The following is a 55,696-nucleotide window of genomic DNA, read 5'->3' on the forward strand; positions in this document are numbered from 1 at the left end:
TGATCGAACGCCTCAAGGGCGCCACCGTCGCCATCAGCAACAAAATCCTGATCGATGCCGCCGCCATCGCCGCCAGCCCCGAGCTGAAGCTGATCCTGATCACCGCCACCGGCACCAATAACGTCGACCTCGCCGCCGCCCGCGCCCATGGCGTGACCGTCTGCAACTGTCAGGGTTACGGCACGCCATCGGTGGCGCAGCACACGATCATGCTGCTGCTGAACCTGGCGACGCGCCTCGCCGATTATCAGAAAGCCGTCGGTGAAGGTCGCTGGCAACAGGCAAAACAGTTCTGCCTACTGGACTACCCGATCGTCGAACTGGAAGGCAAAACCCTCGGTTTGCTCGGTCATGGCGAACTGGGCGGCGCGGTCGCACGACTGGCCGAAGCCTTCGGCATGCGCGTGCTGCTTGGGCAGATTCCAGGGCGCCCCGCCCGACCGGACCGTTTGCCGCTGGATGAACTGCTGCCACAAATCGACGCGCTGACGTTGCACTGCCCGCTCAATGAACACACTCGCCACTTCATCGGTGCCCGCGAACTGGCCTCGATGAAACCCGGCGCTTTCGTGGTCAACACCGCCCGTGGCGGCCTGATTGATGAACAGGCGCTGGCCGACGCCTTGCGTAGCGGACACCTCGGCGGTGCGGCCACCGACGTGTTGAGCGTCGAACCGCCGAGCGCCGGCAACCCGTTGCTCGCCGCCGACATTCCACGCCTGATCGTTACGCCGCACAACGCCTGGGGCAGTCGCGAGGCGCGGCAGCGGATCGTTGGCCAATTGACCGAAAACGCGCAGGGATACTTCAGCGGTAAGGCGCTGCGGGTCGTCAGTTGATAAACTGCGGCACTTTTTTTCAAGGAGCAGAGTATGGATCCGCGCAGTGAAGTACTGCTTCGTCAGGCCGAGTTATTCCAGGGTTCGGTGCTGCTGGCCGGCTTGCCCGCCGATGATTTGCTCGGGCGCCTGCCCGACGCCCATGGCTGGTGCTGGCATGCCGGCGATCAGGCCGCGCTGGATGCCCGCTTCACCGAGCGCAGCCATTTTGGCGTGACTGTGCCCGAGCGCGAATTCGACACCGCTGTGGTGTTTCTGCCCAAATCCAAGGACCTCACCGATTACATCCTCAACGCCCTCGCCTCCCGCCTGGCCGGACGCGAGTTGTACCTGGTGGGTGAAAAACGCAGCGGCATCGAAGGCGCGGCCAAACAACTGAACCCGTTTGGCAAACCGCGCAAGCTCGACAGTGCGCGTCATTGCCAGCTGTGGCTGGTCACCGTGGCCGATGCGCCGCAAGCCAAATCCCTGGAAAGCCTGGCCCAGACCTACGAATTGCCGCTGGCCGAAGGGCCGCTGAAAGTCATCAGCCTGCCGGGCGTATTCAGCCACGGTCGGCTGGATCGCGGCAGCGCGTTGTTGCTGGAACACCTGGACAAATTGCCAAGCGGCCATTTGCTGGACTTCGGTTGCGGCGCCGGTGTTTTGGGCGCGGCGGTCAAACGTCGTTATCCGCACAATCAGGTCACGCTGCTCGACGTGGATGCGTTTGCCGCCGCCAGCAGTCGCTTGACCCTGGCTGCCAATGGTCTGGAAGCGGACGTCATTACCGGTGACGGAATCGATGCCGCGCCGATGGGTTTGAGTGCCATTCTGAGCAACCCGCCGTTCCATGTCGGCGTGCACACCGATTACTTCGCCACCGAGAACTTGCTGCGAAAAGCCGCCAAACATCTGAAAAACGGTGGCGAACTGCGGCTGGTCGCGAACAGCTTCCTGAAGTACCAACCGCTGATCGAAGAGCACCTCGGCGTGTGTGCGATCAAGGCCGAAGGTCAGGGTTTCCGAATCTACCGGGCCAAACGCGGTTAGCAATTTGTACTTGCCCTATCGGATTAGCCTAGGCAGAATCCGCTCCGTCCTAGGGGAGTAGTCTCCCACGAGCGCCATGCTCGTCCGGCATACGTCAACATACTTGGTCCTCAGACCATGGCGTATGCGACCCAAGCGTCCGCATCAGACGGATCGCCAGGGTTTGACAAGACCTATGACACGAACACCTTACCCGGGGCGGGAAGGCTGTACGTGTCATAGCCGTGTCGACCCGCCCCTTAGGAAAACCCTGATGCTGGATTCACTTCTCGTTCCCACCGCAATCGTTGCCTTGGCCGAAATCGGCGACAAGACGCAACTGCTCGCGCTCATCCTTGCTGCCCGCTTTCGCAAACCGTGGCCAATCATCGCCGGCATCGTCGCCGCCACCCTGGCCAACCACGCGGCAGCCGGTGCGGTAGGTGCCTGGGTCGGCAGTTTCTTCTCGGATGCGGTGTTGCACTGGATCCTCGCCGCAAGCTTCGCTGCGACGGCATTGTGGACCCTGGTGCCGGACAAGATGGATGACGATGAAGCCAGCACCGCCCGCAAATTCGGGCCGTTCCTGACAACATTGATCGCGTTCTTCCTCGCGGAAATCGGTGACAAGACCCAGATCGCGACCGTGATGCTGGCCGCGCAATACCCGGAACTGTGGCTGGTGATTATCGGCACCACCCTGGGCATGTTGATTGCCAACGTGCCGGTGGTTTTGGCGGGTAACTTTGCGGCGGACAAATTGCCATTGACCCTGATTCGTCGACTGGCGGCGTCGGCGTTCTTCGTCCTGGCGATTGTCGCGGTGTACAAGGCGATGCAGAGCAGCGGGTGGCTGTAACGTCGTAGGTCGTTAGACCGCGTTATCGTTCATCGCGAGCAGGCTCGCTCCCACAGGTTTTTTGGCGATCACATAATTTGTGTACGGCACAAAACCTGTAGGAGCGAGGCTTGCCCGCGAAGGCGTCAGCGGCATCAACGCATATCGATCAGGACTTCCGCGCGTTCTCGTACAACGGCATCACCTTCGGAATCGCCGCCTGCAACGAAGCAATCCGACTGGACGACGCCGGGTGAGTGCTCATGAACTCCGGTGGCGAACCTTCCGAAGCCTTGCTCATCTTGTTCCACAGGGTGATCGCGGCGTTCGGGTTGTAACCGGCGCGGGCCGCCAGTTCCAGGCCGATCAGGTCCGCTTCGTTTTCGTTGGCGCGACTGTTGGGCAGCGTCATGCCGTAGTTGGCCACGGTGTCCGCCAGGGCCAGGCTGTCCTGGCCCAGACCGAGCAAGGCGCCCGCGCCCTGCTTGGCCATTTCGATGCCGTACGCCTTGGACATCGCTTCACGACCGTGCTCACGCAGGGCGTGGGCGATTTCATGGCCCATGATCGCGGCGATTTCATCGTCGGTCAGTTGCAGGCTGTCGATCAGCCCGGTGTAGAAAATGATCTTGCCGCCAGGCCCGCAGTTGGCGTTGAGCTCGTCACTCTTGATCAGGTTGACTTCCCATTTCCACTGGGCCGAATCCGGACGGAAAATCGGCGCCTGGGCGATCAGCCGATCAGTGATCACCTGGATGCGCTTGGCATCGTTGCTGGTCTTGTCCAGCACACCTTTGTTGGTCGCCTCGCCAACGGTCTTTTGATAAGACTGGGCGTACATCTGGTTGACCTCGTCCGAGGACAACATGCTGAACATGTACTGCTTGCGCTCCACGCCTACGGCTCCGCCGCTGGTGGTGTTGACCGACTGACAACCCGCGAGCAGCAGACCCGCGCTCAGAGCACACAAAACCAATCGCTTGTTCATCACAAAACTCCCTCGAAACATGCCGCGTATCCTAGGCGTCGATTTGTATCGGCGCCAGATACAACAGACATACAGACGTGGATTTCGGACAAAGCTCTCATCAACAGTAGGAAAAAATTCACATACCGCCACCCGCCACGGCCAGTCACGGCCGGCAATGATTCAATTGCGACATCGACGGCTCCAAAACAGCCATTTCGTCGCACCTCACTCATGGCCCTCGAGCCCCCTGCCGATACAGCACCGCAGAAGTCCTCTTGCGTGCGGAGCACCCATGAAATTCAAGTCCATCCAGTTTTCCGTGGCGGCCCTCGCTGGCGCCATCGTATTAAGTGTCGTGGCAGCCCTGGTGCTGTACGCGCTGTTTTCCGGCGCACGGACGCAAGACATGGTTCAGGATCGGACCCAGGCGCAATTCGAGCAAGTCATCGAGCAGCGCCTGACGTCCCTGGCGCAAACCCAGGTCAGCCAGATCCAGCGTGAACTCGAAGCGCCGCTGCTGATTGCCGGCGGACTGGTGCGGGTCAACGCCCTGATCGGCACACCGGGCGCCGATGGCCAGCCGCAACTGAACCTGAGCCGCGAGCAATTGATCAGCCTGATCAAGGAAAACGTCGCCAAAAACCCGAAGATTCTCGGTACCTACATCGGTTGGGAAAAAAACGCCCTCGACCACAACGACGCAGCCTACGTCGACACCAAGGTCGTCGGCATCGACGCCAGCAACGGACGCTTCCTGCCGTGGTGGTTCCGCAACGAAGACGGCAGCCTGGGCCTGGACAAACTGGTGGACGTCGACGACCAGAAAACCCTGTCTACCGGCGTGCGCGCCAGCGAGTACTACCTGTGCTCGAAAGAAACCAAAAAATCCTGCGTGATCGATCCGGCGCCCTACAAGGTCGGCGACAAAATCGTCATGCTCGCGTCCTTTATTGAACCGATCATGCTCAACGGTGCGTTCCAGGGCATCGTCGGCGCCGACCTCTCGGTGAACTTCATCCAGGAAATGCTCCTGGGCGCGAACCAGAAGTTGTACAACGGCTCGGGCGTCATGGCGCTGATCGGCGGTAATGGCCGGATCGTTGCCTACACCAAGGACCCGAGCAAATTCGGCGAGAAGGTCAGTGACATCCTCGACAGCCAGCAGATCGCCAACATGGCCAATCTGAAGCGCGGCGAAGTCACCTACACCGTCGACAAGGCCCAGGGCCGGATCGAGTTGTACCTGCCGTTCGGCATCGGCCAGACCGACGCCCGCTGGACGCTGATGCTGCAACTGCCGCTGAACGCGGTGATGGCCGACCTGCAAAAACTCCAGGCCGACCTGAATACCCAGCGCAAATCCGACACCTTCGGCATGGCCATGGTCGGTCTGCTGATCGCCGGCGTCGGCTTGCTGGTGATCTGGTTGGTGGGCCACGGCATTGCTCGCCCGCTGAAACAAATGGTGGCCATGCTCGACGACATTGCCAAAGGTGAAGGCGACCTGACGCGCCGTCTGACCAGCGATCGCGCCGACGAACTGGGCTCGATCGCCAAAGGTTTCAACACTTTCCTCGCCAAGTTGCAGGCGATGATCACCCAAGTGGTGACGTCGGTGCAGAGCGTCAGCGATTCGTCGGAACACACCGCTGACATCGCCATCCGCACCAACATTGGCGTACAGAAACAAATGGTCGAAATCGATCAGGTCGCCACGGCGGTGCATGAAATGACCGCTACCGCCCAGGACGTGGCGCGCAACGCGACCCAGGCGGCGCAAGCGGCCAGCCATGCGGATCAGGCGGCCTCTCAGGGCAAACAGATCGTGCGGGATACGTCGAACTCGATCGGCGTGCTGGCCGTGGAAATCGGCAAGGCTGTCGGCGTGGTGCAAAACCTGGCCAAGGACAGCGAGAACATCAACGCGATCCTCACCGCCATTCGCGGCATCGCCGAGCAGACCAACTTGCTGGCCTTGAACGCCGCCATTGAAGCTGCACGGGCCGGCGAGCAGGGCCGTGGCTTTGCGGTGGTGGCCGATGAGGTGCGCAACCTGGCGCAGAAAACCCAGAAGGCCACCGAAGAAATCCAGACCATGATCCAGCAGCTGCAACAAGGCACGCGCGATGTGGTGCGGGTGATGGAAGACAGCCAGAACCGCACCGACGAAAGCGTGCAGCATGCGGCGAAAGCGGCCGAAGCGCTGGATGCGATCACTCAGGCGGTGTCGGTGATCAATGACATGAACACCCAGATTGCCAGCGCGGCCGAGGAACAGAGTGCGGTGGCGGATGACATCAACCGGAACGTGATCAACATTGGGCAAGTGGCCAATGAAGTGGCGGGCGGTGCGGATGAATCAAGCGCGGCGAGTGCGGGGTTGACCAAGCTGGCTGAGCAGCAGCGGCGGTTGATCAATCAGTTCAAGGTTTAAGGATTGCCGGAAGGTCCTGCGGACCTTATCGCGAGCAGGCTCGCTCCCACAGGGGATCTGTGTAGCACACAAATTTTGTGTTCACTGAAGATCAACTGTGGGAGCGAGCCTGCTCGCGATGGGGCCAGCCCAGACAACCCATCAGCCGGGAGTCAAACACTCCGGCCCATTCAACTTCGGATCATTCACCAGATTCGCCAACACCCGCTCGCGCAACGCCGCGGGTTCACTGGCCAGTAATCCCTGCAACACATGCAACGGCGTCTCGGGATCGAGCCACGCCTCCTGTCCCGCCGCATCCAGGATCAACGGCCGACGCTGACTCGCCGCCGGTTGCGTGATCACAGCCGTGCTCAGCCACACCTGCTCCTGTACCGGATACGCCTCCCAGATCGCCGCGAAAAACAGCGTCGAGCCCTCCCCCGGCGTCAGCCAATACGGGCGCTTGCGCGTCGTGCCGCGCCATTCGTAAAAACCGTTGGCCGGCAACAGGCAGCGGCGCTCGCGCAGGGCCTGGCGAAACATCGGTTGCTCGGCCACGGTTTCGGCGCGGGCATGGGCCGGCGTGCGGGACAGATCGGTGAGCCACGGCGGTGTCAAACCCCAGCGGGCACGGGCCAATTCACGCTCGCCGTCGGCGCCGGCACGCAGCATCAACACCGAATCATTGGGGGAAATATTCCACTGGGCCTGCTGATCGGCGGGGAAGCCAGGCAGGGCCGCGAAGGCGGGGTTCCAGCGAAACAGGGCATAACGTCCACACATGGGGCAACACGACTCTTGATCAAACGAACGTCAGCCTAACAGACCAGCGTGCCGGGAAAGCTTTCCGGTTCATCGCCGGGCATCGGCAGCGCGGCATTGTACGCGGTGATCAACTCCCGGGCGTATTCGGCCTGGTCGTTATCCACCGACAAGCCCAGCAGGCCGAAGATCGGCAATTCGCCGGTGCCGCCAAGCAAATCGCGGCCGACCAGATGCGCCTCGACGCCCTCGCTGGCCAACATGCTTTGCAGCAACTCGCCTTCCATCAGGTTTTCCGGTTCGTAGATTCGCTGCATGGATGCCCTCACTCGTTCTCGCTGAACACTTCGAGATGCCACTCCTCTCCATGAACCTGCAACACAAACTTAATTGGCCGACAACACACCTGACAGTCCTCGATATAGGTCTGATCACCCGCCGACAAATCCACAGTCGTCTCGACCTCTTCACCACAATACGGACATTCATACTCTGCAGTTTCCAGCATCGCGGTCTCCCAAGTGACTTGTGCGTATAATCGCCGGTCTATTTGCAGGGCTATTTTTGTCTGGCTAACTTTTCAGACCGTGCCCCGTTGGTTTTCGATCAAAACCTTTACTTACCCTAGCCGTTTCTAACAAGAGAGCATGATGGGCGAATTCGATGCCATCCGACCTTACGACGACAGCGAAGTCCCAGCAGTGCTGGCACGCTTGCTCGGCGACAAGGCGTTTCTAGATATCCTCACCCACTTCCGCTTCCCGCGTTTTGCCGGTGCCTTCGGCTGGATGCTCAAACCTCTTATAGCTCATCGGCTGCGCCGTGAGTTCGCCGGCATCGATTCGGTGGCCACGCTGCAGGACAAAGTCGAGTATTACGTCGACCACACCATCGAGCGCGCCACGGACGGTGTCACGTACACCGGCGTCGAGCAATTCAAGTCCGGCAGCGCCTACCTGTTCATCGCCAACCACCGCGACATCGTGATGGACCCGGCCTTCGTCAACTATGCCGTGTACCACGCAGGCCTGCCGACGCCGCGCATCGCGATTGGCGACAACCTGCTGCAAAAGCCCTTTGTCAGCGACCTGATGCGCCTGAACAAGAGCTTCATCGTGCACCGTTCGATCACCGGTCGCCGCGAGAAAATGGCGGCTTATCAGTTGTTGTCGGCGTACATCAACCACTCGATCCGCAACGATTGCGCCTCCATCTGGATCGCGCAGGCCGAAGGCCGGGCCAAGGACGGCGACGACCGCACCGAGTCGGCGATCCTCAAGATGTTCCACATGAGCCGCAAGGACGAGCCGTTCGGCGAAGTCATCCGCTCGCTGAACGTCACCCCGGTGTCGATCAGCTACGAATACGACCCGTGCGACCAGGCCAAGGCCCGCGAACTCTACATCCGCGCCACCACCGGCACCTACACCAAGGCGCCAGGCGAGGACGATGTGAGCATCGCCAAGGGCATTACCGGCTACAAGGGTCGAGTCCACGTGAACTTCGCCGCGCCGATCACCGAGCTGTTCGAAGACACCAAGCAATTGGCGGTCGAGATGGACAAGCAGATTCTCGGCGGCTACCGCTTGTTCCCGGTGCACTACCTGGCTTACGCGCAATGGAAGGATGCCGACCCGCAGTTGCAGGTGCCGAAAGCGTCTGATGTGTTTGCTGCCGACGAACTGGCGAAAGCCCAGGAAGAATGGCAACAGCGCCTGGACGCTTGCCCGGAAGAACATCGTCCGTTCCTGGTGCTGCAATACGCCACGCCGGTGCGTAATCAGTACCGTGTGAAGGCCGGGTTGCCGCTGTAACTCCGGCCTGGATACAAACCCTGTGGGAGTGAGCCTGCTCGCGATAGCGCTGTGTCAGCCGACATCTCTGTAGCTGATACAGCGCTATCGCGAGCAGGCTCACTCCCACATTGGTTTTACGGTGTGCTCAGACGCGCGTGCTGATCCAAGACACCAGCAGCGCCAACCCCAGGCAGGCGAAACCGAAGCGGTAGAAAAACCGGTTCATGCGCAAGGTCGCACCATCCAGCATCAACATTGGCTCATCGATGCGACGGCTCTGGCTCTGCGCTTCGAGGCTGGCCAACGCGCGTTGTTCGCGACGACGCGTGGCGTGCAACAGCCAGCTGCCCGGAAAGGCCAGCAGCAAGGCGAGCAGGTTGATCAATTTGGCGGGATGGGCGGTAAACAGCGTCATCAAATGCAGCGACATCACGAACCTCGGACAAAACAGGTGTGGCGGAAGCCAGATCGACGACCGCGGCGCGGATTCTACCGAAAGCCGTCCCTCCTGCCCGCCGCTATACGATAAATAACTCACCATTTGGCAGATTCCTGCCCTGCGTCACGGCTTCGTCATCTGAATGCGCCAATCTCTCGCCCCACCAAAACCGACATGGATACCGTCATGCTGCACGCTGAAAACCAGGATCGCCTCTATCTCATTACTCAAAGCGACGAACAACAAACCTTGGTCGGCAGCCTTGCCTTCAACGTTCAGGATCGTCATTGGCTGGTGTATTGCGCGCTGGGCGGGCATCAACATGCGGATCTGCCGGAGGCTGATTTGCTGACAGGGGTGAGTGTGCTGGAGTTTTACTCGCAAGCCGCCTGACACCAACGCCCCCTGTAGGAGCGAGGCTTGCCCGCGAAAGCGGTGTATCAGCCGACATCGATATTGAATATTCGACCGTCTTCGCGGGCAAGCCTCGCTCCTACAGGGGGCCAGGTGAATTCGAGAAATCAGCAGACACAAAAAAGCCCGGGGCCATTGCTGGCGCCGGGCTTTTTGATTTCAGCGAAAACTTATTCGCCGAGAATCTGACCCACGGTCGAGTCCTTGAACAGGCGCGTCAATGCATCGCTCAACACATCGCTGACCAGCTTGGTGTTGGTTTCCTGGTTTGGCGCCATGCCGAAACGCTGATCCAGGGATGCACCGTAACGACCGCTGTAGCGGCGGTTGGCGTTCTGCACGTCAGAGCGGAAGGTCGCGCCGATGGTCGCCTCGGTCACATACATGCCTTCTTTAGGCGACTGATACTTCAGCTCGGCCAGGGTCACGGTCAGTTGCGGGGCATTCGGCGCATTGTTAGTCGGGGTAAAGCCGAGCAAGCGCACGGCCGCTTCGGCCTGGGCCTGCAGCTTCGGCAGAATCTGCGCGCCCTGCACCGTGATCGCGCTGGTCTCCGGATACAGACCGCCACGGGTGCCCAGGGTTGGCGACGGACGACCGTCCACCACACGCACCACGACTGGCTGGCCATGGCCGACCGGTGCCAGCTGAGTGGTCAGCTTCGGCTCCGGACTCAGTTGTTGCGGGCTGTGGGCGCAGCCAACCAGGGTCAAACTGGTCACAGTGATCAAACCGAACAACAGGCGTTGCAACATGCTCTTCTCTCCAGAATCAGGCACAAACAGGCCGGCAGTATAGCGGTGCGCCACTGCGGGTAACTAGCGTCATGCAACGAATACCAGAATCTCAGACAAACCCCGTGGACCGCGGTTCCTGTCACACATCGTTCACCCTCCTTTCACCTGCGCGTCACGACTTGCTGACAACGTATGCGGTAAATCCCACGAGGTATTTCCCATGCGCCTTCTCGTCTCCCTGTTCACACCGCGCCCGTTGCATCGCTGCTTCGCCCTGCTCGACCGCAACGGCCATTGCCAGGCATTCAAGCAGTGCAGCCTCCAGCCGATGGGCGATGGCTGGGTCGAAATCGAAGAAATCCGCCTCAACTGGCTGCACCATCCCCTGCCCGCCAGCGCCCGTGTCAACCAGCGCCAACCCCGTGCTCGCGCTCAACAACTGCTGGCGACCTGACCAGACGCCTAATAAAAGTCATTAAACACGTCCATTTCCCCGCGTTTCTTAGATACAATCTCCCCCCGATTATAAGGACGTCTCCTGATCGGGCCTCGCAGCAATCGTCAATGCTTCGGTATTGGCACCCCGCACCGCCCACAGAGAGCCGCCCACACAGATCGAGTGAAGCTGGCGCGCTTGCTGTTCCTTGAGCAAAACCCCCACTTTTCGCGAATCTGCAGAGCTGTCATTACGCTCGGTCACTGAGCTGTTTGCCCGTTTTGCCTGTCATGTATTCCATGGCGGCGATCCATCCGGGCACGGTGCCAGGCTGGGACAGCCCTTTTTTGAGGTTCACGTCTTCAAAAGAGCGTGAAAAAAACGGGTTTTCACAACTTCACAAGAGTGTGGCGAGCAAATGAATAGTTTTGCGTCTGAACATGCACCATTAGCGTCTGAAACAGCCCAACGACACAGGACCGAGTATTCCTCGAACACCGGAGCCTGAAGCCTGTCCGCTACGGATTTGGTTGCACAAACGGATGTCTCGACCATAAGTCGAATTGCCAGTCGCGCGTTGAAATGAGTTCATTGACCTCATAAACCCGGCCGGTAGCGTCCGTCGAAGTTGCGATAAATTGCGAAGATTCGGACATGGCGACACTGCCATGGGTACCTGGGGCATCACTGACACGCCCCGAACGCCTGGCAGCCATGCCGACAATTTGGTGCTGCAGATTTTGGAGACGCGTTAAATGGCGCATAACGAAGCAGTCGACGTAGTACTGGTTGGGGCCGGCATCATGAGTGCCACCCTCGCTGTACTGCTCAAAGAGCTCGACCCCGCGATCAAGCTGGAAGTCGTCGAGCTGATGGATTCCGGTGCCGCGGAGAGTTCCAACCCGTGGAACAACGCCGGTACCGGTCACGCCGGGCTGTGTGAGCTCAATTACACGCCGCAGGCCGCCGACGGCACCGTCGACATCAAGAAAGCCGTGCACATCAACACTCAGTTTGAAGTGTCGAAGCAGTTCTGGTCCTACCTGACCAAAAAAGGCACCTTCGGCTCGTGCAAGACCTTCATCAGCCCGGTGCCGCACCTGAGCTTCGTCCAGGGCGACAGCGGCGTGTCCTTCCTCAAGGAACGCTTCAAGGTGCTGAGCAAGCACCACGCCTTCGCGGACATGGAATACACCGAAGACAAGGCAAAAATGGCCGACTGGATGCCATTGATGATGCCGGGGCGTGACGCTGGCGAAACCCTCGCCGCCACCCGTGTGATCAATGGCACCGACGTCAACTTCGGCGCGCTGACCAACCAGTTGCTCAAGCACCTGACCAGCGCACCCGATGCCCAGGTCAAGTACTGCAAGCGTGTGACCGGCCTGAAGCGCAACAACGGCGGCTGGACCGTCAGCATCAAGGACGTCAACAGCGGCAATACCCGCGAAGTCGACGCCAAATTCGTGTTCCTCGGCGCGGGCGGCGCGGCATTGCCGTTGTTGCAGGCCTCGGGCATCGAAGAAAGCAAAGGCTTCGGCGGCTTCCCGATCAGCGGCCAGTGGCTGCGTTGCGACAACCCGGAAGTGGTCAAGCATCACCAGGCCAAGGTGTACAGCCAGGCTGCCGTGGGTTCGCCACCGATGTCGGTGCCGCACCTGGACACTCGCGTGGTCGATGGCAAGAAGTCCCTGCTGTTCGGACCTTACGCCGGTTTCACCACCAAGTTCCTCAAGCACGGCTCCTTCATGGACCTGCCGATGTCGGTTCGCGCCGGCAACATCGGCCCGATGCTGGCCGTGGCGAAAAACAACATGGACCTGACCAAGTACCTGGTCAGCGAAGTGATGCAGTCGATGGAGCAGCGTCTGGATTCCCTGCGCCGCTTCTACCCTGAAGCGAAAGCCGAAGACTGGCGCCTGGAAGTGGCCGGCCAACGGGTGCAGATCATCAAGAAAGACCCGAAAAAGGGCGGCGTTCTGCAGTTCGGTACCGAACTGGTCGCGGCCAAGGACGGTTCCCTTGCTGCCCTGCTGGGTGCTTCGCCAGGCGCGTCGGTGACCGTTTCGATCATGCTGGAACTGATCGAAAAATGCTTCCCGGCCCAAGCGTCCGGCGAGTGGGCAGCCAAACTGGCGGAAATCTTCCCGGCCCGGGAAAAGGTTCTGGAAACCGATGCTGCGCTGTATCGCAAGATCAACGCGCAGAACAACATCGCGCTGGAACTGGTTGAAGAAAGCAGCGAGACACCAAGCTTCGCTTGATTCGGCCCCATAAAAAAGCCCCGCTCTCATTGAGAGCGGGGCTTTTTTTTGCTTTCCTGTAGGAGCACGGCTTGCCGGCGATGGCGCCCTTGAGATCGCCTTCGCCGGCAAGCCGTGCTCCTACAAAAGCAACAGCATTGCGATCGCAAAGTTTCTTTCAGCCGCGGGCTTTTTCGATCAGCTCGATGTAGTCCGGGGCGTTGCGCTGATCCTTGATCAGGGCAACGAAGTCATTGCCGTGCTCGTCCTTGCCGTCCAGATCAAAACCGGCCTCGACGAAGAACGTCAGAAAACGCTCGAAGTCGTCGATACGCAGGCCACGGTAGGCCTTGATCAGTTTGTGCAGGGACGGCGAAGTGGCGTCGACCGGTTCGAAATCGAGAAACAACTTGATCTGCTCGTCGCCGATCTCGTCACCAATCACTTGTTTCTTATCTTTACGCATTGCCGACTCCAGCTCGCAGACATTTCACGGGGCGGGCAGTTTACCCCTCACTGGCCGCCGGGCTCAACGCGGACGAACGGCCCCGGTGTGCAGATCGGCCCAGACATGACCGTTGGCGTAGCTGAGGAACTGGCAATACACCGTGTCATTGCGCAGCAAGTCGATCACCACGCGGTATTGCGCCATCGGGTAAAACAGCGTCAGGGTTTTGCTCTTGTCGTCGTAGATCGGCTTTTTCAGGCTTTTGCTTTCGCCATCGAAGTTGACCAGCACCTGATTGATGGTCGCGCCCTTGTTCAAGGATTTGCCCTTGAGGCGGATCAGCAGCGGAGACGTTACCGGGATCGGCTGTTGAGTGGACTGCCGTTGGCTGCCGACCACCACCGAATACTCGGTGACCTGCAGCAATTGTTGCTGCTCCGGTTCGGCATCACGCAGCGTCAGGTCGTCAGGCGGCAGAAACTGCCCGTGCATCAGCGCCGGCGCGGCGGCCAGCGGCAGGCTGAGGGTCAGCAACAGGGCGGCGCAGCTGCGGATCAAAAGGCTCATGACGGGCTCCGAAAGGCGGGGCCGGGCACTCTATCATGGCTGCACACCGTCCCTGTAGGAGCGTGGCTTGCCCGCGAAGGCGGTGTGTCAGTCGATAACTAAGGGACTGACACACCGCCTTCGCGGGCAAGCCTCGCTCCTACAGTGGGGTGGTGCGTATCAATCGAACTGCGCGCGCATCCAGGCCTGATACTCGGCTACGCCCGGCTCGCCTTCACGTGGCGCCCAATCAGCCAGCTCACCTTCGCCCACAGGACGATAAGGACCGGCCTTGCACTCGAACATCAGGCTGTCGGCTTCCAGCACCACCAGGCCATGAAACACACCGGTTGGCAGGTCCACGCCCACGCAATCGCCAGCGGCCTGCAGGACTTGCTTGCGCACCACCGCGCCGGACTCGTCGAAGATCAACACGCCAAGCCGTCCCTTGAGGACCAGCAAGGTTTCAGCCTTGTTCTCCCCCAGATGCCGATGAGGCGGGATGTACGTGCCCGGCTGCAAACCCACCGCCATGCGATGGCAAGCGTCTTCCATCTGATGAAAGTTGTGGTGCTGGCGTCCACGCGGATTGGCCGCTGCTTTCTCGGCCAACTCAGTGAACAGGGTTTGATCAAGAAAGCTCGGCGCGGCCATGTGCTTACATTCCTTTAACGGCAAAAATCCCGTTGGCGTTACGCCAGTAGCCTTTGTAGTCCATGCCGTAACCGAAGATGTAGCGGTCGATGCACGGCAAACCGACGAAATCGGCTTTCAGGTCCGGACGAGCCTTGCGGTCGTGGTCCTTATCGATCAGCACGGCGGTGTGCACTTTGCGCGCGCCGGCGTGTTTGCAGAAGTCGATGATCGCGCCCAGGGTGTGACCTTCGTCGAGGATGTCGTCGATGATCAGTACGTCACGGTCGATAAACGACACTTCAGGCTTGGCTTTCCAGAACAGGTCGCCGCCGCTGGTTTCGTTGCGATAACGGGTGGCGTGCAGGTAGGACGCTTCCAGCGGGAATTGCAGATGGGTGAGCAGCTTGCCGGCGAAGATCAGGCCGCCGTTCATCACGCAGAACACCACCGGGTTAGTGTCAGCCATTTGTTCGTTGATATGTGCACCAACGCGGGCGATGGCCGCCTCGACTTCAGCTTCGGTGTACAGGCAGTCAGCCTCTCGCATGATTTGACGGATATGCTCGAGATCAGCGGACATGGCGCTCTCCAAGGGGTGGCATTCAGGAAAAGCGGGCAAAGGTACGCATCCCGCACGGCCAGATCAAGCGTTTGTGGACTAACGTACTCTATTGTCTATAGGACAACACCCTCGGATAGATTAATCTAGGCCGGTTTTTTTGCCCGCCGCCGGAGCCTTTCCCATGCCCATCCTCGAGATCCGCCATCCGCTGATCCGTCACAAACTCGGCCTGATGCGCCGCGCAGACATCAGCACCAAGAATTTCCGCGAGCTCGCTCAGGAAGTCGGTGCCCTTTTGACCTATGAAGCCACCAAAGACCTGCCGCTGGAATCCTACGACATCGAAGGCTGGTGCGGCACCGTGTCGGTCGAGAAAATCGCCGGCAAGAAAATCACTGTGGTGCCGATCCTGCGCGCCGGCATCGGCATGCTCGAAGGCGTGCTGAGCCTGATCCCGGGCGCCAAAGTCAGCGCCGTGGGCGTAGCCCGCAACGAACAGACGCTGCAAGCCCACACGTATCTGGAAAAACTGGTTCCGGAAATCAACGAACGCCTGGCAATGATCATCGACCCGATGCTCGCCACCGGCAGTTCCATGGTTGCCACCATCGACCTGCTGAAAAAAGCCGGTTGCCGCGACATCCGCGCCATGGTGCTGGTCGCCGCGCCGGAAGGCATCGCCGCTGTGGAGAAGGCTCACCCGGACGTGACCATCTACACCGCTTCCATTGACGAGAAACTCAACGAACACGGTTACATCATCCCGGGCCTGGGCGATGCCGGCGACAAGATCTTCGGCACCAAGCAGAAGGACGCTTGAGCATGCAGCAAGAGTTCAACGATCCGCTCTGGCGCACGGTGCTGTCGGGTGCGCAGATGCTGTTCGTGGCCTTTGGCGCGCTGGTATTGATGCCGCTGATTACCGGCCTCGACCCGAACGTGGCGCTGTTCACCGCCGGTTTGGGGACGATTCTGTTCCAGATCGTCACCGGGCGTCAGGTGCCGGTGTTCCTGGCATCGAGCTTCGCCTTCATCACCCCGATCATTCTCGCCAAAGGCCAGTTCGGCCTCGCGGCGACCATGGGCGGTGTGATGGCGGCGGGTTTTGTCTACACCTTCCTCGGCCTCGCCGTGAAGATCAAAGGCACCGGTTTCATCGACCGTTTGCTGCCACCGGTGGTGATTGGTCCGGTGATCATTTCCATCGGCCTGGCCATGGCGCCAATCGCCGCCAACATGGCGATGGGCAAGGCTGGCGACGGCTCCGAGCTGATTCATTACCAGACAGCCATGCTGATCTCGATGCCCGCGCTGCTGACCACGCTGATCGTTGCGGTGTTCGGCAAAGGCATTTTCCGCCTGGTACCGATCATCTCCGGCGTGCTGGTCGGTTTTGCGATGGCGTTCTATTTCGGCGTGGTTGATACCGCGAAGATTGCCGCTGCACCGTGGTTCGCGATCCCGAACTTCACTGCGCCGGAATTCAACTGGCAGGCGATTCTGTTCATCGTTCCGGTGGCATTGGCCCCGGCCATCGAACATATCGGCGGCGTGATCGCCGTGGGCAGCGTGACCGGCCGCGACTACCTGAAGAAGCCAGGCCTGCACCGCACGCTGCTCGGCGACGGCATAGCAACCACCGCAGCCGGCCTGTTCGGCGGCCCGCCCAACACCACGTACGCCGAAGTGACCGGCGCGGTGATGCTGACCAAGAACTACAACCCGAAAATCATGACCTGGGCGGCGATCTTCGCCATCAGCCTGGCGTTCATCGGCAAGTTCGGCGCGTTGCTGCAAAGCATTCCGGTGCCGGTGATGGGCGGGATTCTGTGCCTGTTGTTCGGTTCGATTGCGGCGGTGGGGATGAACACGCTGATTCGCCACAAGATCGACCTGGGCGAGGCGCGCAACCTGGTGATCGTTTCGGTCACGCTGGTGTTCGGGATTGGCGGCGTGCTGGTCGGCACCGGCACCGGCCCGGACGACTTCGGCCTCAAAGGCATCGCGCTGTGCGCGGTGGTGGCGATTGCGCTGAACCTGTTGCTGCCGGGGAATGACAGCTGGAAGCACAAGAAGGCGGATGAGCCGTTGTTGTAAACCAGCCTTTAGATCGCCTTCGCGGGCAAGCCTCGCTCCTACAGATTTTGAGTCGATCCCATCATCGTGGAACGACTCAAAACCTGTAGGAGCGAGGCTTGCCGGCGATGCTTTTAAAGCGCCAACGGCGCTCGCTCGCACAATGCGTTCAACGCCTTCGCCCACTGCGGATCATCGTTGAGGCACGGCACCAGCACCAACTCCTCCCCCCCCGCTTCGAGGAATTGTTCTTTCCCGCGATCACCGATTTCTTCCAGCGTCTCGATGCAATCGGCAACGAACGCCGGGCACATCACCAGCACCTTCCTGACGCCCATTCCCGCCAACTCATCCAGGCGCGCTTCGGTGTAGGGTTCGATCCATTTCGCCCGACCCAGCCGCGACTGAAACGACACCGACCATTTGCCGTCCGGCAGGCCCATGCGTTTGGCAAATTCCTTTGCGGTGCGCAGGCACTGGCCGCGATAACAGGTCGCGACGACTTCCGGTGGCGCACCGGCGCAGCAATCGCCGCCACCTTCAAAACTGTGCCCCGGGTTGAGCTTCTTCAGATGCCGCTCCGGCAAGCCATGGAAGCTCAGCAACAGATGATCGAAATCCTGCTCCAGATGCGGTTTGGCGCTGGCCACCAGGGCATCGATGTATTCCGGCTGATCGTAGAACGGCTCGAGTATCGAAAACTGCACATTGAGTTTGTGCTCGCTCACCACCCGCTTGGCTTCCTCGATCACCGTGGTCACGGTGCTGTCGGCGAACTGCGGATAAAGCGGCGCGAGGGTAATTCGCTTGTGGCCCTGGGCGGCAAGTTGCAGCAGTTTCGACTCAATCGACGGCTCGCCATAACGCATCGCCAGCTCCACCGGCCCGTGGCTCCACTGTGCGCTCATGGCCTGTTGCAAGCGGCGGCTGAGCACCACCAGTGGCGAGCCCTCCTCCCACCAGATCGAGGCGTAGGCGTGGGCCGACTGCTCCGGGCGCCTGATCAGAATCAGCGAGACCAGCAAACGGCGCACCGGCCATGGCAGGTCGATCACATACGGGTCCATCAGAAATTGATTGAGGTAGCTGCGCACATCCGCCACCGAGGTGGAGGCAGGTGAACCCAGGTTGACCAGAAGCAACGCGTGATCGGTCATGCAACGTCCTATTTCAGAGGCGGCTGGACAAGTCGTCCAGTGCCGCACGCAGGTCAGTGAACTGGAAGGTGAAGCCCGCTTCCAGCAAGCGCGCCGGGACAGCCTTCTGGCCGCCCAGCAACAGCAATGACAACTCGCCCAGGCCCACCTTCAAGGCCAGGGCCGGCATGGGCATGAACGCCGGGCGATGCAGCACGCTGCCCAGCGTCTTGGCAAATTCGCGATTGCGCACCGGTTTGGGCGCGCAGGCATTATAAGGACCGCTGGCGCTTTTCTGATGCAGAAGAAAATCAATCAAGGCAATTTGATCCTTGATATGGATCCACGGCATCCATTGCCGACCAGTGCCCAAAGGCCCGCCCAGCCCCAGTTTGAACGGCAGCAACAGCCGCGACAAAAAGCCGCCCTCGGCCGACAGCACCAAGCCGGTGCGAACGAAGATCACGCGAACGCCCAAGGCTTCGGCACGCTGAGCGGTTTCTTCCCAGGCAATGCACAACTGACTGGCAAAATCATCGATCACCGGAGGGGAATGTTCAGTCAACTCCCGTTCGCCCCCGTCGCCATACCAGCCAATGGCAGAGCCCGAAATCAACACCTGCGGTTTCTGCTCGCGGCTTTCGAGCCACGCCAGCAAGGTTTCCGTCAGGGTGATGCGGCTGCTCCACAGCAAGGCTTTACGTCGGTGGGTCCAGAGCCGGTCGGCAATCGGCGCACCCGCGAGGTTGATAATCGCATCCACCGGTTCCTGACCGAGGTCCTCGAGTCGGGCCACCGCGCGCACCTGGGCGCCACAGACTTTCGCGACTTTGGCCGGTGTCCGGCTCCAGACGGTCAGACGATGTCCCTGACTCAACCAGTGGCGGCAGAGCTGACGTCCTATCAAACCAGTACCGCCGGTCAGCAATATGTGCATGACTTCTTCCTCGCGTGGCGTTTTACCCTGATCACTAGTCTATTTTTATAAGCAGGGATCTTTGATATCGGGCAGGGTCTGTGTTTAACAATAGGCCAAGCTGTCAGAACGAGAACGCTAAAAGTTATACCGAAAAACAATATTGTACAGGTTTCAACCACGGCGTAGTCTGTACAGAAAGGTAAACGAGGCCCCTATGACTGTACCTATCGCAATCATCGGCACCGGCATTGCCGGACTCTCAGCCGCCCAGGCCCTTACGGACGCAGGGCATGTCGTTCAACTTTTCGATAAAAGCCGCGGCAGTGGCGGGCGCATGTCGAGCAAGCGCAGCGATGCGGGTGCGCTGGACATGGGCGCGCAATATTTCACTGCACGTGATCGCCGCTTTGTCACTGAAGTCCAGCGTTGGCAAGCCAAAGGCTGGGTCGCCGAATGGGCGCCGCAGCTTTATACCTACCACGGTGGCCAGCTCAACCTGTCGCCGGACGAGCAGACGCGCTGGGTCGGCACGCCACGCATGAGCGCCATCACCCGTGGCCTGATTGGCGATCTGGAAGTGCATTTTGCCTGCCGCATTACCGAGGTCTATCGCGGTGAAGAACACTGGCATCTGCAGGATGCCGAAGGGTTCACTCATGGCCCGTTCAGTCACGTGATCGTCGCCACGCCAGCACCGCAAGCGACCGCCTTGCTGGCCTCCGCGCCGAAACTCGCAGGCGCCGCCGCCGGGGTCAAAATGGACCCGACCTGGGCCGTCGCACTGGCCTTCGATACTCCGCTGGATACACCCATGGAAGGCTGCTTCGTGCAAGACAGCCCACTCGACTGGCTGGCGCGCAACCGCAGCAAACCGGGGCGCGACAACACCAAGGACACCTGGGTATTGCACGCGACCAGCACCTGGAGCCGGCAACATATCGACCTGTCCAAGGAAGCCGTGATCGAGCAACTGCACGGCGCGTTCGCCGAACTGCTCCACAGCGCCATGCCTGCGCCGAGCTTCAGCCTCGCGCACCGCTGGCTCTACGCCCGCCCCGCCAGCAGCCATGAATGGGGCACGCTGGCCGATGCCGACCTGGGTCTTTACGCGTGTGGCGACTGGTGCCTGTCCGGTCGTGTCGAAGGTGCCTGGCTCAGCGGTCAGGAAGCCGCCCGCCGCCTGCACGAACACCTGCAGTGAACCGCATCAACCCGAGCAAATTGCTGCTGTCGAAATGGACAGCAGCCCACCCGCAAAACCGCGAAAAACATTTTCTGGTCATCGAGCTGTTCCGCGACGAGGAAGGCACGGTGCTGGACGTCGAATTGCAGGCAGTGCTGACCAAGCGCAATCAACGCCTGAGCTGGCAAACCCTGAAAAACAGCGACGCCTGGATGCTGGGCTGGAACTAGATCCCTGTAGGAGCCAGCTTGCTGGCGATCCAAACGCCGCGATCATTCAGGAATACCGCGTCATCGTTCATCGCCGGCAAGCCGGCTCCTACCAACACGCCAAATACTTATACAAACAATTTGACTTGTACACCTTTGAATCTATGATGAAACACATGTTGTACAGAAATTAAATCCTGTACAGGTTTGGATTCGAGGTGCTCCGATGCTCCACGCCAGCGCGAAACCGAAAATCGCCATCAGCGCCTGCCTGATGGGCGCCGAGGTGCGTTTCAATGGCGGGCACAAGGAATCGCGGCTGTGCAGCCGCACCCTCACCGAGTATTTCGATTTCGTCCCGGTGTGCCCGGAAGTCGCCATCGGCCTGGGCATTCCTCGCCAGCCCATTCGACTGGTCGGCGACGCTGAACGCCCCGAAGCCATCGGCACTGTTCACCCCGAACTGAATGTCACCCGGCCGCTGGCCGATTACGCCCGGAGGATGGCCGCCGAACTGGACGATGTCTGCGGCTACATCTTCATGCAGAAATCGCCGTCGTGCGGGCTGGATCGGGTCAAGGTCTACCACACCAACGGTGCACCGGTAGACGGCGGTGGCCGTGGCATCTATGCCCAGGCTTTCTGTGCGCTGCACCCGGACCTGCCGGTGGAAGAAGACGGCCGGCTCAACGACCCGGTGCTGCGGGAAAACTTTCTCACCCGCGTGTTCGCCTACAGCGCCTGGCAACAGTTGCTGCAAGCAGGGCTGACTCGTCGCGGATTGACCGAATTTCACTCGCGCTACAAATACCTGCTGATGGCCCACAACCCGGTGCAGTACAAAACCCTGGGCAATCGGCTGGGCAACATGGGCCAAATCGACCCGAAAGAACTCGGCCCACGTTATTTCAGTGAACTGATGGCGGCCTTGAAAAAGTGCGCCACGCGCCGCACCCACACCAACGTCCTGCAACACATCAGTGGTTACCTCAAGCAGGTCATCAGCACTGAAGACAAACAGGAAGTGCAACACGTCATCGGCCAATACCGCCACGGCATCGTGCCGCTGGTGGTGCCGCTGACGCTGCTCAAGCATCACTTTCGCCAACACCCGGATCCGTACATTGCGCAACAGGTTTACCTGCAACCGCACCCGGAAAACCTCAGCCTGCGAAACGCGATCTGATGAAAATCCCACTCGACACCAGTGCCCGCGAAGACCTCGGCGCCGACTTCAAGAAAGCCCTCGATGAAGGCTGGCTGCCAATTCGTGAAGTGGCCCGGCAGACCGGCGTCAACGCCGTCACCTTGCGCGCCTGGGAACGGCGTTACGGTTTGATCGTGCCGCAACGCACGCCCAAAGGGCATCGGCTGTTCAGCGCCGAACACGTGCAACGCATCCTGACAATCCTCACCTGGCTCAATCGCGGCGTGGCCGTCAGCCAGGTCAAGCAACTGCTCGACACCCCGCAAGCCTTTGGCGAATCGGTCGAAAATGATTGGCAGGTGATGTGCAACACGCTGCTGCAAGCAGTCACTCGGCTCAACGAACGCACCCTGGATGACACCGTCAACCAGGCGATTGCGTTGTACCCGCCGCGGACTTTGTGCGAACAACTGTTGATGCCGTTGCTGGCCGAACTTGAACAACGCTGGCAAGGCCAGTTTGGCTCGCAGATGGAGCGCGTGTTTTTTCACTCCTGGTTACGCAGCAAATTCGGCGCGCGCATCTACCATAACAACCGTCAACTGCGCACCGCACCGCTGCTGTTGATCAATCACTCCGACCTGCCGCTGGAACCGCATCTGTGGCTCACCGCGTGGTTGATCAGCAGCGCCGATTGCCCGGTGGAAGTGTTCGACTGGCCGTTGCCGGCGGGCGAGCTCGCACTGGCGGTCGATCACCTGCAAGCCCGTGGCGTACTGCTGTATTCCAGCAAAGCCATGAACCTTGCGCAGCTGCCGAAACTTTTCAACGGTGTCAGTTGCCCAAAAATGATTGCCGGACCAACGGTATGCATCCACCACGCCGAGTTGTCCGTAAAAACCACAGAGATTGCTGAATTGTTCCTGGCCGAAGATCCGTTATCGGCGCATCAGGACCTGGTACAGCGCGGGCTTATTTAAATGAATCGTACGGACACCACCATGCAATTGATCTGGCTGCGCAGCGACTTGCGTCTACATGACAACACCGCCCTCTCGGCCGCCGCTTCCCGGGGGCCGAGCGTGGCGGTGTACCTGTTGAGCCCGGAACAATGGCGCGAGCATGACGACGCGCCGTGCAAAGTGGATTTCTGGCTGCGCAACCTCCGTGAACTGAACCGTGCACTTGGCGAGTTGAACATCCCGTTGCTGATTCGCACGGCCTCTCGCTGGGATGAAGCGCCGAAGGTTCTGCTCGACCTGTGCCAGCAGTTGAAGATCGACGCGGTGCACGTCAACGAGGAATACGGCATTCACGAAAGCCGTCGTGATGCGGCGGTGGCCGACGCACTGAAAACCAAAGGCGTCGACTTTTATAGCTACCTCGATCAGTTGCTGTTCAGCCCCGGCACCGTGCTGACCAAGACCGGCACCTATTTCCAGGTCTTCAGTCAGTTCCGCAAAGTCTGCTACGACCGTCTGCACCGTTCATTGCCGAGTCTCGTCAGGGCGCCAGCGGTGCAATCGAAGCTGAACATCGACAGCGATGAAATCCCTTCAAGCGTTGCAGGCTTCGACACGCCCAGCGACACCTTGCGCGCGCTCTGGCCCGCCGGTGAAGCCGAAGCCCGACGCCGTCTGGACACCTTCGCCGATGCGCAGATCGACTACTACAAAAGTGAGCGTGACTTCCCGGCCAAACCCGGCACCAGTCAGCTCTCGGCTTACCTGGCGGCCGGCGTCATTTCCCCGCGCCAGTGCTTGCATGCCGCCCTGCAAAGCAATCAGGGCGAGTTCGAAAGCGGCAAAGTCGGCGCCGTCACCTGGATCAACGAATTGCTGTGGCGCGAGTTCTACAAACACATTCTGGTGGGCTACCCGCGCGTCTCCCGTCACCGCGCCTTCCGCCCGGAAACTGAAGCCCTGGCCTGGCGCGACGCTCCTGACGAACTGGCAGCCTGGCAAGAAGCGCGCACCGGTCTGCCGATCATCGACGCGGCGATGCGCCAACTGCTTGAAACCGGCTGGATGCACAACCGTTTGCGCATGGTGGTGGCGATGTTCCTCACCAAAAACCTGCTGATCGACTGGCGTGAAGGCGAACGTTTTTTCATGCGGCACCTGATCGATGGCGATCTCGCGGCGAATAACGGCGGCTGGCAATGGAGCTCATCCACCGGCACCGATTCGGCGCCCTACTTCCGGATTTTCAACCCGCTCAGCCAATCGGAAAAATTCGACAGCGAAGGCCTGTTCATCAAGCACTGGTTGCCGGAGCTGGCCGGGCTGAACAAGAAAGACGTGCACAACCCGGCGAACCTCGGCGGGTTGTTTGGCGTGGCAGGTTATCCGTCGCCGATCGTCAATCTAAGTACATCCCGTACACGCGCACTGGCGGCGTTCAAAAACCTGCCGTCGCGACAGAACGCGGGAGGCGGTTATGAGTGATTTCCTGCGCCGCTTCGCCTGGCAGTTTGCCGAGCTGAACAAAGACAACCTGCAGCGCCTGAATGAGCTGTACGCCGACGACGTGCACTTCACCGATCCGCTGCACGAAGTACAGGGCCTCGCGCATTTGCGCAGCTATTTCAGCGAACTCTATGCCAACGTCAGCGAACTGCGCTTCGATTTTCACGGCTTCGACCAGATCGGCGAAGGCGAAGGTTATCTGCGCTGGGTCATGAGCTACCGCCATCCGCACCTGGCCGGCGGACGCTTGATTCGGGTGGACGGCTGCTCGCACCTGCTCTGGAGCGACAAGGTTTATCGCCACCGGGATTACTTCGATGCCGGGGCGCTGCTTTACGAACATGTACCCGTATTGGGCCGGGCAATTGCCTGGTTGAAAAGGAGAATGGGATGAGCCTTACACCTCCACGACGATATTGGCTGACTGGCGCCAGCAGTGGCATTGGCGCCGCGCTGGCCGAGGAGATTCTGAAAACCGGCGCCCATCTGGCGGTCAGTTCACGTTCGCTGGCGCCGATGAAAGTCTTGTCGCAACGCTATCCCGGGCAAGTGCTGGTGGTGGCGGGTGACCTGACCAACAGCCAGACCGTACGCGAAATCGGCGAGCAGATCGCGCATGACTGGGGCTCGCTGGATACGGTGATTCTCAATGCTGGCACCTGCGAATACGTCGACGTTCAGCAGTTCGATTCGTCGCTCGTCGAGCACGTGGTGCGCACCAATCTGCTGGCCAGCAGTTACTGCATCGAAGCCGCCCTGCCGCTGTTGCGCAAAGGCCTCGCGCCACATCTGGTGGGCGTCGCCAGTTCGGTGACTTACCTGCCGCTGCCACGGGCGGAGGCGTATGGCGCGTCGAAGGCCGGGCTGCGTTATCTGTTCGAATCGTTGCGCATTGACCTGGCGCCCGAAGGCATCGAAGTCACTGTAGTCAGCCCGGGGTTCGTCGAGACTCCGCTGACGGCGAAGAACGATTTCCCGATGCCGCTCAGTTGGCCGGTGGGCAAAGCGGCGCGGCACATCTTCGAAAAACTGAAGCATCGGCCACTGGAGATCGCGTTCCCGGCGCTGTTCATGGCGGCGCTCTGGCCGCTGTCGAAAATGCCCAACCGGGTGAAGCTCGCCATCGGCAAACGCATGGTCCGCAGCAGTCCGCCGATCAAGGACGTGCCGTGAACATCGCCATCATCGGCAGCGGCATCTCGGGGCTGACCAGTGCTTACCTGCTGAATCGCCGCCACGAGATCACCCTGTTCGAGGCTGGCGACCGGGTCGGCGGCCACACCCACACCGTGGACGTGAAGGTCGATGGCGAGCGTCATGCCGTGGACACCGGTTTCATCGTGTTCAACGACTGGACCTACCCGAACTTCATTCGCTTGCTGGGTCAGATCGGCGTGGGTTTCAAAGCGACCGAGATGAGTTTCTCGGTCACCGATCCGGACAGCGGCCTGGAGTACAACGGCAACAACCTCAACAGCCTGTTCGCCCAGCGCCGCAACCTGTTGTCGCCGGGGTTCTGGGGCATGCTGCGCGACATTGTGCGCTTCAACAAACGCGCCCGGCTCGACCTGTCCGAGGGCCGGATCGCGGCGCACACCACGCTCGATGAATACCTCAAGGCCGGCGGTTACGGCGAGCGGTTCATCCTGCATTACATCGTGCCGATGGGCGCGGCGATCTGGTCGATGCCGATGGCCGACATGCTGAATTTTCCGCTGCAATTCTTTGTGCGGTTTTTCAAGAATCACGGCTTGCTGTCGGTCAACAATCGCCCGCAATGGCGTGTGATCGAGGGCGGATCGAGTGCTTACATCGCACCGTTGACCGCAACCTTTAACCGGAAGATCCGCCTCAACTGCCCCGTGATGCAGGTCGAGCGCGATGCCGATGGCGTCTTGATCCACAGCAGCGCCGGCAGCGAACGCTTCGACAAAGTGGTGTTCGCCTGCCACAGCGATCAGGCGCTGAAACTGCTGGCCAAACCGAGTGATGCCGAACAGTCGATCCTCGGCGCCCTGCCCTACGCCGACAACGAAGTGGTGCTGCACACCGACACGCGCCTGCTGCCGTCGCGCACACTCGCCCGGGCCAGCTGGAATTACCGCCTCGGTGGCGCCGGCCATACGCTGGCGGCGGTCACCTACGACATGAACATCCTGCAAGGCATCCAGAGCGACACCACGTTTTGCGTCAGCCTCAACCAGAGCGCCGGCATCAGCCCGGCCATGGTGCTCGGCCGATTCACCTACGCCCATCCTCAATACAGCCTGGCGGCGGTGGCGGCGCAGGAGCGCTGGGAAGAATTGAATGGCGCGCAACACAGCTTTTATTGCGGCGCCTACTGGGCCAACGGTTTCCATGAAGATGGCGTGGTCAGCGCGTTGCGCGTGGCCCGCTCGTTCGGGGAAGTGCTGTGAACAGCGCGTTCTACAGCGGCTGGATCGCCCATCGGCGGTTTGCCCCAAGGCGCCATGAATTCCGTTACCGGATCGGCCTGCTGTACCTCGATCTCGATGAACAGGACGCCGTACTCGGGTTATCGCCGCTGTCGGGCAACCGCCGTTTCTCGCCGTTTTCGTTTCGCGAAAGCGACTACCTCAAAGCCTTCACCGGCAACGGCATGCGCCTGATCGATGCGGTGCGCGAACAGGTCCGCCAGGCCATTGGTCATGCGCCACAAGGTTCAGTCTGCCTGCTGACCCAGCCTCGCAGTTGGGGCCTGGCGTTCAACCCGGTGAGCTTTTTTTATTGTTACGAAGCCGACGGCCAACTGGCGGCAATCGTTGCCGAAGTCACCAATACCCCGTGGCGCGAGCGTTATCACTACGTGTTGCCGGCCAGGACACCGGATGACCTGCGCGATTTCCATCAGCATTTCGCCGTGGCCAAGGCCTTTCATGTGTCGCCGTTTCTGCCACGCGATCTCGAACACCGCATGAGCTTCAGCCCTGTCGCGAAAAAACTCGGCGTGCACATGGCCGACTGGCAGGGCGAACTGAAGCTGTTCGACGCCACGCTCAACCTGAAACGCGAAGCCCTGAGTCGCGCCAGCCTGCACCGGTACCTGCGGCGCTTTCCGTGGATGACCGCAAAAACCTGCCTGGCGATTTATTGGCAAGCCCTGCGCCTGCTGTTCAAACGCGCGCCGATATTTGCTCATCAAGCTGCCGACGGCAGCTTTCAAACCGCCACCGTTCCGCCCAAGGATCGCCGCCATGAAATCCTCTAGCGTCTCGGCCAAAGCCACTCTACTCAGCACTAACGGCTTGACCGGGACGTTGCTGCGTCGCGGTGTGCTGCGGCAACTGGCGCACCTCAAGCACGGACAACTGGTGGTGATCGAGGATGGCGAGCGGCAGGTGTTCGGCACCGCTGGCAGTCATTTGCAGGGGGAAATCCACATCCTCGACGCAGCGGCGTGGGGGTTGGTGGCGAGTAACGGTTCGATCGGCGCGGGCGAGGCATTTATCCACGGTTACTGGAGCTCGCCGGACCTGACGGCGGTGGTTCGCGTGTTCGTCAGTAACCTTGAAGTACTTGATTCGCTGGAAGGTGGCCTGGCGAAACTCGGCCGGCCCTTCGTTCAAGGCCTGCATTGGCTCAACCGCAATACACGCAAGGGTTCGCAGAAAAACATCGCCGCTCACTACGATCTGGGCAACGACCTGTTCGAACAGTTTCTAGACCCGACCATGATGTATTCGGCCGCACAATTTCTAAGTCCCGAGGACAGTCTGGAACAGGCGCAGCTGAACAAACTGGAGCGGATCTGCCAGAAACTCGACCTCAAACCCAGCGATCATCTGCTGGAAATCGGCACCGGCTGGGGCAGCATGGCGCTGTACGCGGCGCAGAATTATGGCTGCAAAGTCACCACCACCACGTTGTCCAGGGAGCAGTACGCGTTTACCGCGCAACGGATCGAAACCCTCGGGTTGCAAGACCAGGTCACGTTGTTGCTCAAGGATTACCGCGACCTCACCGGGCAGTACGACAAGTTGGTGTCAATCGAGATGATCGAAGCCGTGGGCCATCGCTTTCTGCCGACCTACTTCAAGCAGTGCGCGCACTTGCTCAAGAGCAATGGCTTGATGCTGTTGCAGGCGATCACCATCCGCGAACAGCGCTACGAGCAGGCCAAGGGCAGTGTCGACTTCATTCAGCGCTACATCTTCCCCGGCGGCGCCCTGCCCTGCGTGCAGAAAATGCTCGAGATCGTCAGCCGCGACACCGACATGAACCTGCTGCACATGGAGGATTTCGGCCTGCACTACGCGCGAACCTTGCGCCTGTGGCATGAGAATTTTCGCCGCGCCCAAGGCCGCTTGAGCGAATTGGGCTACGACGATTATTTCCTGCGGCTGTGGGAGTTTTACCTGTGCTACTGCGAAGGTGGTTTCCTGGAGCGCACCATCGGCACCGCGCAGTTGCTGCTGGCCAAACCTTCGGCGATCACCGCGCCGCTGCTCGGCCGTTTCGATGCTTGAACGCCTGGCCAACGCCGTGCTGTTCCAGCTCGGCTGGCTTGCCTGCGTGATCGGCGGCAACAGTCTGTGGTTATTGGTGGCGCTGGGCGCTTTGGTGATTCACCTGCTGTGGATAAGTCGTTGGGCGGACGAAGGCCGGCTGATTCTCAGCGTGGTGCTGCTGGGCACGACCGTCGACAGCTCATTGCGCTGGCTGGGGGTGTTCGAGTTCAACGATGTCGCGCCGCTGATTCCGCTATGGCTGATGCTGTTGTGGGCGTTGCTGGCCACGACGTTGCGCCATTGCCTGCAATGGAGCGCAACGCCCTGGTGGCTGGGCTGCTTGCTGGGCGCCGTGGGTGGGCCGTTGTCGTATTACGCGGGAGGACAACTGGCCGGGGTGCAATTCCCTTACGGCCAATTACCGACGCTGATCGGCATCGGATTACTCTGGGCGCTGCTGTTTCCCACGCTGCATTTCATGGCCCGGCGCCTGGCGTCGTCCGACACCCACGACTGAGCGTCCGTCCGGCCTTTCACACAGCACCGACCGACTGACTTACACTGCGTGCCATGAAAACCATTCCCCACACGCAAATCACCGAGCCTGCGGTCACGTGCTCGACCTGCGCGGCCTGCTGCTGCCAGCTCGAAGTGATGCTGATCACCGACACGGGCGTGCCCGAACGTTTTATCGATACCGATGATTGGGGCGGGGAAGTCATGCTGCGCCTGGACGACGGCTGGTGCGCTGCGCTGGATCGCAACACGATGATGTGCACGATCTACGAAAAACGCCCGCTGATCTGCCGGGAGTTCGAGATGGGCGCACCGGAGTGCATCGAAGAGCGCCAGGGGATTAGCACGGCGTATCGATGATTTAGAAATGTGTTGCCTGATCTGACGCCTTCGCGGGCAAGCCTCGCTCCTACAGGTTGGATGATCCCCTGTAGGAGCGAGGCTTGCCCGCGAAGCTTTTAGTCTTACAACGGCATCGTGTAGTGCAGCGCGTAACTTTCTACACCATCGTTCGGGCTGCTGAGCCCCGCATTGGAATAGTGCGTCGCACGAATCCCGACTTCATGCCCGCCCGCAAAACGCAGACCGAAGCCAAAACGGTCTTCGAACTGAAAGGCGCTGCCCAGTTCGTTGCCTTCAAGTTCGGTATTCGAGAACGCCGCCACGCCAACCCCGAGCTCTAGATAAGGTTTGACGTTCTGACCGGCAAACTCATAAACAAACACCGGCGAGAAAGACAGGCTGTGGTTGCTGGAAGTCTTGTCGCCTTCCCAATAGGTGTAGGCACCACTCCAGTAACCGGTCAAACGACCGACGTCACTTTGCAACCAGCTCTTGTCCCAATCGAATTGCATGCCCAAACGATAGGTCATGGTCGAATCGCTGGTCTGGCCGACCCCGAACTCCACGCCTGCCGCCTGTGCGGTATAACTTTGCCCCATCAATGCGGCCGCAATCGCGGCCAAGCAGAATAGTCGCTTCATAGAAACATCCTTTTCCGTACGATTTCGTATGGTTTTTTTGTTGCTTACCGCAATAGAAGCCGACGCTTAATCAGAAGTTCACCCCAATTACCCGTTTCCCCAAACTACCTATTGAAGCTTTGCACAACGCCAGCGGTATTCCACAGTATCGGCAAGATATTTCTGAAATGTTCCGGATCGGCACTCGTCCAGAATTGCGCTGCACGAACTGGACCCTCAGCCAGCAATTCACGCTCGGCCAACAGCCGCTGAAGTTGTCGCGCGACGGCGGCGCCGGTATCGATCAGGCTGATGTCCTCGGGGATCATCTGCTTAAGCAACGGCTTTAGGAAGGGGTAATGCGTGCAGCCGAGAATTATCGTGTCGCAGCCTGCGGCGAGCAGCGGCCCGACATAGCGAGCCAGCAACTCACGCAGGGCGGGACTGTGCAGATCGCCGTTTTCAATCAGCTCCACCAGCCCCGGGCACGGCTGAGTGATCACCTGCACATCGGTGGCGAAACGGTCGAGCAACGCAGCGAACTTGGCGCTCTGCAAGGTGCCCGTGGTGGCGAGGACACCGACCACGCCGCTGCGGGTCGCTGCGGCGGCCGGTTTGACCGCAGGCTCCATGCCGACGATGGGCCACTCGGGGAAGTCGCGCCGCAAATCGGCAACACCGGCCACCGTCGCCGTGTTGCAGGCCAGCACCAGGGCCTTGGCGCCTTGCTGCTGAAAAAATTCGGCCATCACGCTGCAACGATGGCGAATGAATTCCGGGGTTTTCTCGCCGTAAGGAATATTGCCGCAATCGGCGACGTACAGCAGAGACTCGTTGGGCAGCAAACGCTGGACCTCGGCCAGCACCGACAGCCCACCGACCCCGGAGTCGAACACGCCAATGGGCGCTTCACGCATGTTTCGGCCCACAGACGCTACAGCCCGGATCACGCTTGACGCGCAATTCACGGAAGCGCGAACCCAAGGCATCGATCAACAACAGGCGCCCTACCAGCGGTTCGCCGAAACCGGCCAGCAGTTTCATGGCTTCCAGTGCCTGAAGGCTGCCGACCAGTCCCACCAAAGGACCGACGACGCCCGCTTCACTGCACGTCAATTCAGCTTCGTTGCCGTGCCCGTATAAACAGTGGTAGCACGGACTGTCCGGACGGCGCGGGTCGAACACCGACAATTGCCCTTCAAGTCGAATCGCTGCGCCGCTGACCAACGGCTTGCCGGCCGCCACGCACGCAGCGTTGACCGCTTCGCGGGTGGAAAAATTGTCGGAACAGTCGAGGACCAGGTCCACTGTGGCCACCACAGCGGCCAGGGAATCTTCGTCCAGCGCGGCACGATGGGCGACCAGCTTGATCTCGGGGTTGATCGCGCTCAGGCGGCGGATCGCCGAATCGACCTTGGTCTGGCCGACGCTGTCGGTGTCGTGAATGATCTGGCGTTGCAGGTTGGTCAGGTCGACGGTGTCGAAGTCCGCCAGATGCAGCTCACCGACGCCCGCGGCGGCGAGGTACAACGCAACCGGCGAACCGAGGCCGCCGAGACCGATGATCAACACGCGGCTTTCTTTCAATCGCAACTGGCCGTCGATGTCGACGTGCTGCAACAGAATCTGCCGACTGTAGCGCAACAATTCCTGATCATTCAGCACGGCAGGCGCCCCAGGCTGATCCGTTGGTGACCGCCCAGATCGGTGCGGCTGTGGACTTCTTCAAAGCCGCGAGTCTGCAACAAATCGCGCACGGCTTCGGCTTGATCATAACCGTGTTCGAGCATCAGCCAGCCGCCCGCTTCCAGATAATCCGGGGCCTGGGCGACGATCAAACGCAGATCGTCGAGCCCGTCGACTCCAGCCACCAAGGCACTAGCCGGTTCGAAGCGCACATCGCCTTCCACCAGATGCGGATCGGCGGATGCAATGTACGGCGGGTTGCTGATGATCAGCTGGAAACGTTGACCTTCCAGGGCGCTGAACCAATGACTGCTCAGCACGGTGGCGTTGTTCAGGTGCAAACGCTGACGATTGCGCTCGGCCAAAGCCACGGCTTCGAGTACACGATCCACAGCGGTGACGCTCCACGCCGGACGCTCGCTGGCCAGGGCCAACGCAATGGCGCCGCTGCCGGTGCCGAGATCGAGGACCTTGGCGGGGGTGGCGGGCAACAATTCCAGCGCGGCTTCCACCAGCAATTCGGTGTCCGGGCGCGGGATCAAGGTGTGCGGCGCAACTTCCAGATCCAGCTTCCAGAAACCTTGCTGGCCCAGAATGTAAGCCACCGGCTCACCGCCACGACGGCGTTGCAGGTACTCGGCAAACTTCAGCGCGGCGTCGCTCGGAACGATGCGCTCCGGCCAGGTGTGCAGAAAACTGCGGGACTTGCCCAACGCCGCCGCCAGCAGCAATTCGGCATCCAGACGCGCCGTCGGCGAGTCGGGTAAATCAGCGGCGCGCAACAAACTGGCAATGATCGTCATTTAGTCACCTATCGCTGCCAATTGGTCGGCCTGGTATTCGGCCAGCAACGGTTCGATCACCGCATCGACACCGCCCGCGAGAATTTCGTCGAGGGAATACAGCGTCAGGTTGACCCGGTGGTCGGTGACCCGGCCCTGGGCAAAGTTGTAGGTGCGGATGCGCTCGGAGCGATCACCCGAACCGACCAGCAACTTACGCTCGCTGGCGATGGCATTCGCTGCGGCGCTGGTCTGCTGATCATTGAGCTTGGCCGACAGCCAGGACATCGCCCGGGCGCGGTTCTTGTGCTGGGAACGTTCTTCCTGGCACTCGACGACGATACCGGACGGCAAGTGCGTGATGCGGATCGCCGAGTCCGTCTTGTTGACGTGCTGGCCACCGGCACCGGAAGAACGGTAGGTATCAATCCGCAGGTCCGCCGGGTTGATCTCGATCGCTTCCTGCTCGTCCGGCTCGGGCAATACCGCCACGGTGCACGCCGAAGTGTGGATACGCCCCTGGGATTCAGTGGCCGGAACCCGTTGCACGCGGTGCGCGCCGGATTCGAATTTCAGCTTGCCGTAGACGTTGTCGCCTTCGACGCGGGCGATGACTTCTTTATAGCCGCCATGCTCGCCCTCGTTTTCCGAGAGGATTTCCACACGCCAGCCGCGACGCTCGGCGTAACGCGAATACATGCGGAACAGGTCGCCGGAGAAGATCGCCGCCTCGTCACCGCCAGTGCCGGCGCGGATTTCAAGGAACACGTTGCGCCCGTCGTTCGGGTCCTTGGGCAGCAGCATGCGTTGCAGGCTGGCTTCGATCTCGATCAATTGCTCTTTGGCTTCGCGGACTTCTTCCACGGCCATTTCACGCATGTCCGGGTCGTTGTCCTTGAGCAGTGCCTGGGCGCCTTCGAGGTCGCTCTGTACTTTGAGCAACTGTTTATAGGCGTCGACAATCGGCTCGACTTCCGCGTATTCCTTGGAATAGGCGCGGAATTTGGTCTGGTCGGAAATGACCTCGCCGTCGCCAAGCAAGGCGGTCAATTCCTCGAAACGGTCCTGGAGGATGTCCAGCTTATTGAGCAGTGACGCTTTCATTGCGGTTTTTTATCCGAAAAGCTATCCGATGAGCCCTCACCGAGGGCAAAGAGTTCCTGGGCCATGGCCAGTGCGTCGAGGCGACCTTCGGCTGAGAGCTTTTTCAACTGCACGCTCGGGGCGTGCAAGAGTTTGTTGGTCAAGCCACGCGCCAGTTGCACCAGCACGTCTTCGGCGCTGCTGCCGTTGGCCAGCATGCGTTGGGCCTTCTGCAATTCTTCGTCACGCAGGCGCTCGCTTTGTTGGCGATAGGCCTTGAGTACATCCACCGCTGCCAGTTCGCGCAGACGGATCATGAAATCTTCGGCGCCGACCGAAACCATCTCTTCCGCCGCTTGCGCAGCGCCTTGACGGCTCTTGAGGTTTTCGGCGACCACTTCGTGGAGATCGTCGACGCTATAAAGGTAAACGTCGTCCAATTCGCCGACTTCAGGCTCGATATCGCGCGGTACGGCGATGTCCACCATGAAGATCGGTTTGTGCTTGCGCAGTTTCAAGGCACTTTCCACCGCGCCTTTACCGAGGATCGGCAACTGGCTGGCGGTGGAACTGATGACGATGTCGCTGCGCACCAGTTCGGCCGGAATGTCGGAGAGCAACACGGCATGGGCGCCAAACTGCTCGGCCAGAATGCTTGCGCGCTCCAGGGTGCGGTTGGCGACGACGATGCGTTTTACCCCCAACTCGTGCAGATGGCGGGCGACCAGGGTGATGGTCTCGCCGGCACCGATCAGCAAGGCCTGGCTGCGTTGCAGGTCGCTGAAAATCTGTTTCGCCAGGCTGACTGCGGCAAACGCCACGGACACCGGGTTCTCGCCGATGGCGGTGTCGGTGCGCACTTGTTTGGCCGCATTGAACGTGGCCTGGAACAAACGCCCGAGCAGCGGACCGATGGTGCCGGCCTCGCGGGCCACGGCGTAGCAGGATTTCATCTGGCCGAGGATCTGCGGTTCGCCCAGCACCAGCGAGTCGAGCCCGGAGGCGACCCGCATCATGTGACGAACTGCCGCATCATCTTCGTGCACATAAGCGCTCGCGCGCAGCTCGTCGAGGCTCAGATGGTGATAATCGGCCAGCCAGCGCAGCACGATGTCCGCCGAAAGGTGATCCTGTTCTATATAGAGTTCACTGCGATTGCAGGTGGAGAGGATCGCAGCTTCGCGGCTGTCGGTGAGTCGGCAGAGCTGCTGCAAGGCCTCCACCAGCTGCTCAGGGGTAAAGGCCACGCGCTCGCGGACGTCTACTGAAGCAGTCTTGTGGTTAATACCGAGTGCAAGGAAGGCCATTCAAGGTCGCTGATGGTGACGTGAAGCCGGCAATTGTCCTACTTCGACAGATTCAGAACAACTACTCGATCTCTATTGACCTGGTAGCCGATGCCCGGCTTTGCGAACATTTCTCGTTTACACAAGTTTTGATCCACGCACCACCCTGTAGGAGCCGGCTTGCCGGCGATGGTCGTGAACGATGACGCATTTATTCTGGAAAAGACGCGACACCTGCAAGTCCATCGCCGGCAAGCCGGCTCCTACAGGGGGGGTGTCCGACACGTTCCGTACGTGCAAGGGTAAATTGCCCGGCCGGTTATGTTTGGCCGAAGGCTTGTGTCATGATGATCTGACCGCAGGTTAGTCGTCCTCTTCCTATATGAATAGATCTTCCGCGTTGCTCCTCGCTTTTGTCTTCCTCAGCGGCTGCCAGGCCTTGGCACCCGTTTCGTCGGACGGTACGTCGCCGGTCGAAGACAGCACTCCGGCCCCTGAAAAGCCCAAGGTCTACAGCTCGTTCAGCGAAGAAACCATCTTCAGCCTGTTGAGCGCCGAACTGGCTGGCCAACGCAATCGTTTCGACATTGCGCTGGACAACTACGTGACCCAGGCCATCAACACCCAGGATCCGGGCATCTCCGAACGGGCGTTTCGCATCGCCGAGTACCTGGGCGCCGATCAGGCCGCCCTGGACACTGCACTGATCTGGGCGAAAAACGCCCCGGACGACCTCGAGGCGCAACGGGCCGCGGCCGTGCAACTGGCGCGCGCCGGGCGTTATGACGACTCCATGGCCTATATGGAGAAAGTCCTGCAAGGCAAGGGCGACACGCATTTCGATTTTCTGGCCCTGTCTGCGGCCGATACCGATCAGGAAACCCGCAACGGCCTGATGAAAAGTTTTGACCGTTTGTTGCAGCGTCACCCCAACAACAGCCAGCTGATTTTCGGCAAGGCCTTGTTGATGCAACAGGACGGCGACAGCAAAGGCGCACTGACGCTGCTGGAAGACAACCCGCCGGATGACGGCGAAATAGCCCCGATTCTGCTGCGCGCACGCCTGCTGCAAACGCTCAATCGTGGTGATGAAGCGTTGCCGCTGCTGCAAAAAAGCATCAAGAAATACCCGGACGACAAACGCCTGCGCCTGACGTATGCCCGCATGCTGGTCGAACAGGACCGGATGGACGACGCCAAAGTCGAGTTTTCGAGCCTGGTTCAGCAGTACCCCGAAGACGACGAATTGCGTTACTCCCTGGCGCTGGTGTGCCTGGAAGCCAAGGCCTGGGACGAGGCCAAGGGCTACCTGGAAGACCTGATCGCCCGTGAAAGCCATGTCGACTCGGCACACCTGAACCTCGGCCGTATCGCTGAAGAGCGCAACGATCCCCAGGGCGCACTGATCGAATACGCCAAGGTCGGCCCGGGCAACGACTACCTGCCGGCACAGTTGCGCCAGGCCGATATCCTGATGAACAACGGCAAGACCGCCGAAGCGCAAAGCCGCCTGGCGGCCGAGCGTGACGAACAACCCGATTACGCGATTCAGCTGTATCTGATCGAAGCCGAAACCCTGTCCGCCAATAAACAGGGGGACAAGGCCTGGAATGTTCTGCATAAAGCCTTGCAGCAATACCCGGACGATCTGAATCTGCTGTACACCCGCGCCATGCAGGCGGAAAAACGCAATGACCTGGCGCAGATGGAAAAAGACCTGCGGCTGATCATCAAGCGCGACCCGGACAACGCCATGGCGCTGAACGCCCTCGGCTACACCTTGTCCGACCGCACGACGCGTTATGCCGAAGCCAAGGCCCTGATCGAACAGGCACACCAGATCAATCCGGAAGATCCGGCGGTACTCGACAGCCTCGGCTGGGTGAATTTCCGCATGGGCAATCTCGACGAAGCGGAAAAACTGCTGCGCAAGGCGCTCGATCGCTTTCCCGACCAGGAAGTGGCCGCTCACCTCGGCGAAGTCCTGTGGGCCAATGGCAAACAACGCGAAGCCAAACAAATCTGGGGCAAGTTCCTCAAGGAACAACCCGACAGCCCAATCCTGCGCGGCACCATCAAGCGCCTGACCGGATCAGAGACTCTTTAAGCTTATGTTTTTGCGCCACTTCATCGTTTTCAGTTTCATCGCCCTGCTCGCCGGTTGCGCGGGCTTCGGTGCCCGCGAATCGGTACAGGGTCAGGGCGACGCCGGCCTGTGGCGCGTTCACAAAGAACAACTGACCGGCCTCGACGGCTGGCAGATCAACGGCAAGATCGGCATTCGCGCGCCAAAAGACTCGGGCAGCGGCACGCTGTTCTGGTTGCAGCGCCAGTCCTATTACGACATTCGCCTTTCGGGCCCTCTGGGTCGCGGCGCCGCACGCCTGACCGGACACCCCGGAAAGGTCTCGCTGGAAGTCGCCAATCAGGGGCGCTATGAAGCGCCGACGCCGGAAGTGCTGCTCGAAGAACAGCTCGGCTGGAAGTTGCCGGTGTCCCATCTGGCGTGGTGGGTCCGCGGACTCCCGGCGCCGGACAGCAAGAGCCGCCTGACCCTGGACACCGATAGCCGCTTGGCCAATCTGGAACAGGATGGCTGGCAAGTCGAATACCTGAGTTACGCTGAGCAAAACGGCTTTTGGCTGCCCGAGCGGATCAAACTGCATGGCACCGACCTTGATGTCACGCTGGTGATCAAGGAATGGCAACCGCGCAAATTGGGGCAATGAACATGACGACCCCACGCTTGACGCTGCCCTCCCCGGCCAAACTCAATCTGATGCTGCACATCCTCGGTCGCCGTGAAGACGGTTACCACGAGTTGCAGACGATTTTTCAGTTTCTCGACTACGGCGATGAAATTACTTTCGCCGTGCGCGACGACGGTGTGATTCAACTGCACACCGAATTCGAAGGCGTACCGCACGACAGCAATCTGATTGTTCGAGCGGCAAAAAAACTTCAGGAGCAATCCGGTTGTTCGCTCGGCATCGACATCTGGATCGAAAAAATCCTGCCAATGGGCGGCGGCATCGGTGGCGGCAGTTCAAATGCCGCGACGACTTTGCTCGGGCTCAATCACCTCTGGCAACTGGGTTGGGATGAGGATCGACTGGCCGCACTGGGCTTGACGCTGGGCGCCGACGTCCCGGTTTTCGTGCGTGGCCACGCGGCTTTCGCCGAGGGTGTGGGAGAGAAACTCACCCCTGTAGACCCCGAAGAACCGTGGTATCTCGTGCTTGTGCCGCAAGTATCTGTAAGTACAGCAGAAATTTTTTCAGATCCGTTGTTGACACGTAACTCTTCTCCCATTAAAGTGCGCCCCGTTCCCAAGGGAAACAGTCGAAATGACTGCTTACCGGTGGTAGCAAGGCGTTATCCAGATGTACGTAACGCATTGAATTTGTTAGGTAATTTTACCGAAGCAAAACTCACCGGAACTGGAAGTTGTGTGTTTGGGGGCTTCCCAAGCAAAGCTGAAGCTGATAAAGTCTCGGCCCTTCTTACAGAGACCCTTACAGGGTTTGTAGCAAAGGGAAGCAACGTTTCGATGTTGCATCGCAAGCTGCAAAGTCTGCTCTAAAGGAACCGATTACTGGGTAATCGTTGCAACAGATACAGGGGCGTCGCCAAGCGGTAAGGCAGCAGGTTTTGATCCTGCCATGCGTTGGTTCGAATCCAGCCGCCCCTGCCATTTTCTATACTCATCCAGGTTACCCTCAGCCTCTAGGTACTGCGCGTGTCCAAGATGATGGTCTTTACGGGGAATGCTAACCCCGATCTGGCTCGGCGTGTCGTACGTCAGCTGCATATCCCTCTCGGTGACATCTCTGTCGGTAAGTTTTCCGACGGCGAGATTACAGCCGAGATCAATGAAAACGTCCGCGGTAAAGATGTCTTCATTATTCAGCCGACTTGCGCTCCGACCAACGATAACCTGATGGAACTGGTAGTGATGGCTGATGCCTTCCGCCGCTCCTCGGCTACTCGTATTACTGCTGTTATTCCTTACTTTGGTTATGCCCGTCAGGATCGCCGTCCGCGTTCCGCACGTGTGGCTATCAGCGCGAAAGTCGTTGCTGACATGCTTACCGTAGTCGGCATCGACCGTGTTCTCACGGTTGATCTGCATGCTGACCAAATCCAGGGTTTCTTCGATATTCCGGTAGATAACATCTACGGCTCCCCCGTTCTGGTGGATGACATTGAAGATCAGCGCTTCGAAAACCTGATGATCGTGTCCCCGGACATTGGCGGCGTCGTGCGTGCACGTGCTGTTGCCAAATCCCTGGGCGTGGATCTCGGGATCATCGACAAACGCCGTGAGAAAGCCAATCACTCTGAAGTGATGCATATCATCGGTGATGTCGAAGGGCGTACCTGTATTCTGGTCGATGACATGGTCGATACCGCCGGCACTCTGTGCCACGCGGCAAAGGCTTTGAAAGAGCATGGCGCTGCCAAGGTTTTCGCCTACTGCACACACCCTGTGCTGTCCGGTCGGGCGATCGAAAACATTGAAAATTCCATGCTGGACGAACTGGTGGTGACTAACACCATCCCGTTGTCCGCTGCTGCTCAAGCCTGCTCGCGTATCCGTCAACTGGATATCGCGCCGGTTGTTGCCGAAGCGGTTCGCCGCATCAGCAATGAAGAATCGATCAGCGCGATGTTCCGTTAAGGGCCCTGCCCTTCTCGAACAGCTCGTTGACGAAAAGCGCCCCGCCCCGGCATTCCTGTCGGGGCGGGGCTTTTTTGCCCATATCGCCTTTAGCGCTGGTCGCAAACGCTGGGGCGAATGTGGTTATTTTGGAGATACAACATGAACGATTTTACTCTGAATGCTGAAGTGCGTTCCGACCTGGGGAAAGGTGCGAGCCGCCGCCTGCGTCGTCTCGCAAGCCTGGTACCAGCTGTAGTTTACGGTGGCGAAAAAGCCCCTGAATCCATCAGCATGCTGGCTAAAGAAGTTGCCAAACTGCTCGAAAACGAAGCGGCTTACAGCCACATCATCGAGCTGAACGTTGGTGGCACCAAGCAAAACGTAATCATCAAAGCTCTGCAGCGTCACCCGGCCAAAGGCCACGTGATGCACGCTGACTTCGTACGCGTAGTTGCCGGCCAAAAGCTGACCGCTATCGTTCCAGTGCACTTCATCAACGAAGAAGCACCAGCGAAGAAAGGCGGCGAGATTTCGCACGTTGTTGCTGAAATCGAAGTGACCTGCCTGCCAAAAGACCTGCCTGAATTCATCGAAGTCGACCTGGCTAACGCCGAAATCGGTTCGATCATTCACCTGTCCGACCTCAAAGCCCCTAAAGGCGTTGAGTTTGTTGCTCTGGCACACGGCGATGACAAGGCTGTTGCCAACGTCCACGCTCCACGTGTTGCTCCAGAAGCTGCTGAAGGCGCTGCAGAGTAATTCACTCTGTGATGCCGGAGTGACCCGGTAACATCGCGGACTGGAACGTAGCGAGAAAGCGGGCGAGAACGCGGAGTTTACATAATGGTAAATGAGCACTTGTCGTCCACTTTCGCCGCACACCCGGATTGCGGCGATGTTATCCACCACTCCAAAGAAGGGCCCCTATCGTGACTGCCATCAAACTGATCGTTGGCCTGGGAAATCCAGGCGCTGAATACGAACAGACCCGGCATAACGCAGGGGCCCTTTTTGTTGAGCGCATCGCGAACGCACAAGGCGTCAACCTTGTGGCGGATCGCAAATATTTCGGCCTGACCGGGCGTTATTCGCACCAGGGTCAGGATGTTCGTCTGCTGATTCCCACCACGTACATGAACCGCAGCGGCCAGGCCGTGGCGGCACTCGCAGGATTCTTCCGCATCAAGCCTGAAGAAATCCTCGTGGCGCATGACGAACTCGACCTGCCTCCGGGCGTTGCCAAACTCAAACAGGGCGGCGGCCATGGCGGTCACAACGGGTTGCGCGACATCATCGCGCAACTGGGCAATCAGAATACCTTCTACCGCTTGCGGCTTGGCATTGGCCATCCGGGCGTAGCCAGTATGGTTTCAAATTTCGTCCTGGGTCGTGCGCCACGCGCCGAACAGGAAAAACTCGATGCCAGCATCGACTTTGCCCTCGGCGTGCTGCCGGATATCCTCGCCGGGGAATGGAACCGCGCGATGAAAAACCTGCACAGCCAGAAGGCCTGACTCTACTCCTCGGGGAAAACACCATGGGATTCAATTGCGGCATCGTCGGCCTGCCTAACGTCGGTAAGTCCACCCTGTTCAACGCCCTGACCAAATCCGGGATCGCGGCCGAGAACTTCCCCTTCTGCACCATCGAGCCGAACAGCGGTATCGTGCCGATGCCGGATCCGCGTCTGGACGCCTTGGCGGCCATCGTCAAACCAAAGCGCATCCTGCCGACCACCATGGAATTCGTCGACATCGCGGGCCTCGTTGCCGGCGCCTCGAAAGGTGAAGGCCTGGGCAACAAGTTCCTGGCCAACATCCGTGAAACCGATGCCATCGCCCACGTAGTCCGCTGCTTCGAAGACGAGAACGTGATTCACGTCTCCAACAGCGTCGACCCGAAACGCGACATCGAAATCATTGACCTGGAACTGATCTTCGCCGACCTCGACAGCTGCGAGAAGCAACTGCAGAAAGTCGCACGCAACGCCAAGGGCGGTGACAAGGACGCAGTGGTCCAGAAAGGCCTGCTGGAGCAACTGATCGCTCACTTCACCGAAGGCAAGCCAGCGCGCAGCCTGATGAAGAACATGGGCACCGATGAGAAAGCAGTGATCAAGGGCTTCCACCTGCTGACCACCAAACCGGTCATGTACATCGCTAACGTCGCTGAAGACGGTTTCGAAAACAACCCGCACCTGGACGTGGTCCGCGCCATCGCCGAAGAAGAAGGCGCCGTGGTTGTTCCGGTGTGCAACAAGATCGAAGCGGAAATCGCCGAGCTGGATGACGGCGAAGAGAAAGACATGTTCCTCGAAGCCCTTGGCCTCGAAGAGCCTGGCCTGAACCGCGTGATCCGCGCCGGCTACGAAATGCTGCACCTGCAGACCTACTTCACCGCCGGTGTCGAAGAAGTCCGCGCCTGGACCGTCCGCGTTGGTGCCACCGCACCGCAAGCCGCTGGCGTGATCCACACCGACTTCGAAAAAGGCTTCATCCGCGCCGAAGTCATCGCCTACGACGACTTCATCCAGTACAAGGGCGAAGCCGGCACCAAAGAAGCCGGTAAATGGCGTCTGGAAGGCAAGGACTACATCGTTAAAGACGGCGACGTGATGCACTTCCGCTTCAACGTGTAAAAACACCCGCCCAAGAAAAAGCCGCGTTTGATACGCGGCTTTTTTGTGCCTGAAATCCCGTTCACCGCAATCCTGTAGGAGCCGGCTTGCTGCGGGCGGCGTTCCGACGATCCAGACACCGCGGTTAACCAGCCAGTCCGCGTGATCGTTCATCGCCAGCAAGCCGGCTCCTACAGAAGAAATGTGTAGATCAGGCCTTTTTGGTTCTTGGCAGGAAGATCGCCAACACGCCCAACAACGGCAGGAACGAGCACAGGAAGTACACGTATTCGATGCCGTGCACGTCCGCCAGATGCCCCAGCAACGCCGCGCCAATCCCGCCGAAACCGAACATCAGCCCGAAGAACACCCCGGCAATCATCCCGACATTACCCGGCACCAATTCCTGTGCATAAACCACAATGGCCGAGAATGCCGAGGCCAGGATGAAGCCAATCACCACGCTCAGAATGCTGGTCCAGAACAAATCAACATGCGGCAGGATCAGGGTGAACGGCGCAACCCCAAGGATCGAAAACCAGATCACCGCCTTACGCCCGATCTTGTCGCCAATCGGCCCGCCGAAGAAAGTCCCCGCCGCCACCGCCCCCAGAAACAGGAACAAATGCAGCTGCGAACTGGCCACCGAGAGGTCGAATTTCTCGATCAGGTAAAAGGTGAAGTAACTGGTCAGACTGGCCATGTAGAAATACTTGGAGAACACCAGCAGCCCAAGCACCACCAACGCACTGGTGACCCTGCCCTTCGACAAGCCATGAGTGGCCGCCTGACCTTGCTTGAGCTTGAACAGGTTCAAGTGATTGGCGTACCAACGGCTGATCCGGTAGAGCACGAACAGCGCAAACAACGCGAACAAGCCGAACCACGCCACATGGCCCTGGCCGAACGGAATGATGATCGCCGCCGCCAGCAATGGGCCAAAGGCCGAACCCGCGTTACCGCCTACCTGAAAAGTCGATTGCGCCAGACCGAAGCGCCCGCCCGAAGCCAGTCGCGCCACACGGGAGGCTTCCGGGTGAAAGGTCGAGGAACCAATACCGATCAGCCCTGCCGCCAGCAGGATCATCGGAAAGCTGCCGACCACCGACATCATCAAAATACCAATCAACGTACACACCGTACCGGCCGGAAGCAGCCAGGGTTTGGGATGACGATCGGTGTGGTAACCGACCCACGGTTGTAACAGCGAGGCCGTCAGTTGAAAGGTCAGGGTGATCAGGCCGACCTGGGTGAAGGTCAGGCCGTAGTTGGCCTTGAGCATCGGGTAGATCGACGGCAGCACCGACTGAATCAGGTCGTTGATCAAATGCGCCAGCGCCACGGCACCGATGATGCGCATGACCAGAGGGCTGCTTTGTGACGTCGCGGATGCCGGCGTCGCGCCGGTCTGGGCATTGCTGATAGCCATGGGAGTTTCCGTACAACAGATGGGTGCACACGGGCAGGTGCGTCAATGTGCCATTTTTCAGGGCAGCAGCGCCATCCCCTTAGCCAGCTAACGAACTAATTTCCGCAAGTAATAGCGCAACGCCATGGTCTGAATCTTGCCTTGTTATCCGCTTCAACGCGGCGCCCTTACAAAGGGCACCGAGAATGGGAAGTTTCGCTACAGAGTCGGCCTACAGAGCTGGCGAGGGTGAACTTTCGAGGCCTTTAAAAAGGACACGAGTCGCGGTCGCAACGACTTCGACGCACGCCATTGGTGCGTGGTGTCCAGAGGAGTCATGGGGCATGCAGGCTTTTTTATCTCCGGGGATCGGGTTGCTGGGGCGTTTCGGCTTCGCCCGTAAATTTCAGTTGTTGTTTCTGCTGTTTATCCTGCCACTGGCGGGTAGCCTGCTGATGATCGGCCAGGACTATCGCGCCAAACTGAACCTGATTTCCGGCGAACGTGCCGGGGTTAGGCAGCTGCTCGCGCTGGATGCGCTGGATAACCTGCTCGCCGCCCAGCGTGACCGCGCCGCGCGCTGGCGTGCCACCGAGACCAATCGCCAACCGACACCGGCCACCCTCGCCGCGATGGCGGCGTTCGATGCCGTTCAGCCGGCGGTCGCGCAAGCCACCACGGACCTTGGCAACGCGTTGCAAACCGAAGGCGCCGAGGGCGAAACCCTCACTCGCTACCAAGCGCTGCAAACCGCGCTCAACGGCCTCGATTCGAAAAGCCTGAGCAGCGTCGGCTGGTGGCCGGACGGTTACGACCGTTTCACCAACGCCTTGAGTGCCCTGCAGGCCCTGCGCGAGCAGATCGCCATGGACAATCGCCTGACCCTCGCGCCGTGGCTGGAAACCTACCTGCTGACGCAGATCTCGACGCAACACGCGCCGGACCTGATCGAGCGCGTCGGCCGTCTGGCCAGCGTCGGTCAGGCGTCGGTGGTGTCGGGGCAATTCACCCTGCAAAGCCGCCTGCAATTGCGCGACCTGCGTAGCCGCATCGGCGACGCCCGCGAGCAGCTTGTCAAAACCGCAGGCCTGCTGGAAGCGCGCCTGCCCAGTGCCTTGCAGGCGTGGGCCGGGCAATACCATGACAACCTCAAACACCTCGACGCCGAGCTGAAAGTCCTCGATGACGGCGTGTTTGGCGGCAGCATCAAACTCAAACCCGAGGAGTTCGAACGCAGCCTGGACAGCCTGCTCACCGACCTCGCCTCGCTGCGTCAGCAGTCGTTGGTCTCGCTGGATCAGCGTCTGGATTACTACCATGGCTCGGCGATCCGCCAGTTCATTCTGGTGGCCGTGATCTTTGGTTGCCTGCTGCTGGCCGCGTTGTACCTGTTCATCTGCTTGCAGGCTTCGATCCGCCGCAGCGCCAGCGGCATCACGCTGCTGGCCGAAGCCTTGCGCGACGGCAATCTGAGCCTGCAAGTGCCGGTTGAAGGCCGCGACGAACTGGCGGCGATCAGCACCGCGCTCAACGTTGCGGTGGTGCAACTGCGCAATAGTCTGTTGGGGGTCGATCACGAAACCTTGCAGCTGAGTAACGCGGTGCGCACGCTCAATCACCATTCCAGTGGTGCCTTGGGCGAGGTTGAAGCGCAGCAATTGCAGATCAGCCAGATTGCGGCAGCGGCAACGCAATTGGCCGCCACTTCCCAAGGGGTTGCCCAGAGTTGCGAACAGGCCTCCGGCAGCGCTCAGCATACCCAGCGCATTGCTGCCGACAGCAGCCGTGACAGCCAGCGCACAACGGCGAGCATCCAGCAGCTCAACCAGCGTTTGAACGACACGGCGGCCGCACTCGGACGGGTCAGCGAACAAGGGCAGCAGATTCAGTTGGTGGTCGACACCATTCGCGGTGTCGCCGAGCAGACCAACCTGTTGGCGCTCAACGCCGCTATCGAGGCCGCGCGTGCCGGTGAACAGGGCCGTGGCTTTGCGGTGGTGGCCGATGAAGTACGCAGCCTCTCGCAGCGCACCCAATCGTCCACTGCGCAGATCGCCGGCACTGTCGACAGTTTGCGCAGCACGGTGAACGAAGCCGTGAGCCTGATGGAAGCCGCCTGTGGCCAGGCGCAATCCGATGCGCAAGCAGTCACTGGCCTCGGCGAACGACTGGGGGAAATCGCCAGTGCCGTGCAGAGTGTCACCGACACGTTGGCGCAAATTGCCACGGCGGTCGACGAGCAAGCAACCACTGCCGACGAAGTCAGCGGCAACATCCAGCAGGTCGATCAGGCGGCTGTCCGCTTGCTCGAAGGCGCGCGGGCGGTGAACCTGGCGGCGGACACCTTGAGCCAGGGCAGCAAGGCCCTGAGTGCCAATACCGGGAGATTCCAGCTCGGTTGACGCCCTCCCCCGGTCCGGTTTTTCGGCTCTGGAGGATAAGCGGTTGAAAGTGTAGAGAAATATTTTAGATTTACGCTTGACGCATCTGCATTACCGGTGAATAATGCGCGCCACTTGGCTACATAGCTCAGTTGGTTAGAGCATAGCATTCATAATGCTGGGGTCCGGGGTTCAAGTCCCTGTGTAGCCACCAAGTACTAAAAACGGCTTACCGAAAGGTAGGCCGTTTTTTTATGCCCGGAGAAAAGTGCACGGATTCTTTGGCCAACACAAAACCCGCAGGAGCCCGGCTCGCCGGCGATGAGGGCCTCGAGCCTTGTATCGACTGCGAGCACGCCATCGCCGGCAAGCCAGCTCCTACAGGTTTTGTGTTGGCCGAAGAGTTTGCGCACGACACATGTCCGTGTAGGAGCCGGCTTGCTGGCGATGGCGGCCTGACAGGCTCCACAAAACCTGAACCGGACCACAACGCCTGTCAGGAACGCATTGCCGCCAGCGCCGACAACGCCCGCTCCCATATCTGCCACGTACGCAACCAGACCATCGCCTGCCAGTCGCTGTCGGCAGGATAGAACTGTTCCAGCAGATTCAGTTTGATCTCGCGCCCCACGGCATCGCCGGGATTGCCGTGCAGATGCAGCCAATGATCGTCACGCAGATGACGATGAACCTCGGCCCCCGGATACGTCCCGCACTCAATCACGAAGGGCATCAGGCGCACCTGCGGCAACGCATCGATCAGCGCCTGCGAGGTGTAGCCGGTTGCCGTCGCGGCCACGCCGGTTTCGCTCAGCGTATCGGCACCGGTCAGCAGCGTGTAGAGCCATGGCCCGTAAATAGCCTGCGCCTCGGGCAACGCCGGGTAAGCCGACTCGGTGATGGTCAGCAACATCGGATGGCCGTACTCCCCGGCGCCGGTGTGCAGGTCAAAGCACATCGCGACCTCGGCGTGGGCGACATGTTTTTGCAGGATCTGGTGCAACGTACGGTTCGACCAGGCCGGTGCTCGCCCGCCATAGAACAGACCATCGGGATGACTGTGCTGGCCGCCCTCGACAATCGACATCACCGCCGGCCAGCCGTGATCGTGGATCTGCTGGTTGAGCAACGCATCGGCGCGATCACGCTCGGGGCCTGCCAACTCAGTGCAGGCATAGATTTCATGTAGCGCGGCGTAGGCCCGGTTGTCCGGCAGTGGATGTTCAAAGTTCAGGTGATTGCGGTTCAGGTCGATGTTGTCTTCGTTGACCCGGCGCAGCCACGCCGTGCCCCAGGGATTGATCAGATGAACGAACACCACGGCGACATCAGCCGGCAGTGAACGCTTGCCCAACTCCTGCATCCATTTGATCTGACAGCCCGAACCATAGAAACCTTCGACCCCGTGAGTGCCGCTCAACGCGATCAGCAAGCGTTTGGCGCCCGGATCTCCGAGCACCGCCACATCGGTGCTCAACGGCTCACCGAACGGCCCTTTGAGCGGGTGCGGGTACTCAGTCAGCGTCGCGCCGGCCGTGGTCGCTGCGGCCAGAAACTGTTCACGCTGGGTGCGATAGCCGGGCTGGGTGGGAAAGTCGGTCTGCATGTCTGCCTCTTGTTTGTTTTCTGGCCTGCCTGTTGCCCTCGACCCTACAGAAAATCCGTCAATGGATGAAGGACAAAACGTCCTGTGGTTTGCGTCGCTTCCTGTCGGCCGATAAAGTCCCCTGAACTTTTCCCACGGACGGAGTGCCCCGCGTGTTCTCAACCCTTCATTTGAGCCGCTATCGCCTGTCAGCCCTTTCGCTGATTGCCAGTGCATTAATCCTCGCGGCGTGCAGCGCCCCGCCCTCCTCGACCTTACCGGTCGCACCGGAAACCGCCTCGGGCTATCGCACCGACCTGCAAACCCGCCACGCCTCGAAACACATGGCAGCAGCAGCCAACCCACTCGCCGCCGAAGCCGGACGGGCGATGCTGCGTCAGGGCGGTTCGGCGATTGATGCCGCCATCGCCATGCAAGCAGTGCTGACGCTGGTCGAGCCGCAATCGTCGGGTATCGGTGGTGGCGCGTTGATTGTGTTGTGGGATGGCAAAGCCGTGCGCACGTACGACGGTCGCGAAACCGCACCGGCAGGTGCCACCGAGAAGCTGTTCCTGCAGGCCGATGGCAAACCAATGCCGTTCACTCAGGCGCAGATTGGCGGTCGTTCGGTCGGCACACCGGGCGTGTTGCGGGCGCTGGAACTGGCCCATCAAAAACACGGTCGCCTGCCCTGGGCGCAGCTGTTCGAGCCGGCGATCAAACTCGCGGAACAAGGCTTCGCCATCTCGCCGCGCCTGCATCAGTTGATTGCTTCGGATTCGTCCATGCAACGCTCGCCGGACATGATGGCGTACTTCCTGAATGCGGATGGCAGCCCGAAAGCCGTCGGCACCTCACTGAAAAATCCGGCACTGGCCGCCGTATTCAAACGCATCGCCAAGGAAGGTCCCGATGCGCTGTACAAAGGCCCCATCGCGCAGGAAATCGTCGCCAAGGTTCAGGGCCACGCCAACCCCGGCACGCTGTCGCTGAACGACCTCAACGGTTACACCGCCAAGGAACGCGCGCCGCTGTGCACCGATTACAAACGCTGGCAGGTTTGCGGCATGCCGCCACCGTCGTCGGGCGGGATCGCCGTGGCGCAGATTCTCGGCACATTGCAGGCGCTGGAAGCCCGCGACCCGCGTTATGCCCTGGCGCCACTGAAGCCAGTCAAAAGCACCCAACCCGCCGGCATCGAACCGGCCCCTGAAGCCGTGCACCTGATCTCCGAAGCCGAGCGCCTCGCCTACGCCGACCGTGCACAGTACGTCGCCGACAGCGACTTCGTGCCCGTCCCGGTCAAAGGCCTGGTGGACCCGACCTATCTGGCCAGCCGCGCCGCCCTGATCGGTGATCGCAGCATGGTCACGGCCAAACCCGGCACCCCGCCGGGCATTCAGGTCGCCTACGCGCCGGACCGTTCGCCACTGCGCATTTCCACCTCTCAGGTGGTGGCGGTCGATGACCTGGGTGGTGCGGTATCGATGACCACCACGGTCGAATCCGCGTTCGGCTCACACCTGATGGTCCAGGGCTTTCTGCTCAACAACCAGATGACCGACTTCTCGTTCATCCCCGAAGAAAACGGGCAAAAGGTCGCCAACCGCGTCGAACCCGGCAAACGCCCGCGCTCCTCCATGGCGCCGACCCTGATCTTCGACCGCCAGAGCGGTGAATTCCTCGCCACCATCGGCTCTCCCGGCGGCTCGCAAATCATCGAGTACGTGGCCAAATCTACCCTGGGCCTGCTCGACTGGAACCTCGACCCGCAAACCGCCATCAACCTGCCCAACTTCGGCAGCCGCAACGGCCCGACCGAACTGGAACGCGGGCAGTTCAGCGCCGAGCTGATTCAGGCGCTGAAGGACAAGGGGCACAACGTGAGCGAGATCGACATGACCAGCGGGACGCAGGCGATTGTCCGGGTCAGGGATGCGCAGGGGAAAGCGTCTCTGGCGGGTGGCGCGGATCCGCGTCGGGAGGGGGAAGCGTTGGGGGATTGAGTCCTGCGCAGTACTGAAAGCCGGATGCTCCTGAATCCGTTGCAGGAGCGGGCTTGCTCGCGAAAAACGTCTGGAGAGCGCGGTCATTCAGATAGCACGCGTTATCGTTGACGATCTTCGCTGGCAAGCCAGCTCCTACAGGGAAATACGTCGTTTGAGAGGCTGAGCCTGAACAATCGCACGCAAACTAACGAGAAATCTTCAACACCTGCCGCGCCCTGTGCTTTTCCAACGCCAGCTCGATCAGACGACTGACCAGCTCGCTGTACGTCATGCCCGTGGCCTGCCACAACTTGGGGTACATGCTGATGCGGGTGAAACCGGGCAGCGAGTTGATCTCGTTGATCAGTACTTCACCGCTGTCCGTCAGGAACACATCGACCCGCGCCAGCCCGGAGCAGCCGAGCACCTGAAACGCCTCGACGGCCAGGGCCCGAATGCGTTCGCTGGCTTCGGTGCTGATGTCAGCCGGAACCACCACTTGCGCGGCCTGTGCGTCGATGTACTTGCTGTCGTAGGAATAAAACCCGCTGCGCACGACGATTTCGCCACAGCCACTGGCAATAGCGTCTTCGTTGCCGAGCACCGCGCATTCGATCTCGCGACCGCTGACGGCGGATTCGACCAGCACTTTCTCATCGAAACCGAGGGCCAGTTCGACCGCTGCCGTGTACTCGGCCTCATCGTTGACCTTGCTCACACCCACCGAAGAGCCCTGATTCGCCGGTTTGACGAACAGCGGCAGCCCGAGTTTGCCCCGGACCTCGGCGAACCCGGTGCGCTTGGCGGTTGCGCGGGTCAGGGTCACGAACGGCGTCACCGCCAACCCGGCATCGCGCAGCAGGCGTTTGCTGATGTCCTTGTCCATGCACACCGCCGAGCCCAGCACATCGGAGCCGACAAACGGCAGATCGGCCATGCGCAGCAACCCTTGCAGGCAACCGTCTTCACCCAGCGTGCCGTGGACGATCGGGAAGATCACATCAACGTGGCCCAACAGCTCCTGACTGGAAGTCTCCACCAATTGCTGACGGGTTTTGCCCGGCACCACGGCGAGTTCGCGGTTGGATTGGTTGAGGGCGATCAGCGCCGGGTTTTCCTGGTTGAGCAGGAAATTCGACGGATCGTTCAAGTGCCAATGCCCCTGCTTGTCGATACCGATCAACACCGGATCGAAGCGCGAACGATCCAGCGCGTCGACGATGTTTTTCGCCGATTGCAGCGACACTTCGTGCTCCGCCGAACGGCCGCCAAAAATAATGCCTACCCGCAGTTTGCTCATTCAGAACTCCTCAGCGACTGGCCACCAGATGCGCACCGAACAACAGGTAGCAACTGCCGGCAAAGCGATCCAGCCATTGGCGCGAACGGTCGTACACCCGCGCCATCCGACGGCTGGAGAAAACCAGTGCCACGCTGCAATACCAACTGAACGACAACGTCGCCATGGTCATTACGGCCAGCGCCAGCAATGTCGGGGGCACCGTCGCGGGCATGGCGGTCGCGAAGATCGTCGCCACGAACAGTGCGGATTTTGGGTTGGTCATGTTGCCCAGAAAACCCTGGCCATACACCGACCACAATGTGCGCCCCGCGCCGTCAAGCAAGCGGCTGTCGCCCGCAGCAACCGGCGGTTTGCGCTTGAACTGCTTCAAGCCGAGATAGATCAGGTAACAACCACCGGCAATCTTGAAGCTCAGGTAAAGCGTCGGCGCCGCGCTGAACAGCGACTTGATACCCAACCCGCCCGCCAGCCCCCAGAGCACCGTGCCGGTGGCCACGCCCAGCGCAGCCACCACGCCGTGACGTTTGGATTGACTGGCTGCCAATTGCGCGATGTTGAAGAAGTTCGGCCCCGGCGTCACCACCGCAACCGTCCACAACAACGCCAGCGACAACAACGGAGCGGCGTAGCTCAGGTGGGATATTTCCATAATGGGGGTCGCCTTCTTGGCTGCAGAGGATGCGCAACACATTGCAACATTTGCACTCGGTTTTCTACTCGCGCGAGACCTTCCATCCGCCAGCAGACAGACGACCGGTCACTGAGCTAACGTGTTCTGCATCAAGCTCAAGATAACGATCACCATGGCTCGACACCCGCCTCGCAATGACTGGTTCCACCGCGCGCCCGACGTTTCCGGCCTGCAGCGTTTCGAAGCGTTTTTTGCCGGTCACGGCTACGACTTGCACCGCCACGACACCTACGCCATCGGTCACACCCTGGCCGGCGTGCAGAGTTACCAGTACCGCGGCGCCTGGCGCCACAGCCTGCCCGGCGGGACGATGGTGCTGCACCCGGACGAAGTCCACGATGGCGAGGCCGGGACCGAGAGCGGTTTCCACTACCGAATGATGTACATCGAACCGGCGCTGATCCAGCAGATGCTCGGCGGTCAGCCGCTGCCGTTCATCAAGAACGGGTTGTCGACCGACCCACGCCTGTTCGCCGCCACCCAAGTGCTGCTGCGCAGTCTCGATTGCCCGCTCGAACCGCTGGAAGAACAGGACGCGCTGTTCGATCTGGCGCAAGCCTTGAACACTGTCGGCGGAGTGACCACCACGCGCCCAAGCTTCGACTATGTGGCAGCGGAACGCGCGCGCGAGTACATGCACAGCGCCCTGGATCGCACCGTGACCCTGGAAGAACTGGCGCACCACAGCGGTCGGGATCGTTGGAGCCTGTCACGGGACTTTCGCCTGTTGTTCGGCACCAGCCCTTATCGATACCTGACCATGCGTCGCCTGGACCTGGTCCGTTCGCTGCTGATTCAGGGCCAGTCGCTGGTCAGTGCCGCGCTGATCGCCGGCTTCACCGATCAGAGCCACATGACCCGCCAGTTCAGCAAAACCTACGGCTTGTCACCGGCGCGCTGGATGAAAATGCACCGGCGCTGAGCCACGCACAATCGTACAAGAAGCGCGCCGTTGCGCTGGTTACCGTGGTTCTACGATCAACCACGAGAGCTGCTTCATGAAAGCTTACGAAAGCCTGAACTTCGCCGAAAAAATCTCACGAATCGACTCGCACTGGACACCGCGCGTCATTGCCGAAATGAACGACTACCAGTTCAAGGTGGTGAAACTGCTGGGGGATTTCATCTGGCACGACCACCTCGATACCGACGAAGCCTTCATCGTGCTCGAAGGCCAGTTGCGCATCGATTTTCGTGATGGCCACGTGCTGGTGAACGCCGGCGAAATGTACGTGGTGTCCAAGGGCGTCGAGCACAAGCCGTTCGCCGAGCAAGAGGTGAAACTCCTGCTGATCGAACCCCGGGGCGTGTTGAACACCGGCGACAAGGGTGGCGAGCGCACGGCGGAGAATGACCTCTGGGTCTGAAGTCTTACGGCTGCAAGGCTTTGCCGTCCACCGGATCACCGATGGTCAGGAAATGCCCGCCCGCCACGTGGTGCAAGGTGCGTAACGCATCGTGCCCCTCGAAGTGCCAGCGACCGTCGCTGAACACGCGCTCGTCCGCCTGGGCCGCAATCACTTCGGCCAGGAACAGATCGTATTGTTGGTGGTTGTTCGGTTCCGGCAGCAACCGGCATTCCAGCCAGGCCACGCAACCTTCGAGCATCGGCGCATCGATCAACTCGCCGCTGAAGGTCTGCAAGCCATAGGTCTGGAACTTGTCCCGGCCCTGGCCTTGAGTCAGCTCCAGGCCCGAGGTCGAGCCGACGGTTTGCGCGATATCGGCCTGGGCAGCACAGGGTACGTTCAACACGAATGTGCCCGACGCTTCCAGCAGGTGCCGGGTCCAGGTGGACTTGTCCAGCACCACGGCAATTTTCGGCGGTTCGAAATCCAGTGGCATGGCCCAGGCCGCCGCCATGATGTTGCGCTGCCCGTCATGGGCCGCACTGACCAGCACGGTCGGCCCATGGTTGAGCAGGCGATAAGCCTTGGACAAGGGAACCGGACGGCGATGGGAAGCGCTCATGGGATCTGCTCCTGGGAAAAGAGCCGATTGTAGCGATATCCGCCCGGTTCGCAGGCATCAAGTCGTTAGCTGGTTGGCAAACTGCCCGACCGCGTTCACCACTTTCTGCGCACCGTCCTGAATCTCGACAATCACCGTGCCCGCCTCTGCCGCCAGCGCCAGCCCCTGCTCTGCCTGAGTTTTGCCGTCGGTCATCAGCGACACCGCATTACGCGCCATGTCCTGGTTCTGACGCACCACCAGGACAATTTCATCGGTGGCCTGACTGGTGCGCGAAGCCAATTGCCGGACCTCGTCCGCGACCACGGCAAAACCACGACCCTGCTCACCGGCACGGGCCGCTTCGATCGCCGCGTTGAGTGCCAGCAGGTTGGTCTGTTCGGCGATGCCGCTGATGGTTTTGACGATGGTGCCAATCACCAGCGACTGCTCGTTCAAGGCCTCGATGCCCTCGCCGGCCGTTTGCATGTGCTTGGCCAGGTCGCGCATCACGTTCACCGCTTGCGTCACTACGGCCGTGCCGCGCTGGGCGCTTTGATCGGTTTGCTGCGAGGTGCCGTAGGCAATGTTCGCCGCTTCAGCGACGGCCAGCTCCTGATTGACCTGATCGGTAATCACCGTGGCGAACTTCACCACTTTGTAGAGTTTGTTATTGGCGTCGACCACCGGGTTGTAGGACGCCTCCAGCCAGACCGTACGCCCGTGGCTGTCGATGCGCTTGAAGCGGCCGGCCACGAATTCCCCGGAATTCAGGCGACGCCAGAAGTCCTGATACTCGGCACTGGTGTGCTCCTGCGCTTCACAGAAGAGACGGTGATGTTTGCCTTTGATCTGCGCGAGGCTGTAACCCATGCCGTTGAGGAAGCGGTCGTTGGCCGACAACACGTTGCCAGCGAGGTCGAACTCGATCACCGCCGTCGAGCGCACCAGCGCGCCGATCAGGTTCTCGTGTTCACGGGATGCCTCGATGGTGCGGGTCAGGTCACTGGAGTAAATCGAGAAATGCTTGATCCGCCCGTCCCCGGAGCGCACCGGCTGCACAATCGAACGCAACCAGGCCTCTTGGCCATCGCCACGCAACAAGCGCACCGCACCGGCAAAGTGCTCGCCTCGGGTCAGCGCAGCCTTGAAGCGGTGATGGAATTCGTCGGACTTCACGTGAACAGGAACGATGTCTTCGATAGGACGATCGATCAGGTCGTGGCTCTTGTAGAGCATCTCGCTGAGAAAATTCTGATTGACCGATTGAATCCGCCCGTCGGGATCCAGGGTCAGGACCAGCATCTCGCTTTCCAGACTTTCCTTCACTTGCTGAAGGCTGGAGAGTTCTTCGCGAAGAGCCGACAACTCTTGCTTCAAGCGTTTGTTGAACATGGGAAAGCACCGATGGACAGAGATAGAAAGCGGCATGCAGCCTAGCCATCGGCCTTGGGGATGTTTTCTGAAGAGTGTTTCAGGGTTGTCCTACAAAAATAGTTGTCTTGGACGCAGCGCCACCTTCAATCAGATGGCGCCAGCCGCCGGGCAATTGCCTGTGCTCGGCGTACGCGCGCCGAAATACAGCGCGCTGCTCACGCCCACTGCGCCCATCACCGCGCAGAAAATCACGCAGATCCAAGGGCTCCACGGCATCAGACCGATCAGCAACAGCGGCGTGATACTTGCCCACGCGGCGTAGGCAATGTTGTACGTGAAGGAAATCCCCGAGACGCGAATCCGCGCCGGGAAGAGGCTGACCATCACCGACGGCACCGCGCCGACCACGCCACAACTCAGGCCGGCAATCGCATACGCCAGGCCGATCCAGTTGCCGCCGATGATCAGGCAGGTATAAAGCACGCCGATGCCCAGCGGCAGCAGCAGGCTGTACAGCATCACGGTGCGCCAGGCGCCGATACGGTCGACGAGCAATCCGGCGAGCACGCAGCCGATGTTCAGGAACACGATGCCCAATGCGCTCAGGCCGAAGGTGTGGCTGGCGGTCATGCCGAAGGTTTTCTGCATCATGGTCGGGGTGATGACCACAAACACCACCACGGCTGAAGTCAGCACGCAGGTGAGGATCATCGCCGGC

The 55,696-nt window shown here is 60.2% G+C and carries 58 protein-coding genes, 2 tRNA genes, 2 pseudogenes and 1 riboswitch (2 of these 63 running past the window's edge); of the genes and pseudogenes, 36 read left to right on the plus strand and 26 right to left on the minus strand.

Features of this window, described 5'->3' with window-relative positions; all coding sequences use genetic code 11:
• The 3 genes from IB246_RS13335 to IB246_RS13345 form a co-directional block, all read left to right on the plus strand.
• Positions 1–839, plus strand: the 3' portion of a protein-coding gene (locus IB246_RS13335) for a 2-hydroxyacid dehydrogenase (RefSeq protein ID WP_008025925.1). It extends 127 nt beyond the left edge of the window; 839 of the gene's 966 nt are visible here — the last part of the coding sequence; its start codon lies beyond the left edge, outside the window; its stop codon occupies positions 837–839.
• A gap of 33 nt (positions 840–872) precedes the next feature.
• Entirely contained in the window at positions 873–1,871 is a 999-nt protein-coding gene (locus IB246_RS13340; protein WP_008037258.1) for a class I SAM-dependent methyltransferase, read from the plus strand.
• 40 nt (positions 1,872–1,911) lie between these two features.
• Positions 1,912–2,035: riboswitch (yybP-ykoY riboswitch) on the plus strand.
• An 89-nt stretch (positions 2,036–2,124) separates the two neighbouring features.
• The gene (locus IB246_RS13345) at positions 2,125–2,709 is read left to right on the plus strand and encodes a TMEM165/GDT1 family protein (RefSeq protein ID WP_008037256.1); all 585 of its coding nucleotides are present in this window, start codon (positions 2,125–2,127) and stop codon (positions 2,707–2,709) included.
• Positions 2,710–2,857: 148 nt separating this feature from the next.
• Here the strand turns inward: IB246_RS13345 and IB246_RS13350 are convergent, their stop codons facing one another.
• Positions 2,858–3,676, minus strand: a complete 819-nt coding sequence (locus tag IB246_RS13350; protein ID WP_008037254.1) for a M48 family metallopeptidase — start codon at positions 3,674–3,676, stop codon at positions 2,858–2,860.
• A gap of 1,363 nt (positions 3,677–5,039) precedes the next feature.
• Here IB246_RS13350 and IB246_RS29075 point away from each other — a divergent pair.
• Both IB246_RS29075 and IB246_RS29080 read left to right on the plus strand, forming a co-directional pair.
• Positions 5,040–5,237, plus strand: a pseudogene (locus IB246_RS29075) (HAMP domain-containing protein); the annotation flags it as partial.
• A 111-nt stretch (positions 5,238–5,348) separates the two neighbouring features.
• Positions 5,349–6,092 carry a methyl-accepting chemotaxis protein gene (locus IB246_RS29080; protein WP_411738707.1) on the plus strand — a complete coding sequence of 248 codons (744 nt, stop codon included), beginning with the start codon at positions 5,349–5,351 and terminating at the stop codon, positions 6,090–6,092.
• Positions 6,093–6,233: 141 nt separating this feature from the next.
• On the opposite strand, the gene IB246_RS13360 is transcribed toward IB246_RS29080, so the two are convergent.
• Genes IB246_RS13360 through IB246_RS13370 form a run of 3 tightly spaced genes read right to left on the minus strand, consistent with a single transcriptional unit; the run spans position 6,234 to position 7,344 of the window.
• Positions 6,234–6,857, minus strand: coding sequence for an SOS response-associated peptidase (locus IB246_RS13360; RefSeq protein WP_008037251.1), 624 nt, complete (start codon positions 6,855–6,857; stop codon positions 6,234–6,236).
• A gap of 35 nt (positions 6,858–6,892) precedes the next feature.
• Positions 6,893–7,153, minus strand: coding sequence for a putative signal transducing protein (locus tag IB246_RS13365; protein ID WP_008025915.1), 261 nt, complete (start codon positions 7,151–7,153; stop codon positions 6,893–6,895).
• 8 nt (positions 7,154–7,161) lie between these two features.
• A complete protein-coding gene (locus IB246_RS13370; protein WP_008037248.1) occupies positions 7,162–7,344 on the minus strand; it encodes a CPXCG motif-containing cysteine-rich protein in 183 nt (60 codons plus the stop codon).
• 139 nt (positions 7,345–7,483) lie between these two features.
• Between IB246_RS13370 and IB246_RS13375 the strand changes: the two genes are divergently transcribed.
• Positions 7,484–8,650, plus strand: a complete 1,167-nt coding sequence (locus IB246_RS13375; protein ID WP_032828604.1) for a 1-acyl-sn-glycerol-3-phosphate acyltransferase — start codon at positions 7,484–7,486, stop codon at positions 8,648–8,650.
• 127 nt (positions 8,651–8,777) lie between these two features.
• On the opposite strand, the gene IB246_RS13380 is transcribed toward IB246_RS13375, so the two are convergent.
• On the minus strand, positions 8,778–9,062 hold the full coding sequence (locus tag IB246_RS13380) for a hypothetical protein (protein ID WP_008037240.1): 285 nt from the start codon (positions 9,060–9,062) through the stop codon (positions 8,778–8,780).
• Between the two features lie 195 nt (positions 9,063–9,257).
• Between IB246_RS13380 and IB246_RS13385 the strand changes: the two genes are divergently transcribed.
• Positions 9,258–9,464 carry a hypothetical protein gene (locus IB246_RS13385; protein ID WP_008037239.1) on the plus strand — a complete coding sequence of 69 codons (207 nt, stop codon included), beginning with the start codon at positions 9,258–9,260 and terminating at the stop codon, positions 9,462–9,464.
• Positions 9,465–9,655: 191 nt separating this feature from the next.
• On the opposite strand, the gene IB246_RS13390 is transcribed toward IB246_RS13385, so the two are convergent.
• Positions 9,656–10,240 (minus strand): YajG family lipoprotein, encoded by a 585-nt coding sequence (locus tag IB246_RS13390; protein ID WP_008037238.1) that lies wholly within the window; start codon positions 10,238–10,240, stop codon positions 9,656–9,658.
• Between the two features lie 202 nt (positions 10,241–10,442).
• Here IB246_RS13390 and IB246_RS13395 point away from each other — a divergent pair, with 202 nt between their 5' ends.
• A complete protein-coding gene (locus IB246_RS13395) occupies positions 10,443–10,676 on the plus strand; it encodes a hypothetical protein (protein ID WP_008025904.1) in 234 nt (77 codons plus the stop codon).
• A 737-nt stretch (positions 10,677–11,413) separates the two neighbouring features.
• Positions 11,414–12,922 carry a malate dehydrogenase (quinone) gene (gene mqo, locus IB246_RS13400; RefSeq protein WP_008025902.1) on the plus strand — a complete coding sequence of 503 codons (1,509 nt, stop codon included), beginning with the start codon at positions 11,414–11,416 and terminating at the stop codon, positions 12,920–12,922.
• Between the two features lie 157 nt (positions 12,923–13,079).
• Here mqo and IB246_RS13405 read toward each other — a convergent pair whose 3' ends face one another.
• From IB246_RS13405 to IB246_RS13420, 4 genes are all read right to left on the minus strand, one after another.
• On the minus strand, positions 13,080–13,367 hold the full coding sequence (locus IB246_RS13405; RefSeq protein ID WP_008037237.1) for a PA4642 family protein: 288 nt from the start codon (positions 13,365–13,367) through the stop codon (positions 13,080–13,082).
• A gap of 63 nt (positions 13,368–13,430) precedes the next feature.
• A complete protein-coding gene (locus IB246_RS13410; protein WP_008025899.1) occupies positions 13,431–13,916 on the minus strand; it encodes a hypothetical protein in 486 nt (161 codons plus the stop codon).
• Positions 13,917–14,075: 159 nt separating this feature from the next.
• Positions 14,076–14,549, minus strand: coding sequence for a WbuC family cupin fold metalloprotein (locus IB246_RS13415; RefSeq protein ID WP_008037236.1), 474 nt, complete (start codon positions 14,547–14,549; stop codon positions 14,076–14,078).
• A gap of 4 nt (positions 14,550–14,553) precedes the next feature.
• Entirely contained in the window at positions 14,554–15,111 is a 558-nt protein-coding gene (locus tag IB246_RS13420; RefSeq protein ID WP_008025895.1) for a hypoxanthine-guanine phosphoribosyltransferase, read from the minus strand.
• Between the two features lie 163 nt (positions 15,112–15,274).
• On the opposite strand from IB246_RS13420, the gene upp reads away from it, so the two are divergent.
• Positions 15,275–15,913: a uracil phosphoribosyltransferase gene (gene upp, locus IB246_RS13425; RefSeq protein WP_008025893.1), complete on the plus strand. Its 639-nt coding sequence runs from the start codon at positions 15,275–15,277 to the stop codon at positions 15,911–15,913.
• Between the two features lie 2 nt (positions 15,914–15,915).
• Positions 15,916–17,190, plus strand: coding sequence for a uracil-xanthine permease family protein (locus IB246_RS13430; protein WP_008025891.1), 1,275 nt, complete (start codon positions 15,916–15,918; stop codon positions 17,188–17,190).
• A gap of 113 nt (positions 17,191–17,303) precedes the next feature.
• Here IB246_RS13430 and hemH read toward each other — a convergent pair whose 3' ends face one another.
• Both hemH and IB246_RS13440 read right to left on the minus strand, forming a co-directional pair.
• Complete coding sequence (gene hemH, locus IB246_RS13435) at positions 17,304–18,326, minus strand: ferrochelatase (RefSeq protein WP_008037233.1); 1,023 nt, start codon at positions 18,324–18,326, stop codon at positions 17,304–17,306.
• Between the two features lie 13 nt (positions 18,327–18,339).
• Positions 18,340–19,242 carry a TIGR01777 family oxidoreductase gene (locus tag IB246_RS13440; protein ID WP_008037231.1) on the minus strand — a complete coding sequence of 301 codons (903 nt, stop codon included), beginning with the start codon at positions 19,240–19,242 and terminating at the stop codon, positions 18,340–18,342.
• A gap of 196 nt (positions 19,243–19,438) precedes the next feature.
• On the opposite strand from IB246_RS13440, the gene IB246_RS13445 reads away from it, so the two are divergent.
• The 12 genes from IB246_RS13445 (at position 19,439) to IB246_RS13500 (ending at position 29,576) form a co-directional block, all read left to right on the plus strand.
• Entirely contained in the window at positions 19,439–20,425 is a 987-nt protein-coding gene (locus tag IB246_RS13445; protein ID WP_008037229.1) for an NAD(P)/FAD-dependent oxidoreductase, read from the plus strand.
• Positions 20,422–20,637: a TIGR02450 family Trp-rich protein gene (locus IB246_RS13450; RefSeq protein WP_008037228.1), complete on the plus strand. Its 216-nt coding sequence runs from the start codon at positions 20,422–20,424 to the stop codon at positions 20,635–20,637. The genes IB246_RS13445 and IB246_RS13450 overlap by 4 nt, the downstream gene beginning before the upstream one ends.
• Positions 20,638–20,842: 205 nt before the next feature.
• Positions 20,843–21,802: a YbgA family protein gene (locus IB246_RS13455; protein WP_008037226.1), complete on the plus strand. Its 960-nt coding sequence runs from the start codon at positions 20,843–20,845 to the stop codon at positions 21,800–21,802.
• Entirely contained in the window at positions 21,802–22,743 is a 942-nt protein-coding gene (locus tag IB246_RS13460; RefSeq protein ID WP_008037224.1) for a MerR family transcriptional regulator, read from the plus strand. Before IB246_RS13455 ends, IB246_RS13460 begins: the two co-directional genes overlap by 1 nt.
• 21 nt (positions 22,744–22,764) lie before the next feature.
• Positions 22,765–24,210 carry a deoxyribodipyrimidine photo-lyase gene (gene phrB / locus IB246_RS13465; protein WP_008037222.1) on the plus strand — a complete coding sequence of 482 codons (1,446 nt, stop codon included), beginning with the start codon at positions 22,765–22,767 and terminating at the stop codon, positions 24,208–24,210.
• Complete coding sequence (locus IB246_RS13470) at positions 24,203–24,625, plus strand: nuclear transport factor 2 family protein (protein ID WP_008037220.1); 423 nt, start codon at positions 24,203–24,205, stop codon at positions 24,623–24,625. The genes phrB and IB246_RS13470 overlap by 8 nt, the downstream gene beginning before the upstream one ends.
• A complete protein-coding gene (locus IB246_RS13475) occupies positions 24,622–25,404 on the plus strand; it encodes an SDR family NAD(P)-dependent oxidoreductase (protein ID WP_008037218.1) in 783 nt (260 codons plus the stop codon). Before IB246_RS13470 ends, IB246_RS13475 begins: the two co-directional genes overlap by 4 nt.
• Complete coding sequence (locus tag IB246_RS13480) at positions 25,401–26,648, plus strand: NAD(P)/FAD-dependent oxidoreductase (RefSeq protein ID WP_008037216.1); 1,248 nt, start codon at positions 25,401–25,403, stop codon at positions 26,646–26,648. The genes IB246_RS13475 and IB246_RS13480 overlap by 4 nt, the downstream gene beginning before the upstream one ends.
• Positions 26,645–27,460: a DUF1365 domain-containing protein gene (locus IB246_RS13485; protein ID WP_008037215.1), complete on the plus strand. Its 816-nt coding sequence runs from the start codon at positions 26,645–26,647 to the stop codon at positions 27,458–27,460. The genes IB246_RS13480 and IB246_RS13485 overlap by 4 nt, the downstream gene beginning before the upstream one ends.
• Entirely contained in the window at positions 27,447–28,718 is a 1,272-nt protein-coding gene (locus IB246_RS13490; protein WP_008025867.1) for an SAM-dependent methyltransferase, read from the plus strand. Before IB246_RS13485 ends, IB246_RS13490 begins: the two co-directional genes overlap by 14 nt.
• On the plus strand, positions 28,711–29,217 hold the full coding sequence (locus IB246_RS13495) for a DUF2878 domain-containing protein (RefSeq protein WP_008037214.1): 507 nt from the start codon (positions 28,711–28,713) through the stop codon (positions 29,215–29,217). The genes IB246_RS13490 and IB246_RS13495 overlap by 8 nt, the downstream gene beginning before the upstream one ends.
• Before the next feature lie 53 nt (positions 29,218–29,270).
• On the plus strand, positions 29,271–29,576 hold the full coding sequence (locus IB246_RS13500; protein WP_008025864.1) for a YkgJ family cysteine cluster protein: 306 nt from the start codon (positions 29,271–29,273) through the stop codon (positions 29,574–29,576).
• Positions 29,577–29,680: 104 nt separating this feature from the next.
• Here IB246_RS13500 and IB246_RS13505 read toward each other — a convergent pair whose 3' ends face one another.
• The 6 genes from IB246_RS13505 to hemA all read right to left on the minus strand — a co-directional run bounded on the left by IB246_RS13505 (position 29,681) and on the right by hemA (position 35,036).
• Positions 29,681–30,199, minus strand: coding sequence for an acyloxyacyl hydrolase (locus IB246_RS13505; RefSeq protein WP_008037213.1), 519 nt, complete (start codon positions 30,197–30,199; stop codon positions 29,681–29,683).
• A 104-nt stretch (positions 30,200–30,303) separates the two neighbouring features.
• Complete coding sequence (gene murI / locus IB246_RS13510) at positions 30,304–31,095, minus strand: glutamate racemase (protein ID WP_008037212.1); 792 nt, start codon at positions 31,093–31,095, stop codon at positions 30,304–30,306.
• Positions 31,088–31,843 (minus strand): molybdopterin-synthase adenylyltransferase MoeB, encoded by a 756-nt coding sequence (locus IB246_RS13515; protein ID WP_008037211.1) that lies wholly within the window; start codon positions 31,841–31,843, stop codon positions 31,088–31,090. Before IB246_RS13515 ends, murI begins: the two co-directional genes overlap by 8 nt.
• A complete protein-coding gene (gene prmC / locus IB246_RS13520) occupies positions 31,837–32,667 on the minus strand; it encodes a peptide chain release factor N(5)-glutamine methyltransferase (protein WP_008037210.1) in 831 nt (276 codons plus the stop codon). Before prmC ends, IB246_RS13515 begins: the two co-directional genes overlap by 7 nt.
• Positions 32,668–33,750, minus strand: a complete 1,083-nt coding sequence (gene prfA / locus IB246_RS13525) for a peptide chain release factor 1 (RefSeq protein ID WP_008025856.1) — start codon at positions 33,748–33,750, stop codon at positions 32,668–32,670.
• Positions 33,747–35,036, minus strand: a complete 1,290-nt coding sequence (gene hemA / locus IB246_RS13530) for a glutamyl-tRNA reductase (protein ID WP_008025854.1) — start codon at positions 35,034–35,036, stop codon at positions 33,747–33,749. The genes prfA and hemA overlap by 4 nt, the downstream gene beginning before the upstream one ends.
• 361 nt (positions 35,037–35,397) lie before the next feature.
• On the opposite strand from hemA, the gene IB246_RS13535 reads away from it, so the two are divergent.
• The 8 genes from IB246_RS13535 to ychF all read left to right on the plus strand — a co-directional run bounded on the left by IB246_RS13535 (position 35,398) and on the right by ychF (position 42,316).
• The gene (locus IB246_RS13535; RefSeq protein WP_008025853.1) at positions 35,398–37,122 is read left to right on the plus strand and encodes a tetratricopeptide repeat protein; all 1,725 of its coding nucleotides are present in this window, start codon (positions 35,398–35,400) and stop codon (positions 37,120–37,122) included.
• A 4-nt stretch (positions 37,123–37,126) separates the two neighbouring features.
• The gene (gene lolB / locus IB246_RS13540; RefSeq protein ID WP_008025852.1) at positions 37,127–37,744 is read left to right on the plus strand and encodes a lipoprotein insertase outer membrane protein LolB; all 618 of its coding nucleotides are present in this window, start codon (positions 37,127–37,129) and stop codon (positions 37,742–37,744) included.
• Between the two features lie 2 nt (positions 37,745–37,746).
• On the plus strand, positions 37,747–38,598 hold the full coding sequence (gene ispE / locus IB246_RS13545) for a 4-(cytidine 5'-diphospho)-2-C-methyl-D-erythritol kinase (protein ID WP_032832349.1): 852 nt from the start codon (positions 37,747–37,749) through the stop codon (positions 38,596–38,598).
• A 36-nt stretch (positions 38,599–38,634) separates the two neighbouring features.
• Positions 38,635–38,709 (plus strand) — tRNA-Gln (locus IB246_RS13550).
• 45 nt (positions 38,710–38,754) lie between these two features.
• Positions 38,755–39,696 (plus strand): ribose-phosphate pyrophosphokinase, encoded by a 942-nt coding sequence (locus IB246_RS13555; protein WP_003208392.1) that lies wholly within the window; start codon positions 38,755–38,757, stop codon positions 39,694–39,696.
• A 141-nt stretch (positions 39,697–39,837) separates the two neighbouring features.
• The gene (locus IB246_RS13560; RefSeq protein ID WP_008025849.1) at positions 39,838–40,437 is read left to right on the plus strand and encodes a 50S ribosomal protein L25/general stress protein Ctc; all 600 of its coding nucleotides are present in this window, start codon (positions 39,838–39,840) and stop codon (positions 40,435–40,437) included.
• A gap of 170 nt (positions 40,438–40,607) precedes the next feature.
• A complete protein-coding gene (gene pth, locus IB246_RS13565) occupies positions 40,608–41,192 on the plus strand; it encodes an aminoacyl-tRNA hydrolase (protein WP_008037207.1) in 585 nt (194 codons plus the stop codon).
• Positions 41,193–41,215: 23 nt separating this feature from the next.
• Complete coding sequence (ychF, locus tag IB246_RS13570) at positions 41,216–42,316, plus strand: redox-regulated ATPase YchF (protein ID WP_008025847.1); 1,101 nt, start codon at positions 41,216–41,218, stop codon at positions 42,314–42,316.
• A gap of 190 nt (positions 42,317–42,506) precedes the next feature.
• On the opposite strand, the gene IB246_RS13575 is transcribed toward ychF, so the two are convergent.
• Positions 42,507–43,724, minus strand: a complete 1,218-nt coding sequence (locus IB246_RS13575; RefSeq protein WP_008037203.1) for an MFS transporter — start codon at positions 43,722–43,724, stop codon at positions 42,507–42,509.
• Positions 43,725–44,047: 323 nt separating this feature from the next.
• On the opposite strand from IB246_RS13575, the gene IB246_RS13580 reads away from it, so the two are divergent.
• The gene (locus tag IB246_RS13580; RefSeq protein WP_008037202.1) at positions 44,048–46,105 is read left to right on the plus strand and encodes a methyl-accepting chemotaxis protein; all 2,058 of its coding nucleotides are present in this window, start codon (positions 44,048–44,050) and stop codon (positions 46,103–46,105) included.
• A gap of 116 nt (positions 46,106–46,221) precedes the next feature.
• Positions 46,222–46,298, plus strand: a tRNA-Met gene (locus tag IB246_RS13585).
• A gap of 282 nt (positions 46,299–46,580) precedes the next feature.
• On the opposite strand, the gene IB246_RS13590 is transcribed toward IB246_RS13585, so the two are convergent.
• Positions 46,581–47,690, minus strand: a complete 1,110-nt coding sequence (locus tag IB246_RS13590) for a DUF2817 domain-containing protein (protein ID WP_008037200.1) — start codon at positions 47,688–47,690, stop codon at positions 46,581–46,583.
• Positions 47,691–47,842: 152 nt separating this feature from the next.
• On the opposite strand from IB246_RS13590, the gene ggt reads away from it, so the two are divergent.
• Positions 47,843–49,675: a gamma-glutamyltransferase gene (gene ggt / locus IB246_RS13595; RefSeq protein ID WP_008037199.1), complete on the plus strand. Its 1,833-nt coding sequence runs from the start codon at positions 47,843–47,845 to the stop codon at positions 49,673–49,675.
• Positions 49,676–49,862: 187 nt separating this feature from the next.
• Here the strand turns inward: ggt and ddlA are convergent, their stop codons facing one another.
• Both ddlA and IB246_RS13605 read right to left on the minus strand, forming a co-directional pair.
• Positions 49,863–50,957 carry a D-alanine--D-alanine ligase gene (gene ddlA, locus IB246_RS13600; RefSeq protein ID WP_008037198.1) on the minus strand — a complete coding sequence of 365 codons (1,095 nt, stop codon included), beginning with the start codon at positions 50,955–50,957 and terminating at the stop codon, positions 49,863–49,865.
• Between the two features lie 10 nt (positions 50,958–50,967).
• A complete protein-coding gene (locus IB246_RS13605) occupies positions 50,968–51,609 on the minus strand; it encodes a LysE family translocator (RefSeq protein WP_008037197.1) in 642 nt (213 codons plus the stop codon).
• Between the two features lie 154 nt (positions 51,610–51,763).
• Here IB246_RS13605 and IB246_RS13610 point away from each other — a divergent pair, with 154 nt between their 5' ends.
• Together IB246_RS13610 and IB246_RS13615 are read left to right on the plus strand one after the other, a co-directional pair.
• Entirely contained in the window at positions 51,764–52,573 is an 810-nt protein-coding gene (locus IB246_RS13610; protein WP_032832348.1) for an AraC family transcriptional regulator, read from the plus strand.
• A 76-nt stretch (positions 52,574–52,649) separates the two neighbouring features.
• Positions 52,650–53,018, plus strand: a complete 369-nt coding sequence (locus tag IB246_RS13615) for a cupin domain-containing protein (protein WP_008037195.1) — start codon at positions 52,650–52,652, stop codon at positions 53,016–53,018.
• A gap of 4 nt (positions 53,019–53,022) precedes the next feature.
• On the opposite strand, the gene IB246_RS13620 is transcribed toward IB246_RS13615, so the two are convergent.
• From IB246_RS13620 to IB246_RS13630, 4 genes and pseudogenes are all read right to left on the minus strand, one after another.
• Positions 53,023–53,622: a flavin reductase family protein gene (locus tag IB246_RS13620; protein ID WP_008025833.1), complete on the minus strand. Its 600-nt coding sequence runs from the start codon at positions 53,620–53,622 to the stop codon at positions 53,023–53,025.
• Positions 53,623–53,679: 57 nt separating this feature from the next.
• Positions 53,680–54,288, minus strand: coding sequence for a methyl-accepting chemotaxis protein (locus IB246_RS29085; protein WP_411736705.1), 609 nt, complete (start codon positions 54,286–54,288; stop codon positions 53,680–53,682).
• Positions 54,274–55,032, minus strand: a pseudogene (locus tag IB246_RS29090) (PAS domain-containing protein); the annotation flags it as partial. The pseudogene IB246_RS29090 and the gene IB246_RS29085, both read right to left, overlap by 15 nt.
• Before the next feature lie 93 nt (positions 55,033–55,125).
• Positions 55,126–55,696: the 3' portion of an MFS transporter gene (locus IB246_RS13630; RefSeq protein WP_008037185.1), read on the minus strand. The gene runs 743 nt beyond the window's last position; 571 of the gene's 1,314 nt are visible here — the last part of the coding sequence; its start codon lies beyond the right edge, outside the window — the gene reads right to left on this strand; it ends in the stop codon at positions 55,126–55,128.

This window comes from Pseudomonas sp. PDM01, from assembly GCF_014852325.1.
GTDB classification, from domain to species: Bacteria; Pseudomonadota; Gammaproteobacteria; order Pseudomonadales; family Pseudomonadaceae; genus Aquipseudomonas; species Aquipseudomonas migulae.

Excerpts from the sequence above, each read along its gene's own strand:
- ddlA (WP_008037198.1), bottom strand. The coding sequence starts at position 50,957 with ATGAGCAAACTGCGGGTAGGCATTATTTTTGGCGGCCGTTCGGCGGAG.
- IB246_RS13470 (WP_008037220.1), top strand. The coding sequence starts at position 24,203 with ATGAGTGATTTCCTGCGCCGCTTCGCCTGGCAGTTTGCCGAGCTGAAC.
- IB246_RS29080 (WP_411738707.1), top strand. The coding sequence starts at position 5,349 with ATGGTCGAAATCGATCAGGTCGCCACGGCGGTGCATGAAATGACCGCT.
- IB246_RS13405 (WP_008037237.1), bottom strand. The coding sequence starts at position 13,367 with ATGCGTAAAGATAAGAAACAAGTGATTGGTGACGAGATCGGCGACGAG.
- IB246_RS13575 (WP_008037203.1), bottom strand. The coding sequence starts at position 43,724 with ATGGCTATCAGCAATGCCCAGACCGGCGCGACGCCGGCATCCGCGACG.
- hemH (WP_008037233.1), bottom strand. The coding sequence starts at position 18,326 with ATGACCGATCACGCGTTGCTTCTGGTCAACCTGGGTTCACCTGCCTCC.
- IB246_RS13345 (WP_008037256.1), top strand. The coding sequence starts at position 2,125 with ATGCTGGATTCACTTCTCGTTCCCACCGCAATCGTTGCCTTGGCCGAA.
- hemA (WP_008025854.1), bottom strand. The coding sequence starts at position 35,036 with ATGGCCTTCCTTGCACTCGGTATTAACCACAAGACTGCTTCAGTAGAC.
- IB246_RS13580 (WP_008037202.1), top strand. The coding sequence starts at position 44,048 with ATGCAGGCTTTTTTATCTCCGGGGATCGGGTTGCTGGGGCGTTTCGGC.
- IB246_RS13615 (WP_008037195.1), top strand. The coding sequence starts at position 52,650 with ATGAAAGCTTACGAAAGCCTGAACTTCGCCGAAAAAATCTCACGAATC.
- IB246_RS13375 (WP_032828604.1), top strand. The coding sequence starts at position 7,484 with ATGATGGGCGAATTCGATGCCATCCGACCTTACGACGACAGCGAAGTC.
- IB246_RS13440 (WP_008037231.1), bottom strand. The coding sequence starts at position 19,242 with ATGCACATATTGCTGACCGGCGGTACTGGTTTGATAGGACGTCAGCTC.
- IB246_RS13475 (WP_008037218.1), top strand. The coding sequence starts at position 24,622 with ATGAGCCTTACACCTCCACGACGATATTGGCTGACTGGCGCCAGCAGT.
- IB246_RS13455 (WP_008037226.1), top strand. The coding sequence starts at position 20,843 with ATGCTCCACGCCAGCGCGAAACCGAAAATCGCCATCAGCGCCTGCCTG.
- IB246_RS13370 (WP_008037248.1), bottom strand. The coding sequence starts at position 7,344 with ATGCTGGAAACTGCAGAGTATGAATGTCCGTATTGTGGTGAAGAGGTC.
- IB246_RS13415 (WP_008037236.1), bottom strand. The coding sequence starts at position 14,549 with ATGGCCGCGCCGAGCTTTCTTGATCAAACCCTGTTCACTGAGTTGGCC.
- phrB (WP_008037222.1), top strand. The coding sequence starts at position 22,765 with ATGCAATTGATCTGGCTGCGCAGCGACTTGCGTCTACATGACAACACC.
- IB246_RS13390 (WP_008037238.1), bottom strand. The coding sequence starts at position 10,240 with ATGTTGCAACGCCTGTTGTTCGGTTTGATCACTGTGACCAGTTTGACC.
- IB246_RS13395 (WP_008025904.1), top strand. The coding sequence starts at position 10,443 with ATGCGCCTTCTCGTCTCCCTGTTCACACCGCGCCCGTTGCATCGCTGC.
- IB246_RS13445 (WP_008037229.1), top strand. The coding sequence starts at position 19,439 with ATGACTGTACCTATCGCAATCATCGGCACCGGCATTGCCGGACTCTCA.
- IB246_RS13560 (WP_008025849.1), top strand. The coding sequence starts at position 39,838 with ATGAACGATTTTACTCTGAATGCTGAAGTGCGTTCCGACCTGGGGAAA.
- IB246_RS13365 (WP_008025915.1), bottom strand. The coding sequence starts at position 7,153 with ATGCAGCGAATCTACGAACCGGAAAACCTGATGGAAGGCGAGTTGCTG.
- IB246_RS13385 (WP_008037239.1), top strand. The coding sequence starts at position 9,258 with ATGCTGCACGCTGAAAACCAGGATCGCCTCTATCTCATTACTCAAAGC.
- IB246_RS13420 (WP_008025895.1), bottom strand. The coding sequence starts at position 15,111 with ATGTCCGCTGATCTCGAGCATATCCGTCAAATCATGCGAGAGGCTGAC.
- IB246_RS13380 (WP_008037240.1), bottom strand. The coding sequence starts at position 9,062 with ATGTCGCTGCATTTGATGACGCTGTTTACCGCCCATCCCGCCAAATTG.
- IB246_RS13535 (WP_008025853.1), top strand. The coding sequence starts at position 35,398 with ATGAATAGATCTTCCGCGTTGCTCCTCGCTTTTGTCTTCCTCAGCGGC.
- IB246_RS13505 (WP_008037213.1), bottom strand. The coding sequence starts at position 30,199 with ATGAAGCGACTATTCTGCTTGGCCGCGATTGCGGCCGCATTGATGGGG.
- prmC (WP_008037210.1), bottom strand. The coding sequence starts at position 32,667 with ATGACGATCATTGCCAGTTTGTTGCGCGCCGCTGATTTACCCGACTCG.
- IB246_RS13460 (WP_008037224.1), top strand. The coding sequence starts at position 21,802 with ATGAAAATCCCACTCGACACCAGTGCCCGCGAAGACCTCGGCGCCGAC.
- lolB (WP_008025852.1), top strand. The coding sequence starts at position 37,127 with ATGTTTTTGCGCCACTTCATCGTTTTCAGTTTCATCGCCCTGCTCGCC.
- ispE (WP_032832349.1), top strand. The coding sequence starts at position 37,747 with ATGACGACCCCACGCTTGACGCTGCCCTCCCCGGCCAAACTCAATCTG.
- ychF (WP_008025847.1), top strand. The coding sequence starts at position 41,216 with ATGGGATTCAATTGCGGCATCGTCGGCCTGCCTAACGTCGGTAAGTCC.
- IB246_RS13605 (WP_008037197.1), bottom strand. The coding sequence starts at position 51,609 with ATGGAAATATCCCACCTGAGCTACGCCGCTCCGTTGTTGTCGCTGGCG.
- IB246_RS13590 (WP_008037200.1), bottom strand. The coding sequence starts at position 47,690 with ATGCAGACCGACTTTCCCACCCAGCCCGGCTATCGCACCCAGCGTGAA.
- prfA (WP_008025856.1), bottom strand. The coding sequence starts at position 33,750 with ATGAAAGCGTCACTGCTCAATAAGCTGGACATCCTCCAGGACCGTTTC.
- IB246_RS13430 (WP_008025891.1), top strand. The coding sequence starts at position 15,916 with ATGCAGCAAGAGTTCAACGATCCGCTCTGGCGCACGGTGCTGTCGGGT.
- mqo (WP_008025902.1), top strand. The coding sequence starts at position 11,414 with ATGGCGCATAACGAAGCAGTCGACGTAGTACTGGTTGGGGCCGGCATC.
- IB246_RS13500 (WP_008025864.1), top strand. The coding sequence starts at position 29,271 with ATGAAAACCATTCCCCACACGCAAATCACCGAGCCTGCGGTCACGTGC.
- IB246_RS13620 (WP_008025833.1), bottom strand. The coding sequence starts at position 53,622 with ATGAGCGCTTCCCATCGCCGTCCGGTTCCCTTGTCCAAGGCTTATCGC.
- IB246_RS13495 (WP_008037214.1), top strand. The coding sequence starts at position 28,711 with ATGCTTGAACGCCTGGCCAACGCCGTGCTGTTCCAGCTCGGCTGGCTT.
- IB246_RS13610 (WP_032832348.1), top strand. The coding sequence starts at position 51,764 with ATGGCTCGACACCCGCCTCGCAATGACTGGTTCCACCGCGCGCCCGAC.
- IB246_RS13360 (WP_008037251.1), bottom strand. The coding sequence starts at position 6,857 with ATGTGTGGACGTTATGCCCTGTTTCGCTGGAACCCCGCCTTCGCGGCC.
- IB246_RS13350 (WP_008037254.1), bottom strand. The coding sequence starts at position 3,676 with ATGAACAAGCGATTGGTTTTGTGTGCTCTGAGCGCGGGTCTGCTGCTC.
- murI (WP_008037212.1), bottom strand. The coding sequence starts at position 31,095 with ATGCGTGAAGCGCCCATTGGCGTGTTCGACTCCGGGGTCGGTGGGCTG.
- IB246_RS13410 (WP_008025899.1), bottom strand. The coding sequence starts at position 13,916 with ATGAGCCTTTTGATCCGCAGCTGCGCCGCCCTGTTGCTGACCCTCAGC.
- IB246_RS13340 (WP_008037258.1), top strand. The coding sequence starts at position 873 with ATGGATCCGCGCAGTGAAGTACTGCTTCGTCAGGCCGAGTTATTCCAG.
- upp (WP_008025893.1), top strand. The coding sequence starts at position 15,275 with ATGCCCATCCTCGAGATCCGCCATCCGCTGATCCGTCACAAACTCGGC.
- IB246_RS13490 (WP_008025867.1), top strand. The coding sequence starts at position 27,447 with ATGAAATCCTCTAGCGTCTCGGCCAAAGCCACTCTACTCAGCACTAAC.